The organism is Micromonospora olivasterospora (assembly GCF_007830265.1).
GTDB lineage: Bacteria > Actinomycetota > Actinomycetes > Mycobacteriales > Micromonosporaceae > Micromonospora > Micromonospora olivasterospora.
The window spans coordinates 1-57,671 of sequence record NZ_VLKE01000002.1; the positions used below are offsets into that span (position 1 = coordinate 1).

Consider the following 57,671-nt stretch of genomic DNA (forward strand, 5'->3'; position numbering starts at 1 on the left):
GGCCCGTCACAGTTGGTCAAACAGGCACGGCGAATCAAGAGTGCGACCGAGATGCCAGTCAAAGGGCAATGAAATGGCCTTTTCGCTGTTCACTGAGGCGCCTGACTGAGACGGGCTGGCGGATGTACTTCCACCAAGGCGCTTGGGCCGGCTGGCCTTGTGGAACCCGCCGGCAAAGCGGGCAAAAGCGGCGGTCGATGATGCGGGCCAGCTGCCCGAGGCGCCCGCCCGACTGCGAAAAATCAACGACAACGCTGGTCAGAGCAGGTGCCGCAGGACAGCGGTGCTGCTCGTGCCGAGAGCCGGTTGACCAGCGTTACCGTTGATTTCGGGCTGGAAGCTACGGCTAGGCCTACTGGTGCTTGCTGACGTAGGCGAAGAAGAACAGCATCAGGATCAGCCCGAACCAGAAGTTCCAGACCGAGTTCAGGCGGTAGTAGCCGCGTACCGGCTTCGCCCCGCTTGTGCGGACTGACGAACGGCATGACACCTCCGTGATCGAATCGCTACCGAACGGCATGCATGGATATCACGGAGCGCCGACAGTCCGGGGTGTTGCTATGGGTGAGCAGCGTCCAGGTGCTGACCGCACCCAGCAGGATCAGGGCCGGGAGTGGCGTCCCTGATAGTGGTGTAACGCGGTTGGCGTGATCGCCGGACAGCCTGTCCGGCATAGAGCGCGGCCATCGCGTGATCTTTCGAGTGAACCTTCGACAGCACTCTCGAAAGGGACTACCGCGATGACCGCACCTCACATCATCGACCCTGCCGGCCTGCTGGGCCAGGCACTGACCGACGCGTCACCGGATCTGATGCGGCACCTGCTGTCCACGGTGATCAACTCTCTGCTGTCGGCGGAGGCCGACGCGGTCTGCGGCGCCGAGTACGGCATCGCCTCGCCGGAACGGATCAACTCCCGCAACGGCTACCGGCACCGCGAGCTCGACACCCGCATCGGCACGATCGACGTGGCCATCCCGAAACTGCGGTCGGGCTCCTACTTCCCGAGTGGCTGCTCGAACGGCGTAAGCGGGCCGAGGCCGCGCTGGTCAGTGTGGTCGCGACCTGCTACCTGCTCGGCGTCTCCACCCGACGCATGGACAAACTCGTACAGTCGCTGGGCATCACCAGCCTGTCCAAGTCACAGGTCTCGCGGATGGCCGCCGACCTGGACGCCCAGGTCGCGGCGTTCCGCACCCGGCCGCTGAGCGAGTCGGGGCCGTTCACGTTCGTGGCCGCCGACGCGCTGACCATGAAGGTCCGCGAGCAGGGCCGGGTCGTCAACGCGGTCGTGCTGGTCGCGACCGGCGTCAACGCCGACGGCCACCGCGAGGTCCTCGGCGTCAAGGTCGCCACAAGCGAGACCAAGCAGGCATGGAACGCGTTCTTCGCCGACATGGTCGCCCGCCCTGACCGGCACCCTGCTGGTCACCAGCGACGCCCACGCCGGCCTGTCGACGCGATCGCCGCGAACCTGCCCGGCGCGTCCTGGCAGAGGTGCCGCACGCACTACGCCGCGAACCTGATGGCGGTGTGTCCGAAGTCCGCGTGGCCGGCGGTCAAGACCGTGCTGCACTCGGTCTACGACCAGGTCGACGCCGCTACGGTCCACGCCCAGTTCGACAAACTCCTCGACTCGGTCAGCAGGTCGCTGCCGGCCGTGGCCGCCCACCTCGACGACGCCCGCGCCGACCTGCTCGCCTTCACCGGCTTCCCGCAACAGATCTGGCGCCAGATCTGGTCGAACAACCCCAACGAACGACTCAACAAGGAGATCCGCCGCCGCACCGACGTCGTCGGGATCTTCCCCGACCGCGACGCCGTCATCCGCCTCGTCGGTGCCGTCCTTGCCGAACAACACGACGAATGGACCGAAGGCCGCCGCTACTTCGCCCTCGACATCCTCGCCAAGGCCCGCGAGACCGCCAGAACCACCACGACGAGTCCGGACCTGCCCCAACTGGAGACCGCAGCATGACCGACGTGACCGGCGACCACACCATCCCCACCCCGGCCGAACGCAAGAAGCTCAACGCCGCCCTGGCCGCCACCGGCACCGAGACCGGCTTCTGGGACGGCCACGGCCGTCCCGCAGCCTGGCCCGACGACATCGACCGCTGGCAACCCGAAACCAACGAACCCGCCCCTGAGCAGCCCGGAACACAACCCTTCTAACCAGTACAACTCGAAAGATCAGCCGTTACACCACTTCCAGGGGCTTGACCGGGCCGGGACAACCAGGAGCAGCTCGGCGGGCGAGCCGGTGCGGAAGCGCAGCGGGGCCCACATGCCCAGCGGCGCCCACCGGCAGCCCCGGATCCGGATCGGCCACAGCAGCGGCACGCGGGTGAAGGTCAACGCGTCGCCGAGGGAATGGACGAGGCAGCCGAGTCCCAGGGCAGACCCACCCACCACCAGCCAGCGACCGGGCCGGGCAGTGCTGCGGCCATCACCCCGACGAACAGCCCGGCCGCCGCCGATCCGTACGCCCCTCGGGTGCGCTTGCGCAGCGCCCCGCGCGTGGCCAGGGCCGTGGCCAGCCCGGCGACCACCGCCGCGGCGACGTCCCCGCCGACCCAACACAGCAGCGACACCAGCAGGCCGGTGACCACCGCGAACAGCAGGGTATGCGTGAGCGCCCGATGCCCGCCCCGGCCCGTGCAACAGCGGCAGGAGGCCCCGCGCAGCGCTGCGGCGCCCGCGGCCGTGCCTTGGGCGATCAGCCGGGTCACCGGACCCAGCGACCGGGCGATGACCGACCCGGGATGGTCGACGTCGGGCAGCAGCGCCCCGCCAGCGGTGACGGCCGCGCCGACCACCACGGTGCCCACCGCAGGCCGTGCCCCCAGCCCGGCCGCCAGCGCGCAGCCGCCCAGCCAGGCCACCGCCCCGGACAGCGCGTGAGAACGCCCCATCACCGCCGCGCCACCGCCCCTCCACCCTCGACACAAAACGTGAAGGAATCATCGCAGAGGGTGTCAACGCTTGGCGATGAGTCAGAAGGCGATGACCAGGCCGCCGCCGGCGAGCCCAGCGTGCAGGCCGAGCTGCCCGGTCAGCACGTCGCAGCCCGGCCTAGCCGTAGCTTCCAGCCCGAAAACAACGGTAACGCTGGTCAACCGGCTCTCGGCGCGAGCAGCACCGCTGTCCTGTGGCACCTGCTCTGACCAGCGTTGTCGTTGATTTTTCGCTGTTTACTACCGGGAGGCCTTGTAGCAGTTGGTGTGCTGGTGCCAGTCGACCGTCGGGAGGGTGCGAGTGGCGCCGGCAGGCACCAGGGCGCCGCACCATGTCTTGATCCCGTCCTGGCTGACGTGGACCTTGCCGGCCTTCCAGCGCACGACGAGCATCGGTGCGCGGCCGGGCGCGGTGGAGCGTTCCGCCTGCTGCATGGTCAGACCGTACGGTCAGCGTCCGACATCGTGCTACGCGGCGGCGGGACGCTCTCGCCGGGCAACCTGGGCCAGTGCGCGGACGACGTCGGCGGGCCGCACGGTGATCGGCTCGTCGCCGGCGGCGTCGAGCGTGGCGTAGTGCGCCTCCACGATCTCCCGCAGGATCGCCCCCGGCTTCACGCCCCGCGCCTCGGCGTCCTCCATCACCCGGCGGGCGATGTCGCTCGGGTACCGGGCGGACATGCTCACCTTCGTCGTCGGCGGGGTGTCGTCGACCACCGCGTCGGACCAGTCGCGGCTTTCCAGCGACTCCTGCGCCGCCCTGATGTCCTCTGCCCGGCTCATCGCCCGCCCCTCTCCATCAACTTGCGCAGTGGCTGCGCCTCGTCCTTGTCGAGCCACCGAGCCCCGACCACCACGTACTCGTCGTCGGTCTCCTCGATGAGCGCCACCGCCAGCAGCCGCCCGTCCGGCACCGCACCTACGACGTGCATCACCGCGCCGATGTGGCGCACGATCCGCGGCCGGGATGCGGTGAGCACGTGCAGAGCCGCCTGCCAGCCGACGCCGGCGCGGTCAAGCGCCTCGTAACTGGTGTACGAGAACCGGTACGGATCCACCGACATGGGAGAAGTATACAAACGCATACGCCGCGCGAGGCGGGTTCCTGCCAGGCAGTTCAGGGTGGTTGGGCAGCAACCACCGATCGATGAGCCGGCAGGCAGCTCTCGTGCCAGGCACGCACGTCGGGACGTCACCGCGACCGGACGTGGACGGCGACAACGGCATTCAGGAGCGCCAGGACCCCGGTTGCGTAGGTGCCGGTCACCGCTCGGGTAAGTGGGCGTGGTCGTGGTTGGCGGCCCGGTGGGTGGTGGTCGGAGCGGGCGAGACGGGCGCCGCCGCACCGGAGCCGGTCGCGGGCATGAACGCCGTGGCGGCGACCGCAGCCGCGTTGACGGGGCGTGCGTCGGCGGAGCACGGAGGTTCGGCCCGCCGGGGGGTGAGCTTGCTCCAGACCAGCTTGGTCAAGCCTTGGCGGAACGCCTGGTCGCCGTGAAGGTCGGCCAGGCGAGCTACGTCGCCGGCGTCGTCAAGCTGCCCGATGGCGCTGGTCATCGCGGAGGCGAACGTCGCGGTGAAGGCCGTTTCGTCACCAGCGCGCGCGGCGGCCTGAACGGCGTCGACGCGCAGTGCCTGTCGAGTGCAGGCGTCAAGCAGCGACCGATCCGCCGGCGTGGTGACCGCGATGATGGCAGCCGGTTCCAGCGGGCTGATCTGGCCTGAATTGGGTTCCGGTCGAGCTGCGCCGGGGTTGGCTGGGGCCGTGCCGGCTACCGGCGCCGGCGTCGCTCGGACCAGGTCGTGGACAGCCTGGCGGGCGGCGTTGAACATGCTCGCTCGCCAGTCAACGTCGTCGCATTTGAGGAAGATCGCTACGGAGAGGTTGGGCTCGTTCGGGTCGCCGAGCATGGCGGTGAGCGCCTTGTCGAAGGTGACGGCGAACGCGGCGACGTCCTCCTGGGCGCGGGCGGCAGCTTGCAGCGTGCCGGCGTTGGCGACGCGGTCGATGCGGGCCGTCAGCCAGGTGCGTTCGTCGTCGGTGAGGCTCTCGCGTATCTGGGCGGGCATCCAGTCGTCGTCGAGGCTGACCGGTACGGCTGGTTCGGCGGGGGTGTTGACCGGCACGGAGTCGAGGTCGGCGATCGCGTCGACGGCGGCGGAGACGGCGCGCATCCGGCGGCGGGTCTCGATGAGTTCGTCGTGGCGGGCGAAGGGCTGGCCGAGTTGGGTGTGGGCTCGCTCGATCTCCTCCCGCTGGTTGGCGATGTTGGCGACGATTTGGCCGCGTCGGGACTCCAGGGAGGCGAGGTGGTGCTCCAGGCGGCGGACGAGGCCGGTGGCATCACCGGTGGTGGCTTCGGTCAGCGACATCTTGGTGCTCATGCCGGAGTCGTTGTTGACCATGAGGGAGACCAGGGCACCGTCGCGGCCGTTCCAGATGGTGGCCGTGACATCGAAGCCTCCCAGCGCGGCCAGAGGGACCCGGTCGCGTTGCTCGGTGGGGCCGAGGCCGGCTGACGCGGCGGTGATGGCATGCTGGAGTGCACGGCCGGCGTCGGGCCGCTTGTCGAGCTGGTGGCCCGCGACGGTCATCCGGAACTTCTCGCCGCGGATGTCCTGGCGTTGGGCGATCGTCTGGTCCAGAGCCTCGATGCGGCGCTCGTCGACGGCGATCCACTGATGCAGCTCCCGGATCTGCTTCTCCAGGGCGGCGTGGGTGTTGTGGTGGGATCGGTTGGCTCGTTCCAGCCGGGCCAGTTCCATGCCCAGCTCTTCCTTCTCGATGAGCAGCGGGTTGCCGGTGGCGATCGCCTTGATCTGATGGGCTTGAAGGGTCTCGTCGGAGACGTCTTCGATCTCTCGTGCCACGGTGCCGCGCATCATCTGGTCGATGAAGCCGCCCTTGCGCGCGACGGTCTGCCAGGAGAAGGCGTCGAAGGAGCCGGTGACGACGTACCGGTAGATGCTGACCTCGGCGTTCTGATTGCCCTGGCGCATGATCCGGCCGTCTCGCTGGGTGATGTCGGCCGGCCGCCAGGGGCAGTCGAGGTGGTGCAGGGCAACGGCCCGGTTCTGGATGTTGGTGCCGGTGCCCATCCGGCCGGTCGAGCCGATGAGCACGGACACGTCGCCGTTGCGGCAGGCGGCGAACAGGTTGGCCTTCTCCTTGTCGCTGTTCGCCTCGTGGATGAATTTGACGGCCTCGCGGGGCATCCCCAGATCAACGAGCCGGTCGCGCAGAGCCTCGTACGCCGTCCACCGCTCCGGGTCCTTCGGCTTGGGGGTGCCCAGGTCGCAGAACACGATCTGCAGCGCGCCCGGCGTCTCGTGCTCGACCGGGTTCTCGGCGTCCGGGTCGACCAGGTAGCGGGTGTCGCGGTGCGCCTGCCAGATCTCGGCGATGTTGCGGGCCGCGACGTCGATCTTCCCCGGGGTGTTCTGGCTCAGGCCGAGCAGCCGCAGGTCCAGCGACGCGGCTCGCGCCTCCCCGGAGATCTTGAGGATGTTGTCGATCTCCCGTTCGCGCGGGTGGTTGCGGCACCACTCGACCCGGTCGTCGAGCGTGGCGATGAAGTCGACCAGCTCGGGCGCTGGGTCGATGGTGACGACGTGCGGGGCCCGGTACCCGTCGGAGTTGACGGTCAGCAGCGGGGTGGGCAGGTTCAGGTCCTCCGGGGTGCGGATGTCGCCGAAGGTGCGCAGCATCAGCGACAGCTCCGCCGCGTTGGTGTACTTCGCCAGCCGAGACTTGGTCTGGAAGCCGCTGCCGGTGGGCGAGATCTCCACCGACGTGACGACCTTGCCGAACACCGACGCCCACGTGTCGAAGTCCATGGTGCCGGTGGCTTCGAGCAGGTCCGGCCGCAGGTGCCGGGTGACGACGTACAGCTCGCGCACGCTGTTGGCGATCGGGGTGGCGGTCGCTCCGCACACCACCCGCTGGCCGTAGCGGCGGCGTAGGAAGTCGAGCTTGGCCCGGAAGTCGATCGCCCGGTCCGAGCCGTCGTTGCTGGCGTCGACGATGCTGGAGGTGATCGTGTCGTTCTTCAGGTCGTGCCACTCGTCGCGGAAGACGAAGTCGATGCCGGTCTGGTCGAACGTCACACCGGGGTCGGTCGGCTTGTCGAACTTCTCCTTGATCTTCTCCTCTTTGCGGACCAGGGAGCCTTGGAGTCGTTTGACGGCGGCGTTACGCCCGGTGTCCTCGCCGTTGTCGACGGCCTGCGCGTGTGCTCGCTCGATCTTGTCCCGGAGGTCCTTCAGCTCCCCGTCGAGGAAGCGGCGCTGCTCATCGTCGGAGAGCCGCAGCGTCTCGAAGAAGCTGGCGGCCATGATGACGGTGTCCCAGTTGCCGGTGGCGCAGCGGGCCACGAACCGATGCCGGCGGGCGGCGCTGGTGTCGTCCTGCCCGGCGGCCAGGACCCGGGCCTGCGGGTAGATCTGGAGGAACTCCCGGCAGAACTGCTCGAGTAGGTGCGTCGGTACGACGATCGCGGGCTTGTTGACCAGCCCGAGCCGCTTAAGCTCCATCGCGCCGATCGCCATCACGGCCGTCTTGCCCGCGCCCACGCAGTGGAAGAGGCCGACGCCGGGCTCGTTGACGATCCGGGTGACCGCCTCGATCTGGTGCGGGCGGGGCCTGAACTCCACCGAGATGCCGGGCAGGCTGCGCCGCGCCCCGACGTACGAGCGGGGCACGTGGGCGTTGAACATCCGGTTGTAGGTGGCCGCGATGCGGGCGGCCCGCTCCGGCTCCTCCCACACCCAGGACTCGAACCGTTCCTCCAGTTCGACGGCCTTGGCCTGCGCGGTGGCGGTCGCCTCCACGTCGAGTGCCCGCTTGCCCTTTTCGATCTCGTAGAACACCCGGATCGGGGTCTTGGTGAGCAGCCGTTGCGCCAGTTCGGGGGCCGACATGCCGGCGGTGCCCCAGGTCGACCGAGCGAGGACTCCGACCCGGCTCCCCTTGACCTGCCAGTCAGATCCACCGGGGTGCGTCACCCGCAACCGCGGATCGCGCAGGATCTCCTGGAGGAACGCCTGCACCTCCTGGTAGTCGATGTACGGGGCGCCGAAGGAGACCATGATCTCGCCGGGGCCGACATCGCGCGGCAGGACCCTTTGCAGAGCGCGGACGTTGACCTCGAATCGCGGGTCGTCCTCGACGGCGACGAGCGCCTGGTCGAGCTTGGCGCGGACGTTGTCGGACAGGTAGGCGGCGGCTTCGACCAAGCGGCCGGTGCCGGGGTCGTCGTAGACCAGCTCGCCGAGGGCTTCGCGGGCCTCGGACTCGTCGACGCCGAGGAGCCGGGCGATCTCCGGCAGGAGCACGGCGCCGTGGTCGTCCAGGCAGATGGCCAGCGCGTCCTCGGGGCTGTCGGCACCCAGCCGGGGTGCCCGGGGCAGGATGACGCGCTTGCTGAAGATGTCCGCCTTGGTGGCGGTGCGGGTGTCGTCGTTGAAGTTCTCCAGCGCGAACACCGTGGCGGCGTGCGGGTCGATTCCCCGGAATCCGGCGAGCTGGGGGTAGTTGCGGTAGAGCTTCGGCTGGCCGGTCTCCTCGTCGAGGATCGTTTCCAGCTCACCGGTGGCCTTGTTGCGCTGCCGACGGGTGTAGGTGTCGTACCGGTTGAGGTAGCCGTACTGCTCGACGTAGGCGTCGTAGACGGTGTTGAGCCGGATCCGCAGGAACGCTGCGGATCCGGCCGGCGGGCCGCCGGGGTGCTCATCGCCATCATCCAGCGATGAGGACTCCGCTTGCAGCAGCGCGGTCACGGTGTCGCGCAACAGCAGGAGGGCGCGCAGTTCGTCGGCTTGGGTGGCGGGCACCTTGTGCTCGACGACCTGACCGGCGACGACGGTGGTGAAGGTGCCGTCGTCGAGGGCTTCGATATGCCCTTCCTCGCGGCCGACTGCGGCCAGGACGGCGACCGGCGCGGCAGGACCGGCCTCGGCGCGCGGGGTCAGGGTCAAGCCGGCGAGCCGGGCCTCGTCGACCACGTCGCCCAGGACGCGGGTGAGGTCCGCGGCGGTGTCCCCGGTACCGGTGACGAGCAGGTCCTGCGCGTTGTAGGCGCCCCGGCCGACGGACAACTCACCGAGGATCCGGTCAGGGCGGGAGGCGAAGAACTCGTTGACGTGGACGGTCTCCCCGCCGGGCACGTCGATCTCGCGGGTCTGCTCCCAGGCCATCCCGGCCTGCTCCCGGCCGGGCTCCCGCCGGCGCAGGATCAGCAGGTCGGTGACGACCTTGGTGCCGGCGGCGTGCTCGTGCGCGCTGGTTGGCAGCCGCACGGCGGCCACCAGGTCCGCCAGCGCCGCCATCTCCCGCCGGGCGGCCGGGTTGGCCGCGTCCATGGTGTAGCGGGATGTCAGCGCCACGACCAGGCCGCCGGGGCGGGTCAGGTGCAAGCTCTTGATCAGGAAGTGGTTGTGGATCGAGTGCTTGCCCGGGTTATGCCTCCGGTCGGCCAGCGCGAAGTTCCCGAACGGCACGTTGCCGATCGTCAGGTCGAACGCGCCTGCTGGTGAACGGGTGTCCGCGAACGACTCCGTGCGGATGGTGGCGTGCGGGTAGAGCGCGGCGGCGATCCCGGCCGTGACTGGTTCCACCTCCACCCCGACCATGCGGGCAGAGTCCGGCGCCAGGCCGATGAAGGTGCCCGGCCCGCAGCCGGGTTCCAACACGCTTCCGCCCTCGAACCCAAGGCCGGTGACCGCGTCCCAGATGGCTCGAACGTACGCCGCGTCGGTGTAGTGCGCGTTCAGGGTGTTGCGTTCGGCCGCCGCGTAGCCCCGCTCGCCGAGCAACTGCCGGAGTTCCTCGCGGGCCGCGGCGAACCGCGCGTGGTCGCGGTGCTCGGTGCGGCCCTCGAAGACGCCGGGCACTGCACCCCAACCCGACCAGCGGGCCAGTACCGCCTGTTCCTCGGCGGTGGCCGGCCGGTCCTCGGCTTCAAGCGTCCGCAGGGTGCGCAGCGCCGCCAGGTTCGCGTTGAGTCGGGCCACCTCACCCCGAGGGGCCAGGTCCTCCTGCCCCCTCGGGGTGAACGACACCGGCCGGTCCGGATCGGGCGCCGTCGCCGGCGCTTGCACCTCGGAAGGCGTCGCTGGTTCGGCCGCCTCGACCGGCGCGGTCGGTTCGGTGGGCGGTGCGGTGTCTAGCTGCGGGTCGGCGGCTCGCTGTCGTCGTTCATCGCGGCTTCCTGTTCCGCGATCTCCTGCCAGCGCGGATCGGTCGGATCCTCCACCATCGGGATCCAGTCCTGCGGGGCCGACTCCGTTCCCGGCTGTGCCGTCGGGCTCGGCGTCGACGTCGAGCTGGTCTCGTTCGTCTGCGGGTCGATCAGGATCAGCTCCGGCAGCACCTGCTCCTCGGCCGCCATCCGCGCCTCGTTGAGCCGGCCCAGCTTGTCCAGATACCCCTCGCCGGTCGGGTCCGGGCCGGCCAGTTGCCTCGCCAGGTCCTCGATCTGCTGGGCCGCCTGCTCCCCCAAAGTCGAGAAGTAGCTGTTCAGGTCCGTCCCGTCGGCTATCAGCGCCGCGTACCGGTTCGGAAGGTACGTCTGCCAGTGCCCCTGGGCTTGCGCCCCGTACCGGTTCATCCTCTGCTGTCTCCGTCTCCTCTGGTGCTGCGGTCTCGTCGGTGTCGGCGCTGACCGGCGGGCCGGTCGTGGTCGCCGCGCCACCGAGGACCGCCGGCACCGGCGCTGGGACCGCCGTCTGCGGAGTCACGGTCGGGTTCGGGGTGGCCGGCGTCGGGTCGACCGGAACGCCGAGCCGGCCGGCGGCGTATGCGGCCAAGGGCTCGGCGACCTCGGCAGGCTGGCCGTGAAGCATCGCGCGGATCGACTGGGCGGCAACCTCCCGCCCCGCCGCCGTGGTGAACGTGCGGGCGGCCCAGTCGACCCGGGCGGTGACTACGACCTCTACCAGCGGCCAGGTGTCCTCGCCGTCGGCGGCGGCGGCCAGCACCGGCCCCGGCCGCTCCGGGTGCCGGGTGACCGCCGGGTCGAGCACGTGAAAGGCCCGCGCCGCGGACCTGCGCCCATCAGCGCTGCCGTCCTCGTCGACGACCACCGCGACGCCGGCTGCCGGATCCGCCTGCGCGGTGAGCGCCGCGACCTGCGGCCCGGTCAAGGCCGGTCCGCACGCGGCCACCACCAGTGGCGCCCCGTCGCCGCGCTCGGCCAGGGCGATGGCCTCCAAGGCGGTCCGGGCCACTACGGCCCGGCTGGTGCGTTCAGGCTGTTCGGCGAGGCCGAACATCACCTCCGCAGGCCGGAACACCGCCGTGGCGGGGCTGTGTAGCACCGGTGCCACGTCCGGTACGCCGGGTGGGGCGTAGCCGGCGAACCCGACCACCGGTCGGTCCGGATCCCGATGCTCGCGGATGCCGACCATCACCCGGTTGCGGAATCGGTCGACCAGTTGCCCGGTGCGCCCGGTCGCCGCCAGGCCGGACGCCCGGATCTCCACATCGGTGAAGCCCTGCCGACGCAGTTCGTTGACAAGCGCGGCTGGCCGGTCCGGCGCGTACCCCACCGCCCACCGCCCATCGACCGGGACACCCTGGGCCGCTAGCCATCGGGCCGGCGATGCCCCGTCGGGCCGATCGAGTTGGGCTCGGTAGAACGCCGCCGCCACGCGCTGGACAGCCAGGAGGCGTTGCCGCCGCGCATCTGGGGCCGTCGACAGACGAGGCGGACCAGCAACCTGCGCGGCCAGCGAGCCGGCCCGGCTCCGTAGCGCTGCCGTGCGATCGGCGGACGCCGCGACGCGTTCGGCGACCTCCCGCGCTGGCCGGGACACTGGCTGATCCGGCGCGGCCATCACAACCGCCCGTCGTCAGGCTCGGTGGGCAGCAAGCCCCGCGCCCGCAGCGACTCGAACAGGCGCTGGTGGTGCTCCAGCGTGGCCGTCAGGTCATCGATCTGCGCTTGCAGGCCGGCGGCGAGCCTGTCGGGCAGGTCCTCCGCGTCCGGCGCGGCCATCGGTACAGCGGCGTCGTCAGCCATCGCTCCCCCATGTGATCGCTTGATCACCACCGTAGTCAGGATGTCGAGCGGGATCGAGACGCAGCAGGCTGTGAGACGCGCTCCCGACTCGTCTCATGTTGGGGCGGGCCGCGTTACCACCAGCGCCGCCCGAGGCAGTGATGCCGCGGAATCACCGGCAGGGCAACGACCGCGTTCGGGAGCCGGCGACCGGTGCCCCGGCCGTCGTGGTCGCGCTGTCCAATATCGACGCCTCCGGCGGGGCCTCTCTCGGAGATCCGGGAGGGACCACAGGTGCCAGGTGGGTGAGTGGTCACCCAGGGGTGGGCTCTCCCCGCGCCGGCCGCCCAGAGGGCTACCAGACCGGCTCTGGGGCGGCCAGGCCAAGCCGCTTCGCGGTCGGCTTCGCCGAGCCTGGCCGCCCCAGAGCCGGCCCGGTCGATCGGAGATCGGCCGACACGAGGAGATCCCACCCCACCCCCGGCACCGCGCGCGGGCAAGCCCGCCGGGCCGGCCGCCGGCCCGGCACGTTACTCCGGTCATCCGGCGGCGACTTGGTGACCGGCCTCGGCGTTCGGTGCTGTGTGGAGGCGGAGGTGCTGGACCGGGGGCGATGCTCTCGACGAGAGCGCTTTCTTGACGCTTGTCCGGCGGAGCCAGAGTCTAGTCCTCGACATGGACACTCTACGTGTTCGCTGTGTAACGTCCAGTGTGGCCGGTGGTTGGCCGCAGGAACCGGGAGCCAGCCACATCAGACACGTCAAGCGGAAGCGGAGACGCCGTGGTTGAAAGCATCAGGTACGGAGCGCTGGACATCGCCGTAATCGACAGGTTCCTTCAGCGGTGGGATGACGATGGGTCCGGAGCCCACATGGATGGCTCCTTCTACAACCCGGATTTCGGGGGAGGCACGCTCTACGCGCAGGGCTGGCGCTATCTCGGGAGCGTTGGCAACACCTCCGCTGCCGGCATCACCGGCAAGAAGGCCACCATCCTGGTCCGCGGTGCGAACGCCGCCGATGAAATGATCAAGCCCCCGGTCCGGTTCGATCTTATCTGGAACGACCGTGGCTCCGGGGCGAAGAGGGACGGGTCGGTGTGGCGGCCGATCCCGCCCGCCGGCTACGTCGCACTCGGAGACGTGTTCGCCGACTTCAGCTGGAACGCGCCGAACCCCGCGTACTACGCCTGTATCCGGCGGGAGTTGGCGGGCCGCCGCTACGTGCGGGAGGGCGTGATCGGTAGCCTGATCTGGAACGACAGGGGGTCCGGGTCGAAGAGTGACGTCTCCATCTGGGAGATCCGTTCGCCCGGGTACCCCTCCGACAACGCCGAGCGTCTGCTCCTGGGCGCGGACCTGCTGCGGGCACACGGCAGCTACGACCGCCCGACCGACGCGGTGTACGTCCTGGACCTGCCCGCGGTGATCGCCAAGCAGAACCCGCCCGCCGCGCCGGTCCTCACCTCGCACGCGGCGCCGAATCCGCTGGAGACCGACAAGGTCACCGACCGGGCCGTCGTGGTGCCGTGCACGCTGATCAAGCACCCCGGCAAGGACGTGGCCTGGCAGGTGGCGAGGTCACCGTTCTACACGCTGGAACGACGCGTGAGCTTCTACTGCCACAAGCACTACGACAACTCGCAGGGCAGTGTCGAGGAGTCCGCCCCGCAGGTGGTGACCACGGGCGTGAGCAAGACGAAGAGCGACGAGTTCAGCCAGCGGACCAGCGTCAGCGTCACCGCATCGGCGGGCATCGCGGCCAAGGGATTCTCCGCTTCCGTCGAGACCAGCTTCTCCATCGAACTCGGCTACACCAGCCGCGTCGACGTCACGCAGTTCAGCGAGGTCCAAGAAACGTGGCCCATGACGGTGCCGCCCAAGAAATCAGCCGCGATGTGGTCACCCCGCCACGAGATCATCGCGATCGACAAGGACGGCAACACCGTCGGCGGCCTGGGCGGACTGGTCTTCGACGTGAACTCGCGCGTCAAGACCGAATACCCCGCCCCGGCCCAGCCCCAGTCCCTGTCCGAGGCCATTGAGGCCGGCGACCCGCAGCCGTTCGGACAAACCGAGTCGAACATCCCCGAAGGCTTCTAGCCCCTCAGACCGTAGACGGCCAGCCAGACGCCCCCTGGCACGAACCGTCGGCCACGCGTGAAGGTCACACGAATCCTCGGCGTCTGCTGTCGCCGGGGGCCAGGAGCACGGCCCGTGGCGGCAAGAGCGAGGAGGCGCGCCCGGCGGCCGCGTAGCCCCGAGCTGCCTGGCCTTACCCCGTTCAAGCAGGGGGGCGATGGTCGTGCAGCTGCGGCGACCACCCCCCCTGTGCCAGCACGCCGGCCCGGCCGGGCTCAGGTCAAAGGCAGTCACCTGGAGAGGGGGAGGGGTGGCCGCGGCACTGCCTGCCTGATCGTCGACATGTCCGCTTCTACGGCACCCACTCGGTCGACATCGACGGCGAACTCGCCCAGCTCGACGCCGACGCCCCTCCGGTGCGCACGTACGAACCCCAAAATGCGCGCGTGAACGTTCACGCCGCAAAAACGCCCGCGCGCGCGAGCCCGCCCGCCCCCACCCCGGTTCGACCGGCACACCGCAAAACGCGCGCGCGAGCCGCCCGGCCTCGTGCGCGTCGACGAGCTGGCCCGCGCGGCCGGCGGACCCGGGTTTCCGGAGTTTCGCGATTTTTGCGACCCCCCTACGCGCGTACGCGCGCGAGGAACCGAGGCCGACCCCTGAGGCCCGTCCGTAGCTTCCAGCGAAAAAACAACGCCGAGGAGAGTTCCCTGGTCGACCGGGGCGCGGCGCTTGCACTGGGACCTTGGAGCAGTCGCGTCAGATGCGAGATCTTCGCGTCTGACGCGACTGGCGACCCCCCCCCAAAGGAAGCCCTGTCCAGGAAACCTGCGTCGGCGTTGTTGGACACTCCAGCTTGTTGGACACATTTTCTGGACGGCGTTGACCGCCACGCCCAGCCGTGCCGACGTTCCCCGCGAACGGGCTGAGAGGGGTGTCGCCCAACTTCCGGCTCAGGGTCGCCTCGCCCGGGCCATACCGGCTACCGGCGATCGTAGAGCCCGACCACTCGTAGAAGCGCAGCTCGGCCGGATCCACACCGACCTGGCGGGCTACGAACTCTACTGCCTCGTCGGGCAGCTCGCCGCGGCCGCGCGGGAACCGCCCAGCCCGCGTGTAGAACTTCAACAACAGCGCGAACCCCGCCCGGGGCGACCACACCACCGCCCGCGCGATCTCGGCCGCCGAGGTGGACGACTGGCCCGAGGTCGCGAAGCCCGGATCCGGTGCGCCGGGCCGCTGAGGCGCATCCACTGAGGGGGCCAGGGTGAACCCGCCGCCCCGGCCAGCCGTTAACAGCAAAAGGAGGTAATGAAATGAGCACCTTGTTGGGCGAAGAGGAACTGTTGGCCGAGATGCGCTCGGCCCTGGCGGAGGTGGAGGCCGCGGCCGATCGGGTAGGCCGACGCGTAGCCCGGGGGAAGGCCGCCGTGGAGGACCAGAAGAAGCTGAGGTCGGTGACCCTGGCCGGGCACGGCGTGACCCGGATCACCTTCAACGAGGACGCCTACCGGGAACTCGCGCCGGCCGAGCTGGCCGAGCTGGCAGACCTGATCGCGACCACGGCGCGTACCGCCCGCGAGGAAGCCCAGCGCAAGACGATGGCCGGTGCCGCGGCAACCGGCTGATCGACTTCCTGCTCGGCGGCCTGAACCACCAGATCAACACCACCTGTTCCCCAGCGTGCCCCGTGTCGGGGTACTCGTTGGAGTGCAGAGGTGAGTACGGCTGATCTTGCAGAGGTCAGGTGTCGTGGTGGGCGCCTTGTTCCTCACGGTGGGTTGCGTCTTACAGGCGCAGGCGGGTGAGGCCGAGCATGTCGATCAGCCATCCGGGTCCGCCGGTGATGCCGCGGGCGCGTAGGAGGGTGTCGACCTGGTGGGTCGCCGGAGTGGTGCGGGCGAGGAAGTCCTCGCAGATCTGGAGCAGGAGTTGCAGCAGGTCGCCGCGGTTGGTGTCGCTGGTGGCTGCGGGGTCGTCCGGGGTGGCCGGGGTGGGCATCAGGCGACGTTCTCGATGGCGGTGAGGCGGTTCTTGAGTCGGTAGCTGGGGCCGTTGATGGGGACGACGTCGCAGTGGTGCAGGAGCCGGTCGAGGATGGCGGTGGCCAGGACCTCGTCGCCGAAGACTTGGCCCCATTCGCCGAAGCCTTTGTTCGAGGTCAGCAGGGTGGAGCCCTTCTCGTAGCGTTTCGAGATCACTTGGAAGACGAGGTTGGCCTCGGGTCGTTCGAGGGGTTGGTAGCCCACTTCGTCGATGACCAGGACGGTGGGGCGTAGGTAGGTTTGCAGCTTGCGGGCCAGGCGGCCGATCGCGTCGGCGGCGGTGAGGTGGCGGACCATGTCGTCGAGGGTGGTGAAGTAGACGGTGAATCCGGCTCGGCAGGCGGCGACCGCGAGGGACACGGCGATGTGGGTCTTGCCGACGCCGGGTGGGCCGAGGAGAGCGACGTTGGCCTTGGCCTGCACGAATGCGAGGGTCGCGAGGTCACGGACCTTGCGGGGGTCCAGGTCGGGTTGGAAGCTGAAGTCGTAGTCGTCGAGGGTCTTGTGGTGCGGCAGCTTCGACAGGCGTAGCCCGGCGCGGAAGCGGCGTTCGTCGCGGACGGCGAGTTCCTCTTCCAGGACGAGGTCGAGGAACTCCAGGTAGCCCATGGCTTCGGTGTCGGCCCGGCCGGTGAGTTCCCGCAGCGTCTTGGCCAGGTGAGGCAGGCCGAGTTTGGTGGCGCTGGCGTGGATGCGGTTGGTGACCAGCTCACTCACTTCGAGACGTCCTTCAGGTGTGGGCGGTTGGTGAACGGGCTGGCCGCAGCGATCTGCTCATAGACCGACAGCGGCCGGGCCTCGACGGCGATCTGGGCGGCGGCGGCCCGGTTGAGCAGGGCTTGCAGCGGCCCCTGGCCGCCGTCGTGACGGGCCGGTCGGCGTGCGGTCGACTGCCCGCTGTCGGGGTCGCCGATGGTGACGGCCCGGGTGTGTCCGTCGGGCAGACCGTCCCAGTGGCTCTCGTCGACCACGCGGGCGCCGCGGCCCACGGCCCGCTGGTGCGTGGCCAGCAGCGTGGTGCCGTCCAGACCGGGCACGATGGCGTGAATAGTGATCGTGGCGGCGGTCGCCCGAATCTCCACGAGTTGGCGGTGGCGGACCCGTCGGGCCGGCACGGAGTAGAGGTTGCCGGCGTAGGCGACCAGGCAGTCCTTGCCGACGTGCCGCAGATGCCGGTCGGCGACCACATACGGCCGGGCGGGGATCGGTCGCAGCGCGGCGTGGTCGCGGACCGCCCGCACGCCGATGATCTCGCCGTGGGTGCGATGCCTTACGGCCCGCCGCTGTGGCACCCAGGCCATGAACGTGGCGTCGAGTTCGGCCAGCGACGAGAACGCCCGCCCGGCCAGGACATGATCGCGGATGATGGTGACCTGCCGTTCGACCCGCCCTTTGCCGGTCGGCCGATAGGCGGCCAGCACATCGATGTCGAAGTCGTAGTGCCCGGCGAACGCGACCGCTTCCGGGTGCAGCGGCACCGCCTGGCCCGGGGCGACATGCCGGCGGACCACGGTCTTGGTCCGGTCGTAGACGATCGCCCCGGGAACCCCGCCAAAGTGCGCGAACGCCCGCCGGTGACACTCCCAGAACGCGGCCAGGTCCTGGCTGGTGGTGAAACAGCAGAACGGGTCCCGCGAGTACGACAGCACCATGTGAAACGAGTACACCTTCGGGATCCCGACATGGGCCAGGATGCCGCCTTCGTCGCCCCAGTCCACCTGCGCCTGGGCGCCCGGAACGACCTCGAACCGGCGGTGCAGCCCGGCCAGCTGATCCGGACTGATCCCCAACTCCGCAGCGATCCGCGGCCGGGCCTGCTGCAGATACAGCTTCACCCGCTGATAGTTGCCGGTGAACCCGTACTGCTCGACAAGGCGTTCATGGATCACCGTGCCCTTGAGCAGCAACTCCGCCCGCAGCCACGCATCGACCACGTGCGCGAACACGTCGATCAACTGCCCCCGAGCCGGCCGCGCCCGAACCGGCGGCACCACCTCGCCGCTACCAGCAGCCAGGTACTTCTTCACCGTCCGCCAGTTCAGGCCCGTCTCACGAGCGATCTCCGAGACACTCGCACCAGCCTCGTGCAACGCCCGGAACCGGCGCACATCCAGCCACCGCTGCTCATCCATCGCTCCCATCGCAAGCCGCCCCACGTCTGCCCGATCACGACCCGAGCAGCCTCACCCTCAGTCACCCGCTGACGACGGACAAACAGTGCGCACCTCTGCAAGATCAGCTGTACTTAGCTCTGCACTCCAGGCCGTACCCCGACACCCCGCGCCTCACTGCGCCACGCCCGGCCGACGTGATGGATATCCAAGTTCCCTGGCGTTCGTACGGGGCCGCGATCAGGGCTGGCGTTGTTTTCGGTCCGGAAACTACGGCGAGGCCCTTTCGGCAAACGCAGCCGGGGCGACCCTGGCCGATTGCCAGAAGCATGTACTGGATCTGGTCTCGGAGCTGTCCACGCGGACAGGCATGCCGGGGCGGTCAGCCGCCCGGACCGGCAGGCCGCGCGATCTGAGGTGCCGAGTCCTGCACGCCCGGTCCCGGCGGGAACTACTGAGTCCCGGGGGACTGGCTGGGCTGGTCGCCGCTGGGCTGCGACCACGATGTCGGGCCGGGCGGGGCCTGCGGCCGGGGCGGATCCATCGGTTGCGGCTCGGGGTCGGGTTCCGTGCCCACGGCCGCAAGCAGATAGAGCAGATCGGCCGGGTCCACATCGAGCGAACCGGCTGGGTCCACCTCGTAGGTGGCCCAGTCGCCGAGGTACCCGCCGTCGCTGGCCTGATCGTCGATGCCCGGCTGGTCGAAGTCGGTGGAGATCGCCGCACCGTGCCCGTCGGTCACGCCCATGCCGGGTACCGGCCACCCCGGTTCCGCCCACCCCGCCGGCCAGGACGACGCGGTGGGGGCGTCCGGGTCGAACGGCCCGGGCAGCCCTGGCAGACCCGTGCCCGCTGGCGGGGCAGGTGCCGGCCCGGGCATCGGCACCGTAGCCCCGTGGTTCAGCCAGGACAGGTCCTCACCCTGCGGGCGGTCCGGTCCGAGGGCAGGGCCCGGCAGTGGTGCTTGCCGGGGCTGAACCGGAGCGCTCACCCCGTACCGCGCCGCCACGCGACCGTGCCTTTCCTGGACCAGCTGCAGCAGACCACTGCCGCGCAATACCCCGATCCGGGCATGCACCGTCTGCTGCGGTGTGGATGTCGCCTCGGCGAGGTCTGGCTCGCTGGCGGTGATGATCCCGTTGTCGTCCATTCGGTCGATCAGGGCGTTCCACAACTGCCGCAGCGGTTCCCGCTGCCGTGTTGTGGTGGCGATGTGGCCGGCGTGCTGGTCGAACAGGACTCGGGCCTCGCCCGGGTCGCGCAGCCACCGGGTGCCCTCGGGAGGGGCCGGCAGTGGTGCTTGCCGGGGCGGACCCGGATCGCTCACCCCGTACCGCGCCGCCCCGTGACCGTGTGCTTCCTGGACCAGCTGCAGCAGACCACGGTCGCGCAATACCCCGATCCGGTCACGCACCGTCGGCTGCCGTGTGGATGTCGCCTCGGCGAGGTCTGACAGGCTGGCGGTGATGATCCCGTTGTCGTCCATCCGGTCGATCAAGGCGTTCCACAACTGCCGCAGCCGGTCCCGCTGCCGTGTTGTGGTGGCGATGTGGCCGGCGTGCTGGTCGAACAGCGCCCGGGCGTCGCCCGGGTCGCGCAGCCACCGGGTGCCCTCGGGAGGGGCCGGCAGTGGTGCTTGCCGGGGCGGACCCGGATCGCTCACCCCGTACCGCGCCGCCCCGTGACCGTGTGCTTCCTGGACCAGCTGCAGCAGACCACGGTCGCGCAATACCCCGATCCGGTCATGCACCGTCTGCCGCGGTGTGGATGTCGCCTCGGCGAGGTCTGACGGGCTGGCGGTGATGATCCCGTTGTCGTCCATCCGGTCGATCAAGGCGTTCCACAATTTCCGCAGCGGTTCCCGCTGCCGTGTTGTGGTGGCGATGTGGCCGGCGTGCTGGTCGAACAGCGCCCGGGCCTCGCCCGGGTCGCGCACCCGCTGGCCGCCCGCAGTGGGTTGGGGTTGGTCGGGGTGCGGCGAGGCGGGCGTGGTGGGTGGCTCGTCGGCCGGGTGATGGAGGGTGTCGCCGGCGTGGACAGTGCCGGCGTCGGTGCGGGTCACCGCTGGCCAGGACGCGAGGGATGGCTGCCAGTCCATGTCCGGCCCCTGGTAGGTGGCCCAGTCGCCGAGGTTCCCGCCGTCGCTGGCCCAGTCGCCGAGGTTCCCGCCGTCGCTGGCCTGATCGTCGATGCGCGGCTGGTCGAAGTCGGTGGAGATCGCCGCACCGTGCCCGTCGGTCACGCCCATGCCGGGTACCGGCCACCCCGGTTCCGCCCACCCCGCCGGCCAGGACGACGCGGTGGGGGCGTCCGGGTCGTCAAACGGCCCGGGCAGCCCTGGCAGACCCGTGCCCGCTGGCGAGGCAGGTGCCGGCCCGGGCATCGGCACCGTAGCCCCGTGGTCCAGCCAGGACAGGTCCTCACCCTGCGGGCGGTCCGGTCCGAGGGCAGGGCCCGGCAGTGGTGCTTGCCGGGGCTGACCCGGATTGCTCACCGCGTACCGCGCCGCCACGCCAGCGTGACCTCCCTGGACCCGCTGCAGCAGACCACGGTCGCGCAGCAATACCCCGATCCGGGCATGCACCGTCGACTGCTGTGCGGATGTCGCCTCGGCGAGGTCTGACACGCTGGCGGTGATGATCCCGTTGTCGTCCATCCGGTCGATCAGGGCGTGCCACAACTGCCGCAGCTGTACCCGCTGCGGTGTTGTGGTGGCGATGTGGCCGGCGTGCTGGTCGAACAGGACTCGGGCCTCGCCCGGGTCGCGCAGCCACCGGGTGCCCTCGGGAGGGGCCGGCATCGGTGCTTGCCGGGGCGGACCCGGATCGCTCACCCCGTACCGCGCCGCCCCGCGACCGCGACCTCCCTGGACCCGCTGCAGCAGACCACGGTCGCGCAATACCCCGATCCGGTCATGCACCGTCTGCCGCGGTGTGGATGTCGCCTCGGCGAGGTCTGACGGGCTGGCGGTGATGATCCCGTTGTCGTCCATCCGGTCGATCAAGGCGTTCCACAATTTCCGCAGCGGTTCCCGCTGCCGTGTTGTGGTGGCGATGTGGCCGGCGTGCTGGTCGAACAGCGCCCGGGCCTCGCCCGGGTCGCGCACCCGCTGGCCGCCCGCAGTGGGTTGGGGTTGGTCGGGGTGCGGCGAGGCGGGCGTGGTGGGTGGCTCGTCGGCCGGGTGATGGAGGGTGTCGCCGGCGTGGACAGTGCCGGCGTCGGTGCGGGTCACCGCTGGCCAGGACGCGAGGGATGGCTGCCAGTCCATGTCCGGCCCCTGGTAGGTGGCCCAGTCGCCGAGGTTCCCGCCGTCGCTGGCCTGATCGTCGATGCCCGGCTGGTCGAAGTCGGTGGAGATCGCAGCACCGTGGGCGGTCACATCAATGCCGGGTACCGGCCCCGCCGGTTCCGCCCACCCCGCCGGCCAGGACGACGCGGTGGGGGCGTCCGGGTCGAACGGCCCGGGCAGCCCAGGCATGCCCGTGCCTGCCGGCGGGGCAGGTGCCGGCCCGGGCATCGGCGACGTCCCCCCGTGGTCCAGGCGGTCCGGTCCGAGGGCAGGGCCCGGCAGCGGTGCTTGCCGGGGCTGACCCGGATCGCTCACCCCGTACCGCGCCGCCCCGCCACCGCGACCTCCCTGGACCAGCTGCAGCAGACCACGGTCGCGCAATACCCCGATCCGGCGATGCACCGTCGGCCGCGGTGTGGATGTCGCCTCGGCGAGGTCTGACAGGCTGGCGGTGATGATCCCGTTGTCGTCCATCCGGTCGATCAGGGCGTTCCACAACTGCCGCAGCGGTTCCCGCTGCGGTGTTGTGGTGGCGATGTGGCCGGCGTGCTGGTCGAACAGGACTCGGGCCTCGCCCGGGTCGCGCAGCCACTGGCTGCCTTCGGGAGGGGCTGGCAGTGGTGCTTGCCGGGGCGGACCCGGATCGCTCACCCCGTACCGCGCCGCCCCGCCAGCGTGACCTTCCTGGACCAGCTGCAGCAGACCACTGTCGCGCAGCAATGCCCCGATCCGGTGATGCACCGTCGGCCGCGGTGTGGATGTCGCCTTGGCGAGGTCTGGCTCGCTGGCGGTGATGATCCCGTTGTCGTCCATTCGGTCGATCAGGGCGTTCCACAACTGCCGCAGCGGTTCCCGCTGCGGTGTTGTGGTGGCGATGTGGCCGGCGTGCTGGTCGAACAGGACTCGGGCCTCGCCCGGGTCGCGCAGCCACTGGCTGCCCTCGGGAGGGGCTGGCAGTGGTGCTTGCCGGGGCGGACCCGGATCGCTCACCCCGTACCGCGCCGCCACGCGACCGCGACTTTCCTGGACCAGCTGCAGCAGACCACGGTCGCGCAATACCCCGATCCGGTGATGCACCGTCGGCCGCGGTGTGGATGTCGCCTCGACGAGGTCTGGCTCGCTGGCGGTGATGATCCCGTTGTCGTCCATCCGGTCGATCAGGGCGTTCCACAACTGCCGCAGCTGTTCCCGCCGCGGTGTTGTGGTGGCGATGTGGCCGGCGTGCTGGTCGAACAGCGCCCGGGCCTCGCCCGGGTCGCGCACCCGCCGGCTGCCCGCAGCGGGTTGGGGTTGGGGTTGGGGTTGGTCGGGGTGCGGCGAGGCGGGCGTGGTGGGTGGCTCGCCGGCTGGGTGATGGAGGGTGCCGGCGTCGGTGCGGGTCACCGCTGGCCAGGACGCGAGGGATGGCTGCCAGTCCATGTCCGGCCCCTGGTAGGTGGCCCAGTCGCCGAGGTTCCTGCCGTCGCTGGCCCAGTCGCCGAGGTTCCCGCCGTCGCTGGCCTGATCGTCGATGCGCGGCTGGTCGAAGTCGGTGGAGATCGCCGCACCGTGCCCGTCGGTCACGCCCATGCCGGGTACCGGCCACCCCGGTTCCGCCCACCCCGCCGGCCAGGACGACGCGGTGGGGGCGTCCGGGTCGTCAAACGGCCCGGGCAGCCCTGGCAGACCCGTGCCCGCTGGCGAGGCAGGTGCCGGCCCGGGCATCGGCACCGTAGCCCCGTGGTCCAGCCAGGACAGGTCCTCACCCTGCGGGCGGTCCGGTCCGAGGGCAGGGCCCGGCAGTGGTGCTTGCCGGGGCTGACCCGGATTGCTCACCGCGTACCGCGCCGCCACGCCAGCGTGACCTCCCTGGACCCGCTGCAGCAGACCACGGTCGCGCAGCAATACCCCGATCCGGGCATGCACCGTCGACTGCTGTGCGGATGTCGCCTCGGCGAGGTCTGACACGCTGGCGGTGATGATCCCGTTGTCGTCCATCCGGTCGATCAGGGCGTGCCACAACTGCCGCAGCTGTACCCGCTGCGGTGTTGTGGTGGCGATGTGGCCGGCGTGCTGGTCGAACAGGACTCGGGCCTCGCCCGGGTCGCGCAGCCACCGGGTGCCCTCGGGAGGGGCCGGCATCGGTGCTTGCCGGGGCGGACCCGGATCGCTCACCCCGTACCGCGCCGCCCCGCGACCGCGACCTCCCTGGACCCGCTGCAGCAGACCACGGTCGCGCAATACCCCGATCCGGTCATGCACCGTCTGCCGCGGTGTGGATGTCGCCTCGGCGAGGTCTGACGGGCTGGCGGTGATGATCCCGTTGTCGTCCATCCGGTCGATCAAGGCGTTCCACAATTTCCGCAGCGGTTCCCGCTGCCGTGTTGTGGTGGCGATGTGGCCGGCGTGCTGGTCGAACAGCGCCCGGGCCTCGCCCGGGTCGCGCACCCGCTGGCCGCCCGCAGTGGGTTGGGGTTGGTCGGGGTGCGGCGAGGCGGGCGTGGTGGGTGGCTCGTCGGCCGGGTGATGGAGGGTGTCGCCGGCGTGGACAGTGCCGGCGTCGGTGCGGGTCACCGCTGGCCAGGACGCGAGGGATGGCTGCCAGTCCATGTCCGGCCCCTGGTAGGTGGCCCAGTCGCCGAGGTTCCCGCCGTCGCTGGCCCAGTCGCCGAGGTTCCCGCCGTCGCTGGCCTGATCGTCGATGCGCGGCTGGTCGAAGTCGGTGGAGATCGCCGCACCGTGCCCGTCGGTCACGCCCATGCCGGGTACCGGCCACCCCGGTTCCGCCCACCCCGCCGGCCAGGACGACGCGGTGGGGGCGTCCGGGTCGTCAAACGGCCCGGGCAGCCCTGGCAGACCCGTGCCCGCCGGCGGGGCAGGTGCCGGCCCGGGCATCGGCACCGTAGCCCCGTGGTCCAGCCAGGACAGGTCCTCACCCTGCGGGCGGTCCGGTCCGAGGGCAGGGCCCGGCACCGATGCTTGCTGGGGCTGACCCGGAGCGCTCACCGCGTACCGCGCCGCCACGCCACCGTGACCTTCCCGGACCAGCCGCAGCAGACCACTGCGGAGCAATACCCCGATCCGGTGCTCCACCGTCTTCGGCGCCGTGGAGGGGGTTGTCGCCTTGGCGAGGATTTCCCGGCTGGCGGTGATGATCCCGGCCTCGTCCATAAGGTGGATCAGGGCGTCCCACAACTTTCGCAGACCATCCTGCTGCCGCTGAGTTGTGGTGGGCATGTTTCTGGCGTGCTGGGCGAACAGCGTCAGGGCGTCCGACTTGTCGAGCACCCACTGGCTGCCCGCGGGAGGGTCCGGCAACGGTGCTTGCTGGGGCTGACCCGGGTTGCTCACCCCGTACGGGAACTCGACCTGTCCGGTGTCCGCTGCGGCAGCCCCATGCCGGGCGACACGCCCTCCTCGGCGGCGGGGTCGGCCCACGCCTCGACGAGCCGTCCGGTCTCGGCGGCGAACCGGGGAGTCGGCCGGGTCGGGGGCGGTGGTGTCTGCCCGCATGGCGTGGGACGGGCCGCGTGGCTGACCCGGATCGCTCACCCTGTACTGCGCCGCCGCCCCGCGAGCGTGACCTTTCTGGACCAGCTGCAGCAGACCACTGTCGAGCAATACCTCGATCCGGCCACGCACCGTCGTCTGGTGTGCGTCTGTCGCCTTGGCGAGGTCTTCCTGGCTGGCGGTGATTTTCCCGTCGTTGTCCATACCGTCGATCAGGGCGTCCCACAACCGCCGCAGACCATCCCGCTGCCGTGTTGTGGTGCCGATGTGGTCGACGTGCCGGGCGAACAGCGTCCGGGCCTCATCCTGGTCGAGCACCCACTTGCTGCCCGCAGGAGGCTCCGGCAAAGGTGCTTGCTGGGGCTGGCCCGGATCGCTCACCCTGTACCGCGTTGCCCAGGGACCGTGACTTTCCTGGACCAGCTGCAGCAGACCACTGCGGAGCAATACCCCGATCCGGTCACGCACCGTCAACTTCACTGCCTTTGTCGCCTTGGCGAGGGCTGGCTGGCTGGCGGTGATGGTCCCGTTGTTGTCCATACAGTCGATCAGGGCGTTCCACAACTCCTGCAGATCACCCCGGTGCTGTGGTGTGGTGGCGATGTTTTTGGCGTGCTGGTCGAACAGCGTCCGGGCCTCCTCCTGGTTGAGCACCCACTGGCTGCCCGCGGGAGGGTCCGGCAATGGTGCTTGTTGGGGCTGACCCGGATCGCTCACCCCGTCCGGGGACTCGACCTGTCCGGTGTTCCGCGGCGGCCCCCACGCGCCGTCGAGGTGTGGTGTGTCCAGATTCATCCCGTCAAGATCCGGGTCCCGTACGTTCTGGAATTCCTGATCACCGGACGCCGGGCCGGTACCAGACGGGTCGTCCTTGCGCGGATCCATCGGTTGCGGCTCGGGGTCGGGTTCCGTGCCCACGGCCTCAACAAGCAGATAGAGCAGATCGGCCGGGTCCACCAGTGGATCGGAGTGGGGGGAGTCGGCCGGGTCGGGGGCGGTGGTGTCTGCCCGCATGGCGTGGGACGGGCCGCGTGGTGTGCTGGTGGAGGCGAGCAGGAACGCGCTGGTGTCGGTGCCGGTCGTGGTTGTCGGCCGCGGGTGGCGGGCGGCCTGGCCGAGGAGATCGGTGATGGTGGCGGGCCGCCCGTCTCCGTCGAACGCGGCCACCCGGGTGCTGGATGCGAACAGGTGTCGCAGCCACGGATCACGTATCGGGTCGTCCGGCTCGGGCCGGTCGGCGGCGCCGGGCAGCAGAGGGTCCCGCACCTGGATCCTCGGCGGCCCGGAATCCTGCGGCTGGCTGTGGAGGGCGAACACGTGCTGCGGTTCGTTCGGTGGCGCGGCCCTGACCACCACCATCGACCCCGGCGCCGCCCGCAACGCGGCCAGCACGTCCCCTCCCGCGACCCCGTCCGGGTGGGGGGCGACACGCTCGGGTACCGTGTCGAGGATCTCCATCAGTTGCGGCCAGCCCATGGTGGGCGCGAGCCGGCCGTCCGGCCCGATGATCCGGTCGTCGAACACCGCCCGGTTGCCCAGCCGCTTGTACACGGTGTGGAACACATCGAGCGTGGCCGCCACGCACCACCACAGGTCACCGCTGCCGGGACGTGCCTGCTCCGCAGCGGCCCAGTTAGCGACCCGCTGCCCGGACTCGAACATCCCGACGGCCTGCCCGGTTGCCGCAACGGCCTGCCCGGTTGCCGCGACAGCAGGCTCGCCGTGTCTGCCGGGGTCGCCACTGACCGGTTCATCCCGCGACGAAGCCGCGTCGCTGAGACCGTGCTTACCGGGCACCCCACCAAGCGACTCGTCCGGCGAAGACACGTCACTGATCGACATTGTGTCGCTGGTGTCGAGGTTGCTGAACACGTCGTCGCTGGAAACAGACATGCCACTGTCGCTGTCACTGTCGCTGGCGTTGTGGTGGATCGGCGTGTCATCGGCGCGGGAGGCAGCGCCAGCCGGCACCGTGCTACGGGCGCTGGCCGCCTCCGGCGTCCCAGCCGTGCCGGGCGTGCCGGGGGTGCCGGGGGTGGCGCTGCCGGCGGTCTGGGTGAGGACCTGGTGGTATCCGTTGACCCAGTCCCGTTGGAAGGATTCGGCGAGGGGGTCGTGGCGGGCCGGCTTTACGCCGTACTGGTGGGCCAGGCCGGTAAACTGCTCTACTGCCTGGCTGGTCGCTGCTGCGGTGTGCTGCTCGGGCGTTATCGGCACGGTCGGCGCGCCGGCGCGCCCGCTTTCTGGAACGTCGACGGTAGCCCAGTTGGCGGCCGGTGCGGTGGCGCCGGGGATGGCCGCGGCCGAGAAACGGGCGGGCAGGTCGGTGACCGCCTGCCGGACCACGTTCGCCACGGCGCTCACCTGCGCGGCGTCGGGACCGGCCACCACAGCGGGCAGCACGGGTGCGGAGGTACCGAGGATCGCATTGAGGCTTCGGTCCACCCGGTCCCGCACGGCGCTCTTGACCGCCTCGATCGCGGCGGCGGACGGCACCGCCGCCCCGGCACCTGCCGGCACGCCGGCACCTGTCGGCGTGCCAACGGCCCACGACGTGCCAGCGGCCGTCGGTAGGCCGGCGGCGAGGTGCTGGTCGATGTGGTGTTGGACGGCCAGGTGCGCGATCGCGCGCAACGCCTCCAGGTCGAACGCCGCCGGCAGCGCGGCGACAACCTGCTGCGCCCGCACCTCGGCCGGGAACTGCTCACCCGCGGATGCCAACGCCTCGGCCATCCGGGCCACCGCTCGCTCCCGGACACCCGTCAGATACCCCTCGGTGAGCGCGGTACCCGGCAGACCGACCGCGGACAGGAAAGCCGCAACAGTCGGCTCACCCTGCCGGGCGTCGACCCACCCGGCGAAAACCCGCTCGATGGGTACGGCGAGCGCGGCCATGCTCTTGCCCGCCTGAGCCACCCCGGCCAGCAGCCCACCGTAGCGGTCCACCAGATCCTGCTGGAACTGTTGCCACCGCTCGACCACCGGCCCACCGGCTGCCACGACCCACTGCGGCGCAGGCGCGGCCGGCACCGACAGGCTCGGCACCGACCACGACGGCACCGACAGGTCCAGGCGCGGCGTGGGCAGGTCCAGCTTCGACGTGGGCAGGTTCGAAGCCGGCAGCGGCGGCGGGGTGGACGGCGGGGCCTGCCCGCCGGTCACCGCAGCCTTCGGGTCGTCGACCCCAGCCTCGTACCCCGTGGACATGTCCCCACCCACCGGTGTCGTCCCCACCGGCAGGACCGGCCTACCATCCCACGTGAAGTCGGGGCGAGGCATCTGCACCCGGGGCTGCATCACGGCGCGACTCACGACGATCCCGAGGCCGCTCGCGGCCGCCCCGCCCGCCCCCGACAGCGCCCCGGACAGAAGATCCGCACCGAGATTGCCGGGGTCGTAGTACCCGTCGACCATCAGGCTGGCACCGATACCGAAGATTCCCTCCGTGCCGGTCTCCAACACCGGCCGCGTCAGCAGATCGGTCAACAGCATCTTGGTCGTGTCCGACAGGCCGAGCTTGCTGACCGCGCCGGCGACAGCGCCAGCGGCCTTGCCCAACGCCGGCCCGCCCACCGTGCTCAGGAACGCCACCGCCCCCGCGTACGCCGCCTGCTTACCGACCGCCGACCAGTTCACCCCCGACTGCAAACCATCGGTCATCATCGACACCTCGGCCAGCAGCGCAGAACCCGGCATGAACAACATCTGCATCGCCGTGCTACTCGCCGCCGACCGCACCAACGCCGAACGCAGGACCACCTGAATGATCGTCCGCGCCTCGGCGACGTGCGCCGCCGCCCCCACGGGATTCCAGAACCACATCGCGGCCGCGGCGGCGAACTCGGCCTGCATGAAGGAGAACATCGCCACCGTCGTACGCTTGCCGGTCTCCGCCTCCAGGAAGAACTTCTTCTCCGCCTCCACCACGGCGAGCATCAGATCGGCCGTCTCGGCCATCTTCCCCACGAACGGAACGGTCTGCGCCACGAACCGGTCGAAGGCCTCACCCTCCCCCGCCTGCCGGACCGCCCTGACCGTCTGCTCCAGCAACGGACCCAGCACCGCACGCACCCGACCCGCCAGCATCTCCAGCGTGCCGATGTCATCCCACAACAACGGCAACTCCGCCCGGGACACCCGCACCCCGGTGAACCCTTCCAAAACCCGCAACGAACTCTCACTGAGCTCAACAGTCGAAAAAGCAGCGGCGACCAACGCGCAACGCTCCTTCCCCGCCCCCGAACCAAGGACACCCAGTACGGATCAGCCAGCCCCGCAGGCCGCCCACCCCAGCCCCGACCACCTCGCCGGCGACAACCTCGGCACCCCGTCGCCCACCCGGACCCTGTTGCCGAATTCGTTCAGGCGGCGAGGGTGTAGTCGAGGCGGGCGAGGTGGCTTGTTCTGGTTCGGTCGAGGGGCTGGTCGTTCCACCAGGCATCGATCCTGGTCAGGTTCAGGGCTATTGCGGAGAATGCGTGTTGGAGACGGGTTTTCGGTAGGCCGCGGTAGCGGGCGTGGCGGATGCCGGTGATCGCGATGGCTTGGTGGATGGTGCTTTCCACGCCGGCGCGCAGGGCGTAGTCGTCCTGCCAGGTCTTGCGGGCTTGGTCGGCGCGGTTACGGGCCAGGGCTTCGTGCAGCTCTTGGGGGCGCAGGGTCAGGTGACGCCGGCCGCGTTTGGAGGCGGTGCACTGGGTTCGGGCTGGGCAGGGGTGGCAGGCGCCGGTGGGGAATGTGATCACGATTGCGTCGGTGCCGTGCTGGCTGACGGGGTTCCAGTTGCCGCTGGTGTTGCCTTGCGGGCAGGTGACCTGCCGGGTGGCCCAGTCGATGGTGAAGGCGTCCTTGGCGAACCCGGTACCGGCCCTGGCCTGCGCGGACGTGTCACGGGAGGCGGGGGTGACCATCGTGACGCCGTACGTGTCGGCCGCGGTGTTGATCGTCTCGGCGCAAGGGTAGCCGGCGTCGAGGTAATGCCGGGCCGGTAGCAGGCCCGAGGCGGCCAGGGCGGCGTGGATGGGGGTGGTCGCCTTCACATCGGGCACGGTCGAGCCGGTGGTCGCCACGTTGATGATCAGGTTCGGTGGAGCCGGGGTGCCGGCGCCGGGCGGGTCGTCATCGGCGTGGCAGGTCTCGGTGAGGTGGACCTTGTAGCCGTTCCAGAACAGGTCCTCGCCTTTGGCTGCCCACCGGGTGTCGAGGTCATAGGGGGAGGTGATCCGGTGTCTGGCCGGCGGCAGACCGTCGTCGTCGGCCTGCCGCATCTTGATCACCTGCCGTCCGCGGGTGTCGGCGCTGATCTGGTAGTTCTGGACCAGCATCCGGCGTAGCGTCTCGATCGCGGGTAGCTCGACCAGCCACGCCGGGGCCGATGGCGACCAGACCGCTTCCAGCAGCCGCACCGCGTCGGCGCCGTAAACCTGCGCCAGCCGGTCTCGTTTGGTCCGCGAGGTCGGCAGCCGCCAGGAGTCGACGCGGGCGCCGTATCGCTGGTTCCACTCGGGGATGTCGATCACCGTGGCCAGCCACCCCGCAGCGGCCACGGCCAGGACCTCCACCGCGGCGCGGACCGTCTCCCCGGCCAACTCGAGGCGGTTGAGGTCACGCACCGCTGAGATCACGTGGGTGGAATCGGTGCGGGCCTTGCCACCGGCGCCGATCAGGCCCTTGTCCTTCAACACCTGAAGGAGCAGGTCGAACGCGGCGCGTTCCAGACCGTGCTCGACGAGGCGGGCCCGGAACTTGCTCAACACGCTGTAGTCGAACCCGGTATCGGTCAGCTCCAGCCCCAGGCAGTACTTCCAGTCGATGGCCCGGACCACCATCTGCGCCGCCTGCCGGTCAGTCAACCCTTCGGCGTACTGCAACGCCGTCACTAGAGCCAGGACCCCCGGCGAGGTCGCCGGCGCACCCCGGACCCCGAAAGCAGCCGCGAACCGCTCATCAGCGAACACCTCACCCAACTGGTCACGCACACTCATCGCCAGACTGCCCTTGGGAAACGCCGCCCTGGCCACCAGCATCGTCTGCTCCGGAACTTGCGCCAACGGGCGCGACCGCATCGACATCGGCAAAACCATCCTGCGGCCGGGAGAGGGGAAAAGCCGACCAGCAACACGATCATTCAGGACAGACAAGCCAACACACCGGATCCACAACGGCATGTCACGAATTCAGCAACAGGGTCCACCCGGCGGCCAAAACCCCCACACCTCGCCCCACCCGGCCGACGCCCACCACCACCGGCAGTGTTGATCGCCGAGAGCCACGCACCCCTCACCGTAAAATGACGGTAGTCGACACCGGCGACACCAGCCATCCCCGCCCACACGTGCGCCACCTCACCTGGTGGTCGGTGCCACGCCGTACAACAGAGCCACGGGTAGGGCGGCCGCCAGGGATGGTGGTTCCGCAAGCTCAGGCGCCTCGCTCCTCACACGGCCGGGGCGGAACCAGGACGGCAACGGGCCCGGGCTGGTAACACCGCAGTGGTCCTGATGGTTGCCGAACGGGTTCGGACATCCGCGCGCGGCTCGTTGACGAGCACCAGGGCGCGTCGGTCTGGGCGTGCCCGTGCTCGGCCTGCTGGCGGCCTCCGGCCGGCATCGGCCGACACAGCACCGGGGACAGGCCGAACCCGCGAACCCATAAGACGTGCGAACCAGCCCCCGCCGCGTGCCCGTAATGCGCCTTTTGATGCTTACCGCGCGCCGCGTCAAACGAACGTTTTACACTCGACTGTCGTCTGCCAAGAGAACTGAGGCACTGCCAATGAATCTGAGGCACCAGGCCCCGGCGTTGCCCGCTCAAGCCTGTGACCTGCGGCGGCCCGACGAGCAGCACAGTGGTTTGCCTCAACTCCACCGGCAGGAGCCGACCCCGCGTTCTGCCAGTGGAGTTGAGGCAGCGCAGGCCAGGACGCATGTCGTGCCTCAACTCCGTTGGCAGACGACATCGACCCCGTGGGATACGACTGGCTTCCCGAAGCCCTCGCTGTCCCGTGACACGCAGGTCGGCCCGTTGACAGTCAATGCGGCCCGTTTGGCGACCATGCCAGCAGAGTTGGCCCAGTTCCTGAACATCAAACGTCGTGAGCAGCCGATCAGTCCCGCCGTCGCTGCCGGAATGACCGACACTGTCCCCGTCCAACACGACTGCGGGCCGACTTCGATGACAATCAGCCGCTTGATCATTTGCCATCGAAGAAAGCCCGCCCAGGTCAGGGACACAGCGCCGGGCCGATATGCCTGTCACGGGACACTCGCCGCGCTCACCGGCGTCGAGCCGTACGAGGTCGCCCAGGTGCTCTCCGCGCGGCGGCGCCTGCCCCTGGCGGCCACCAGCGGCGGCCTGCCGTTCGTCGCCGTGCTGGGGCGCACCCAGGCGGGCCGGCCCCTCGTGGTGGCCGTCCGCAAAGTGGGCAAGTTCGACCAGCAGATCATCGGGGCCCGCGAGATGAACGCGGCGGAGCTGAAGCGGTTCGAGGCATGGGAGATGACGCGATGAGCGAGGACGTGGTCCGGGCGGCCGAGGCGTTCGCCCGCGGCGAGGTCGACTACGACGACACCGCCCCGGTCGAGCTGCCGCCGGCGGCGGAGACCGAACCGATGGTGATGCGCGGAGTGCGCCTGCCCGTGGACCTGGACCAGCGGGTCCGCGACGCCGCCGACGCCGCCGGCGTGAAGGCGTCCACCCTCATCCGGGAGTGGATCGAACTCGGGCTGACCGAGTTGGAGAACGACCGGCCCGTGTCCCTGTCCGCGCTGCGCCGCGCGATCGCCCACGCCACCCAGGCCAGCCGCGCCGCCTGACCGCTCACAGCGGCTCACGGCGGCTCACAGCGCAGGTCACGGCCGGTTCTGTCAGCACACCCGCCGCCGCGACAGCCCCGGCCGGCCCGGCGGCGACCATCTGACCGCGAACCGCTCCACACCCTTCCGCCAGGGCTTCACCACGCCTTCACCACCGCGCACCCCGGAGCAGCACACCACGGCGCCGCCCGGACGGCTCACAGCGCAGGTCAACGGCCGTCTGACAGACCCGGCCGACCAGGTCGTGAAAGCCAGACTCCCTCCCGTGAGGAGGGAACTCCTTCTCTCTCCCTGAGCGACGTCGACGTCGACGCGCGCAGCGCGTTCCTGCCCGAGCAGGACACACCTCTTGCACTTGGCCAGTGACGCCCGCCGAGCTGCTCCACGACGACGTCAACCACGACCAGGCCCCCGCCGCCAGCCCCACCCAGGAGCAACCGTCACACCCAGGCATCACGACTCAGACGGACCCGCGACCCCATGAGTGCCACCGACCCCATGACTGTCCAACGGCCCTAGCGGGGGGTCAGGGCCACCCTGACCCCCGCCAGGTCGTTGAACGGTCCATGACGGAACAGGTGCGACAGGCAGACCCGGCCCGCTACTACGAGGCGTTGGGGCGGACCATGGCCGCCCTACGCGAAAGCCAGGCACTCAACGGCGCCCACTCTCTCGACTGGTGGCCGGGCCTGGGTGGGATCACCTGGGAAGTTGAGTGGCAGGCAGGCCCGTTCGCGTATGAAGCCGTCGACGCGCTCCTGCGCGCCGTCGACGACGAAGGCCCGGCCTGGCACGCGCTGCACGGCCTCGTCCGTGAAGGCGCCGACCCGGACCGGCACTACGCGCACCTGGTCGTGCTCGACGTGCCGGTGACGCTGCGCGCGTTGACCCCGGTCGGCGGCCGGGAAGTACTGCGCCGTATGGCCCAGCCGTCCAGGTAACCGGAGACGCCATCGGTCCGCCGGCCGGTGTGGTCGACGTCGACCAGGGACCACACCGGCCGCCGCCGCGGTCCGGGCCGTCCGGCGCGGCTCACCTCCCACGCTCCCACGGTCCGCCGCCCCGCTGCGCGCGGAGCAAGTTGGAGAAAAAGAGTCTCTTCCGGCCCGGCGCGGGCGCTTCGCCAAGGAGCTCAACGCCCGCGGGGTGCGGCTCAACCTCGGCGGCTCGGTGCACGATCCGACCGATCCGGTGGGCAAGCTGTTGTTCACGGCGCTGGCGATGGTGGCCGAGTTCGAGGCCGACTTGGCGCGGATGCGGACCCGGGAGGGGCATGAAGGTCGCCAAGGCCAAGGGCAGGCTGCGCGGCAAGCAGCCGAAGCTGAACCCTAGGCAGGAGGCTCACCTCGTGGCGCTGCACGCCGCCGGGGAGCACACCAGCGCTGAGCTGGCGGAGCTGTTCGGTGTGGCCCGCTCAACGGTGTATCGAGCTGTCGGGCGGGCGGCTGCTGCAGGACGGTGATGCAGGCGAGCAGTGCAGTGCCCTGACCGACAGAGGTCGATCGACCTTCGCCGGTCAGGGCGTCGTGCCGGGCGTAGGTGGCAACTTCGCCCGGCACGGGTACTCAGTGGGCGCGTAGCGCGGCAGCGGCAGCGACGAGGTGCTGCAGCGACGCCTCGACCTCGGGGTACCCGCGCGTCTTCAGGCCGCAGTCCGGGTTGACCCACAGCCGCCGGGCTGGGACCGCGGCGACGGCGCGCCGCAGCGCCTCGGCCATCTCATCGGGCGAGGGCACCCGAGGCGAGTGGATGTCCCACACACCCGGGCCGACGCCGCGGGAGTAACCGATCGCGGCAAGGTCGTCGAGGACCTCCATCTTCGAGCGAGACGCCTCGATGCTGGTCACGTCCGCGTCGAGGGCGTCGATGGCGGTGATGACCTCGCCGAACTCCGAGTAGCACAGGTGCGTGTGGATCTGGGTAGCGTCGGCGACCCCGCTGGTGGCCAGCCGGAACGACCCGACCGCCCAGTCCAGGTACGCCTTCTGGTGTTCGCGGCGCAGTGGGAGTGTCTCGCGCAGCGCGGGCTCGTCGACCTGGATGACCCGCAGCCCGGCGGCCTCCAGGTCGCGGCACTCGTCGCGCAGGGCCAGGGCGACCTGGTCGGCGGTGTCCGCGAGGGGTTGGTCGGTGCGCACGAACGACCAGGCCAGGATGGTGACCGGGCCGGTGAGCATGCCCTTGACGGGCCGGTTGGTGAGCGACTGCGCGTACGTCGACCACTCGACCGTCATCGGCGCCTTGCGGGCTACGTCGCCGTAGATGATCGGCGGGCGCACGCAGCGCGAGCCGTACGACTGGACCCAGCCGTTGTCGGTGGCGGCGAACCCGTCGAGTTGCTCGCCGAAGTACTGCACCATGTCGTTGCGTTCCGGCTCGCCGTGCACCAGCACGTCGAGGCCGAGGGCCTCCTGCAGCCGGACTACGTGCTCGACCTCGGCGCGCATCCGCTGCGCGTAACCGGCTTGGTCGAGGCTGCCGGCGCGCAGCTCGGCGCGGGCCTTGCGCAGTTCGGCGGTCTGCGGGAACGAGCCGATCGTGGTGGTCGGCAGGTCCGGCAGGTTCAGGCGGTCCTGCTGCTGGGCGGCGCGGCCGGCGTAGTCGCCACGCTGCCGGTCGGCCGGGCGCAGGGCGGTCAGGCGGGCGCGGACGTCGTCGTGCCGCCACGCCGCCGGGATCGGCGGCAGCGGCGCGGGTAGGTCGGCGGTACCGTCGCGCAGCGCGCGGCCGAGCAGCACCACCTCGTCGACCTTCTGCCGGGCGAACGCCAGCCGCGCTCGCAGCTCGGTGTCGAGGCGGGTCTCGGCGTCCAGGTCAACCGGGACGTGCAGCAGCGAGCACGACGACGACACGGCGACCTGGTCGGCCAGGCCGGCGACGGTGGCGCCGGTGACCGCGGCGGCGCGCAGGTCGGTGCGCCAGATGTTGTGCCCGTCCACCAGGCCGGCGACGATCGTCTTGCCGCGCAGCGGACCGGCTCCGCTGAGCCGCCTGAGGTTGCCCGGCCCGGCGACGAGGTCCAGGCCGATCGCCTCGACCGGTGTGCCGAGCAGCGCGGGCAAAGCGTCGCCGAGCTCGCCGAAGTAGCTGGCGACGAAGATCTGCGGCCGCTGCTCCAGCTCGCCGAGCCGGATGTAGGCGCGGCGCAGCGCGTCGATCTCATCCGGGGTGCGGTCGGCGACGTAGGCGGGCTCGTCGAGCTGCACCCACTCCACACCGGCCCGCGCCAGGTCCGCGAGCAACGAGGCGTACGTCTCGACCAGGTCGTCCAGCCGGGCGAACGGGTCGGCGCCCTTGGCCAGCAGCAGGAACGTGGCCGGGCCGACGAACACCGGCCGGGTGGTGATGCCAAGGGCGCGGGCCTCGCTGTACTCGCTCAGGGCCTTGGCCGGGTTCGGGGTGAACTGGGTGTCGGCGTCGATTTCCGGGACCAGGTAGTGGTAGTTGGTGGCGAACCACTTGGTCAGCTCCAGCGCCGGCTCGGCGTCAACCCCGCGGGCCATCGCGAAGTACGTGTCGAGCTCGGGCAACCCGAGCCGGCGAAACCGGGCCGGGACCGCGCCGACGGCGACGGCGGTGTCGAGGACGTGGTCGTAGTAGGAGAACGTGTTGGACGGGATGGCGTCGAGGCGGGCATCGCGCAGCGTCTGCCACACCTGGCCGCGCAGGCCGGCCGCTGTCGATTCCAGGGCGGCGGCGTCGATGCGCCCTGCCCAGTACGCCTCGACGGCCTTCTTCAGCTCGCGGTTGCCGCCGATGCGCGGATAGCCGAGCACGGTGCTGGTACCGAATGTCACGGGGTGTTTCCCTTCCCTCGAGGTGCCCGACGTGCACGGGAAGGCAGGGGAAAGGCCAGACGGCCTTCCGCCCGGCCCTCCCGAGAGGCCGTCGGGGGCGCACGCGGTCGTGTGCGCGGTGCGGGCAGGTCTTCGGACTCGTGGGCGTCGTGCTCGCGCCTACCGGCCGTCGCTTCCCAGGCTCGCGCCCAGTGCTTGATGACGGCTTTCGTTCCCACTCACCGCTGCGGGGCAGTCCCGGTCTCGCACCGGGTTCCCTCTTACGACGCACGGCCTGGCGGCCGCGCGAACCAGCACTGCAGGCAATCCTAGAACTCGTCATCTGTTGCCACGACCGGCCCCACCGGACGGCCGAACCATCTGCGATGGACGCCATATATGCCGACGGCAGGGGAGCCGCACACAACATCTCGTGTCGGCGTGTCCTTGGCCCGACGGGCTGCACGCATCCGGTGAGGGGCAGAGAGCGCGATGGAAAGGCGCATCGACCCCCAGAGAGTGCCAAACACCGGGCCCGCGGCGAGTTCGACCAGCAGTTCATCGGGGCCCGCGAGATGAACGCGGCGGAGCTGAAGCGGTTCGAGGCATGGGAGATGACGCGATGAGCGAGGACGTGGTCCGGGCGGCCGAGGCGTTCGCCCGCGGCGAGGTCGACTACGACGACACCGCCCCGGTCGAGCTGCCGCCGGCGGCGGAGACCGAACCGATGGTGATGCGCGGAGTGCGCCTGCCCGTGGACCTGGACCAGCGGGTCCGCGACGCCGCCGACGCCGCCGGCGTCAAGGCATCCACCCTCATCCGCGAGTGGATCGAACTCGGACTCACCGAGCTGGAGAACGACCGGCCCGTGTCCCTGTCCGCGCTGCGCCGCGCGATCGCCCACGCCACCCAGGCCAGCCGCGCCGCCTGACCGGCTCACCACCCACTCACAGCGGCTCACAGCGCAGAGTCACACCACCAAGCCAAACACCAACCACTGGCCGTTGCCAGCGAAGTTGAACTTCTTGCCATCGAATCTGGTTCGGATGGAGTTTCTGCCACTACAGATGGTCCGCTCCTGGTCATCGAGTCTGGAGTTGATGATGACGCTGGTGGCGGCGGAATCCGTTTGGCCTGGCGCTGAGCTGGTGTTCGTCGCGGCGGCTGGTGCGTAGGCCCACCCGATCGCGGCGCGACGGCTACCACCACGATCGGGGTCAGATTCGGTGGCACAAAGCCTCGAGCCCACCAGTCACATCTGAGCAGGCGAACCGACTCCCCTGCCATCGAAGATGAACCGCCCCTGGTCATCGGGACCAGCGCGGTTCAACTTCGCTGTCAACGGACAACCACAATCGGCAGCTACGCGACACGCCGTGAACCTAACAAAGCACTACTAGCTGGGTGAGAACCCATCGACGTAGATGGCAGTTGCGTCGTCGGACTGCTTGTTGCGTCGCCATCGGATCGCAGACGGATCTTGGCGTTCAGCCTGTCTCACTCGCGCGATAAGCGCTGTCGGTCCCTGGGCGCCAAGAAGATCTAGCGTGTTGGGCCAATCAAGCAGTCCAAGCGTCACTGCGCGAGCGGCACCGTCGCTGAGGACCGCAACCCTCGTCTGCGCATCGACGGGGATGAAGCCGGTCAAAGCCTGCTGCACCACCGCCGGATCGGCCTCGGCGATCCAGTAGCCGCCTGGGACGTTCCGGGCGGCTAGTTCGGCGTGCTTCATGGCGAGCAATGCCGCCGCTTTACCAGGCGAACCGATCGGATGGCGATCTGCTTCTGCCCGCTCCGCTGCGGCGGTACGGCTTACCCGATCATCGGTGATCACGGTCAACCGGCCACCTTGATCGACCGCCAGCGAGACGTCTCCGAGGACCAGGTAGTCGAGTCCTCCAGGCTGAAAACGCACCAGACCGACACCGGCTGACGGCGTGCCTGGGTGCCCTAGATCGCAGGTGCTGCGGTGCTCGTCGGCGACTCGGCTGATCGCGATGGCGAGCGCGTTCGACAGGGACGTGGACGGATCACGCACCAGCTCGATCGAGGTCTCCCCCAGCCGGCGGGCATACCAGCTCACGCCATGAAGGCAGCCTGTATCGGTGCGGGCGGTAGCGCCGTCAAGCACAGCGACCAGGTGCTCGTCGGCATAGAACCAGTCCTCATTAGCCCGGTCGCTGCTGCCCGGGTCGCTGGCGGCGAGTACCCGCATGCGGTCATGCACCTTCATGCCGGTAGACGGGCGTGAGCAGGTCGCTGGAGGTGATCTGTCGAGTAGCCGCATCGAAGCTACAGGTGATCAGCGCGGACCACCGCCGGCCGCGTACCTCGCGGTATATCTCGGACAGATGGCCCTCAAGGTAGTGCGCCGCTCCGGCAGTGCCAGGGCCATGAATGCCTGCGAGGTACAAGAACGTTCCCTTGCCGTCGGGGCGCGGGAGCCGGCCGATGTAGGCGTAGTCGACGGGCTCACCGCTATCGCTGGGGGATCGAAACTCCTGGCCCGCATTCTTGTCGACCAAGTACCACCCGCGCTCGTCAACCGAGAACCCCAGGTGCTCGTCGGACTCCAGCACCTGACCAACGAACGGCAGTAACCGCGGGCTAGTGAGGACGATCAGATTCGGTCGGTTCAGCTTGACCAAGCCAGGCGGCGGCACGATCTCATGATCCGCGCTGAGGCCGACAGACCTCGCCAACTCGGCAATGCGGTCGTAGGCGGCTAAAGCTTCAGCAGACAGCACCGCTAGCGGCTTCCCGTCTGGCCGTCCGGTCTCGTGCTTGCCGCCGATCGCCACGGTTAGCCGTCCGGTGCCGAGGAGGGCGCGCTCGGGTCGGACCCCGGCAGACAGGAGCTGGGAGACGCGCGAGCGGGACATGCCCAGGGCCTCGGCGATCTGGAGTTGAGTCAGCCCGCTGTGCAGAAGCCCCTCGAAGACCTCACGCCGTTCGCGCGAGAGGTCCGCGATGGCCAGTTGGTGGTCATCGATGAGGGCGTTGATCTGGCGCGCGCGCTCAAGCGGATCTTGCGCTGCGGCTGCTTCCTGTGACTCGGACACCACTTACTCCACTCCGGTGAGGGGGCTAACGAGAGCGTAGTTGGTCAGCCCACAGGCCATGCTTCGGATGGTTAAGGGGGCTATCAAGACTGGCTGATTCAGGGGGCTTGACCAACGGTAAGGGCTGTGGTGTCCTTAGTCCACCCCCCTAAACAAGCGTAAAAAGGGGGCTGAAAGGAGAGGGCGCCAGCGGGATTGCGGCCCGCCGACGCCCAACGGCATCCACCCCAAGGAGGCACAGATGCCAGCAACGAGGGTAAGCCCTGCCCCGGCCGATCCGGCGCAGGCTCCTTCTGGATCGATGACCGGCGAGGTGTCGGCGCTGGTGGCGCGGGCGCAGGCCGGTGACGCGGAGGCGTTCGGCCTGGTCTACGACCGGTACGTCGACCAGGTCTTCCGGTTCGTCTACCGGCGGGTTCTGGACCGGCAGGTGGCCGAGGACCTGACCTCGGAGACGTTCCTGCGGGCGCTGCGCAACCTGGCCAGCTTCCGCCGGCCGGGCGGCGACTTCGGCGCCTGGGTGACCATGATCGCCCGGAACCTGGTGATCAACTGGCAGCGGTCGCACCAGCGGCGTGAGCGGCCGGTCGCCGAGCTGCGGGACGCGGCCCCGGTCGACCAGGCGCCGAGCCCGGAGGCCGTCGCCGTGACCACGCTGACCCGTGAGGCCCTGCTCGCCGGGATCGAGCAGCTCAACCCGGCGCAGCAGCAGTGCATCACGCTGCGGTACCTGCGAGAGCTGTCGATCGAGGAGACCGCGCAGGCGCTGGGCAAGACCCCGGCGGCGATCAAGGCGCTCCAGCAGAAGGCGCTGCGGGTGCTGCGTGGGCTGCTGCCGGTGACGGCGGTGATGCCGGCATGAGCACCACGACGTTGGAGGTCAACGGTGTCGACCGGGCTGCTCTGGTGCGGGCCGCGGAGGGCACGCCGCGCGTCCCCGACCTGGGAACGCCGATGGGCATCCGGGTCATTACCGCGCCGGCTGACGCGATGGCGCCGGCCACCACCGAGGACGTCCCCACCGGCCAGACGCTGGAGCAGTTGCTGGCCCTGGCCCAGGGCAGCGAGGCCGGCCGTACCCGCCAGCTCGCTGAGAAGATCGGCGCCCTGGTCGCGGAGCTGACCGGCCGGCTGGAGGCCGAGCAGGCCGCCGAGGCCCGGCGCCGGGAGCTGGCCGAGAAGGAGGCCAAGCTCACCGCCGAGCTCGCCGCGCTGCGGCAGAAGATGGGCACCGGGCCGGAGGCCGCCGCGCACCGCGCCGCGATCCGTCAGTGGGCCCAGGCCAACGGCTACGCCGTGCGCGAGCGTGGCCGGATTCCGCGGAATGTTGTCCAGGCGTGGGCGGCGGCGACCGGGTCGGAGGTGACCCGGTGAAGGCGTTGAAGATGCTGCTGCCGGCCGCCGCCGTGCTGTCGCTGGCGGGTCACGTGTGGGCCGCGCAGGTGACCCGGTCGCAGCGGGTCCGGCTGATCGAGGCCCGCCGGAGCGCGACGACGGACCCGCTGACCGGGTGCGCGAACCGCGCCGGTCTGGACCGGGCGCTCGATGACCTGGACGGTGAGCCCTACGACCTGGTCTTGGTGGACCTGGACCGGTTCAAGCCGGTCAACGACACCTGGGGTCACGCGGCCGGCGACCGGTTGCTGGTGGAGATCGCCCGCCGGCTGCGGGCCTGCCTGGACGACGTCGACGACGCGGTGGTGGCCCGGATCGGTGGTGACGAGTTCGTGCTCGCTGCGCCGTCGTCGGTGCCGCTGGCGCACTACCTGGGCGCGGAGGTCATCACCGCTCTGGCCGCACCGATCGAGGTGGCCGACGGGGTCACGGTGACGGTGACGGCCAGCGTCGGCGCGATCCACGCGACCACCGGCGAGGACCGGGCCCGGGTGATGGCCGCAGCCGATGCCGCCGCCTACGAGGCGAAGCTGCGCGGTGGCGACGGCCTGGTCGAGCACAACCCCCTGTCCGGGCTGCCGGAGGTGGAGCAGCGTCCGCTGCTGCGGCTGCGGGAGATGGCCGCTCTGACGAACGTCCTGGGGGTGACGGCGTGACCGCCACCGACGCGCAGCGGGCCACGGTCTGTCGGCCGCCGCAGCCCGGCCCGTACCTGCGGGAGCTGTTCGAGGTGCCGCCGCCGCTGCGCCTGGACGACATCGGCGCTCTGTGCCCGCTGGACGACATGGTGTTGATCCGGGTGGCCGGCGGGTGGTCGTGCCCGTCCTGCGGCGCCGGCTGGAGCAGCGAGGGCCGCGACGGCCGCTGGTCGACCGTCACGCAGATCGTGCGGTTGGCCGATCAGGGTGATGACGACGGCCGCCTGTCTTCGGGTCGGCTGACCCGGGTCGCGGTCGTCGGTGTGGTCGCCGCCGGCCCGGCCGCCGCCACGGTGGCCGTCGCGCACCGCTACGCCGAGCATGCCGACGCGGTACCGCCGGAGCTGCTCTACTCCCCCGCCGTCGCGGTGGGCCTGGTCGGGCTGGTCCTCGCCGGCCGGCGGGTCGTCCGCTGGGTTGACGAGCGCCGGCACCCCCTCGCGGTGGACGTCGATGAGGCTGACCTCGACCCGTACGGCCGCGAGGTGCTCGCCCGGGTGCGGGCGGCCCGTCAGGCCCGCGGGGAGGTGTGCTGAATGGCCGGGCTGCTGGTGGTGAAGGTGCACCTGGACTGGACCGGCCCGGCGCACTACGAGCGCGGGGTGTCGCTGCCCTGCCGGGTGTGCGGCACGCCGACGTGCCAGCGCGACGGGCAGGGCCGCGCGTGCGAGAAGACCTGCGCCGAGGACGAGATCGCCCGGGAGCTGCTCGGCACCGGGCGGGCCCTGATCGCCGATGAGCGCGTGCCGACCCCGGCCGCGTTCGCCGGCGGCCGGCTGGCGACGGCGGGAGGCCCGCAGTGACCACCACGACCGAGACCACCAGCGCCGGCGTGCAGGGTGAGCCGGTACCGCCGAGCGACGGCGGCGCGGAGCGCGTCGAGGACCGGATCAAGCTGATCATCCTCGGCGGCATCATGATCGCGGCCCTGGCGGCGTCCTTCACGCACATGAAGGACTGGACCATGGAGCTGATGCCCGAGGGCACCAGCGACTGGTTCGGCTGGGTCAACGCGGTGATCTCCGAGCTGGTGCCGCTGGTGGCGACACTGTCGCTGCGCAAGCGGCTTCGTCAGGGCAAGCCGCTGTGGTCCTACGCCCTGGTGATGCTGCTGCTCGGTGCGGTGCTGTCCCTGGCGGCGCAGTTGTCCGCCGTCGGTGAGGACGCGGGCTGGTCGGCGAAGTTCCTCGCCTGTCTGCCGTCGCTGGCGTTCCTGTTCCTGTCCAAGTTGGTCATGGGTGACCTGGACTCCGGGCGCAAGCACGCGGAAATCGAGGCCGAGCGGCAGCGCCAGGCCGCCGCCGAGGCCGCGCGTCGGGCGGAAGAGGTCCGGGCGGCACGGGCGGAAACGGCCGCCGCGCGTCGCGCTCAGGCGGAAGCGGAAGAGACGGCGCGGGTGGAAACGGCGCGGTCCGAGGCGGAAACCGCCGCCCGGGTCGCGGCGGAAACCCGCGCGGTCGAGGCGGAAACGGCCGCGCAGGCGCAGGCGGAAAAGCAGGCGGAAATCGAGGCTGCCACCGAGGCGGAAATCGCCGCCCACGCCCAGGCAGCCGCCGAGGCTCGCAAGGCCGTCGAGGCCGCCGAGCAGCGGGCCGCCGCCGCGATCGAGGCGGCCCGGCTGGCCGAGGGCCGGCTCGCCGAGGCCCGCGACGCCGCGGACAGGGCCGCCGCCGCCCGGGTCCTCGCGGAGCAGACCGCCACCGAGCAGGCGCGGATCCTTACCGAGGCCGCTGAGCAGGCCGAACGCGACTACCAGGACGCCCTGGCCGAGGCTCGCCTCGACGCCCGCGCGGCCCACGACCGGGCCGCCGAGCTGGACGAGACGGCGCGGGCGCTGCGCGCGCAGCTCGACGAGGCCCAGCGCTTCGCCGAGCGGCAGGCCACCGCCCGGGCCCGCGCCGAGCAGGAGGCGCAGGCGATCATCGACGCCCGCGACGGGTTGGTCAACGAGCTGGAGCGCACCCGCCGCGCCCTCGCCCGCGCACAGGAGAAGGCGGAAACCAGCACGAGCCGCCAGCCGGAAATCGTGCGGCCCGCCGCCCGGAAATCCCTCGCCTCGGTTCCGGCAACCCTGCCGGACAACCTGCCCGAGGTGGACAAGGTCCGACCGGAAACCGTGGCCCTCATCCTGGCCGCCCGAGCGGAAAACCCGGACGCCACCCAGGCCGAGCTGGCGGAGATCACCAAGATTTCCGACCGCACGATCCGCCGGGTCCTCAACGCCGTACCGGCGGAAATCGTCGGCCAGGTCCTCGCCCTCACCAGCGGTCGCGTCGCGTGACCGGGGGCCGGCCCGGTCATGTCCGGCCGGGCCGACCCAAGATCAACAACCCCGCTCCCCCACAAGATCAACAAGGAGGTGTGATGTCGGGCTACCGCAGGACCCGCGCCGCCGAACGCGTCGTCGGTGTTTCCGCAGGCCAGAGCCGCGATGACCGGCGTCGGGTCCGGGACGCGGCCCGGTCGGTGGTCGGCGAGCTGCCGGCGGCGCCGAAGCGTTCGGAGTCCCGGCCGCAACGCAAGCGGGCCGCGTTCGGCATGCGGATCGCCGCCGCGAAAACCCCTGGTCAGAAGGTGTCCGCCGCCGCGTCGTTCCTGGCCAGCGCCCTGGCCGAGCTGCCCGCCGCGCGGGCCGACCAGGTCGCCGGACACACCGTCGAGCAGCTCAAGAACCTGGCCGAGCAACTGCTGAAGGAGGCATCGGCATGAGCACCACGACCGACGAGCAGGCCACCACGGCCCGCCGCCGCCCGTCGCCCGTACCCGTGACGGAGCGTGAAACCGCACTCCCCACTTCGCACTCTGCAGGGGTCGCCACCGAGACGGCCAACAGCGCAGCGCGCGCAGGTGCGCGCGCGAGGGTAGCCCCGGAAACCGCACTCACGCAAGGTCACGAGGCGGCGGATTCGCCGGGGGTCTGGAACGGCCTGAAGGAGCGTCTGGCGGCGTACTGGCGGCCCCCGTCGGTGGTCGCCGACCCGCCGGCGACGCTGCTGGAGCTGATCGCCTACGCCCGCACCGGCGAGTGGACCAGCGCGGGCATCGGCCCGGTACGCGCGCTGGGCATCGGCTACTCGTGGCTGGCCGTCGCGGTGACGACCGTCCTGTACTACGCGGCCTGGATCGTGCAGCGCCCCGGCCGCCTGGCCACCGTCACCGTCCTGTACGGGCTGCTCGCCCACACCCCGCCCGGCGCCTGGCTGCCCTGGCCCGGCTGGCTGTAGCACCTCCCGCTCGCATTCCACGGAATCCCCCTGCTCCACCTACCTGCCTCGAAGGGAGGCACCTCATGTCCACGCTCACCCTCCTCGCCGCCGCCGCGCCGAAGGACGACGCCGGCTCGTCGGCCGCCGCGTCGGCGACCGCCGTCGCCGTGGCCGTGTTCGCCCTGGTCCTCGGTCTCGTCCAGTGGAAGCGGAACAAGACCCCGAAGATCGTCGGCTGGCTGATGCTCATCGCCGGCGCCGGTATCGCCGGCGCCGCGGGCTGGGCCGGCGACTTCCTGCGCAAGGCCGGCGAGCTGGCCGGCACCGGCCTGTCCGCCGGCACCGCCAAGACGTTCGGCGTTGCGATCCCCGGCGCGATCGTCGCCGGCGTCGCCCTGTGGCTCGCCCACGACCTGTTGCCCAGCAAGAAGGCCAAGGCGTCGAAGCTCCTGCCCTGGCTCGCCCTGGCCTTCCCGACGCTGCTGGCCATCGTTGGCGGCGTGTGGGCGGGCATGGGCAGCGACGCCGTCAACGTGGTCGGTGAGGCCGCCGCCGACGTGGCCAGCGCTTTCGTGACGGCGTGGTGATCGACGTGTTCCTGCCACTGCTGCTCGTCATCGCCCTGATCTGGGTCGTCAAGAACGCCGCCGAGGACGTCATGCACGCTTCGAAGGGCCAGAACAGCCCCCGCCGCGAGTTCTGGGACAAGCGGTGGAGCGCCCGCGAGAAGCGCACCGGCAAGCCCCGCCCGAAGGCCACCGGCTTCTGGAGCAAGGGACCGCTGCGCTGCTACCTGTTCGACTCCTGGGCCGACGCGTGGGCCAACGCCAACACCAAGCGCGCCGACCGGGTCGACGACGAACGCGCCGCGTACGAGGCGGCCCGCGCCGAGCAGGTCGCCGCCCGCGACGCCGCACTGGCCGCCGCCGCCGAGCAGCGCACCCAGCAGTCCCGCCCCACCCCCGGCCCCGCCCCGGCGGCCGGTCAGGCCGACGCACAGCCGGCCCCGGCTGGCACGGCGACGGCCGTCACCGACCCGGCGTCGATCCCGACGCCGACCCCGGAGGAGTTGGCGGCGATGTTCGCCCGCCCCTCCATGCCCAACCCCGTCAGCCCGACCGGGCAGGCGGCCCCGTCCAGCAAGGAGGCAGCACCGATGAGCACCCCCACTCCCGAGGTCAGCGGCCACGCGTCCGCGAAGAACTACGCCGACGCCATGGCCAAGGCGGCCGTCGCGGCGGTCACCAGCCTGGAGCAGACCATCGCCCGGATGACCGCCGGGAAGGTCGGCGGCCCCGCCCTGGGCCACCTGGCCCAGGCGCAGGAGTCCGCCACCGCGATGGCCGCCCAGCTCCGGGCCGCGCACGCCGTGCTGGCCAAGCACGACGCCGTCGGCGAGGCGTACCAGGCCAACCGGGACGCCGGTGACAAGGACTGGATGACCAAGGAGTAACCCGCCGGCCGCCCGGCCGGGCTTCCCCTCCGGCCGGGCGGCCACCCCGCCCCCGCACCAACCACCTGCCCGTCGAGAGTCGAGGTGATCCACGATGGTCCACACCAAGCCCGGCCTGACCGCTGTCGAGGCCATGGCCGCGCCGCCGGCACCCGCGTCGACGGGACCCACCGCCGCGCAGATCCGCGCCGACCGCGAGGCCCGCCGCCGCGACCGGATGCGCTACCGGCTGCGCCACCAGACCGCCCCGCACAAGGTCCTCGTGGCCGTGTGGTCCGCCGCGTGGCTCGCCCGCGCCGCCGTGTGGCTCACCGGCGACGCCGAGGCCGTGTCCGCCGCGACCGCCGGCACCGCCGGCCTGGCCGCCGTCATCGTCGCCATGGTCCTGCGCCGAGGCCGCACCCGCCGGGTCCGCACCTGGCTGTACACGTGCCTGGCCGCCGCCGTGACCTGGCTGACCGTCGCCGCCGGCAACGGCGTCGACTGGACCATGACCGCCGCCCTGGCCGGCATCGGCTTCGGGCTGGCCACCCCGTGGTGGCGGCACCACCGCATCCCGAACGTCACCCCGGCCACCGCGCCGACGCCGGCGTTCGACCTGGACAGCGTGCCCGCCCTGTGGGCCGCGAACGTCGCCAGCAAGGGCGGCGCGCTGCCAGAGTCGTACCTCACCGACCCGCAGATCAGCGCCACCAAGGAGCGCTACAACGTGCAGCTGCGCGCCGGCCGCCAGTCGATCGCCACCGCGATGGCCGCGCTGACGCTGATCGCCTCCGGCCTGCACGTCGCCCAGGAGGACATCGTCCTGGAGCGCCACGACTCCGGCGACGCCTCCCGGGTCGCGCTGACCGTGGTCCGCAAGTCCCCGATCAAGGTGTCGCAGCCCTACCGCGGCCCGCAGCTCGACTACGACCCCGCCACGAACATCGGCACCGTCTTCCTCGGCCCCTACGCCGACGGCGAGGGCTCGGCCCCGTGGAAGCTGTTCAGCCACAACTCCATCTGGGGCGGCCTGGTCGTCGGCGGCATCGGCTCCGGCAAGTCTCGGCTGCTGGAGGCGCTGCTGTGCTCCATGCGCGCGTCCGGGCTGGTGACCACCTTCTACGGCGACCCGCAGGGCGGCACGTCGTCGGACGCGCTGGCGAGCAACGCCACCTGGGCCGCGCGCGGCAACGAGCAGATCATGGCCATGCTGCGCGGCCTGGACCGCCTCGTGTACTGGCGCGGCATCGAGAACTCCGCCCGAGGCCGCAACGGGTTCACCCCCCGCCCGCACCGCCCCGGCGTGGTCGCGGTGCTCGACGAGTGCCACATGATCCTCAGCGACGAGGTCCACGGCGAAGAGGCCACCGCCATCTGCGAGCGCATCGGCCGCGTCGGCCGCAAGCTCGGCATCGCCCTCATCCTCGCCAGCCAGGAAGGCGACCTGCCGACCTTCGGAGGCAGCAACGGCCTGCGCAACGCGGTGCGCCGCGGCAACACCGTGGTGCTGCGAACCACCAACACCCAGACCGCCGGCGTCCTCAAGCTCGACTTCGACCCGACCCTGCTGCCCGACCTGCCCGGCTACGGCTACACCGTCGCCGCGATCGGCACCACCGACCGCACCGCCCCGTTCCGGTCGTACTACCTCGCCGAACTCACCGACGACGAACTCGACGCGGTGCACGCCGGCGCCGAGGCCCGCGAGGGCACCTCCCACTGGTGGCTCGCCCACACCCCCGACGCGCCCCTGGACGACGACCTGGTCGCCCTGCGCGCTCTGGGCACCCCGTACGCCGAGCGCAACGTCGCCGTCGAGGCCGCCCGCGCCGAACTCACCGGCCAGCTCGACGACCTCATCTCCGGGCGCATCGACGCCGTCGAGTTCGCCACCCCCAAGACCACCCCGGCCGACGCCGGGCAGGCCGCCGGCTACGGCAAGGTCGTCGCCTTCCCCGGCGCCCTGAACCTGGAGGCCCCCGCGGAGAACCCAGCCACGCCGACCACCCCGGTCGCCGCCGCGCCGGACCCGTCCGGCCTGACCCCCGCCGCGCGCGACATCTACCAGGCCATCAAGGCCGGCACCACCAAGAAGGGCGACCTGATCACCGTCACCGGCCTGTCCGACAGCGGCGTCATCAAGGCCCTGTCCGAACTCATGGCCCGCGGCGACGTCGTCAAGGCCCGCCACGGCCACTACGCCCTCGCCAGCGACCAGCCCGCCGCCGACGCCGCCGACGTCGCCGTCGACGAGCTGCTGCGCCAGGCCGTCGCCCTGGTCGTCACCACCGGCATCCCCACGCCCGCGATGCTCACCCGCCGGCTGACCGTCACCACCGACCAGGCCCGCTGGCTGCTCGACCGCATGACCGAGACCGGTGTCCTCGGCCCCGCCGGCCCCGACGGCACCCCCACCGTGCTCGTCACCGCCGACCAGCTCGACCAGACCCTCGCCGACATCGACGCCTGACCCCGCCACCCCATCGACCGAAGGAGAACCTTCGTGGAACCGCAGTTCGACGCCGGCATCGACTCTCCCGCCGATGCCTCCCCCACCCCGACCACCCCGGCGACCCGCCGCCTGCCGGCGTGGGTCACCCGGCCGACACCTGGGTCGTCGCCGGCGTTCTGACCGTCCTGGCCATCCTGGCCGGAGGGGCGCTCTGGCTGCTGTGGAAGCTGATCACCGGCGTGATCGCCATGCTTGACGCCGGCGGCGAGATCGCCGGCGACGCCGGTCGGGCCGCCGCCGGCTGGCTGGCCACCGGCCCGATCACCCGCACCATCACCACGCCGGTGCACGCCTACCTCGACAGCCACGCCGCCGGCCTGCCGGCCACCGCCGAGCAGTTGCGGTGGGGCTGGCTCCTCACCGGCGCGGTGCTGCTCACCGCCGCCAGCCTCGGCGCCCGAGGCGCCCGCATCGGCTGGTGCCTGCACGGGGCGAGCACCGCGGCGATGGTCTGGGCCGCCAGCCCACCCGACAACCGGGAGCTCGCGGTGGCCGTCACCGCCGCCGTGTGGTCCCTGCTCGCCGTACCCGCCTTCGCCCGCACCCGCGCCGCCGCCCCCCGGCACACCACCGTCGTGATCACCCGCCCCGCCGGCGCGGATTCCGCGGAATCGCAGGTGGCCCGATGACCACGACGCGCGCCGGCGCCCGGCGCACCACCAGCACCCGCCGCCCGGCCCGCCGGCCCGCCCGACGGAAGAAGACCAACGTCATGAAGACCACCGGCAAGGTCACCGCGATCAGCTGGATGGGCGCCGCCGGCGGGGCCGGCTGGCTGGTCCGCCGCGCGGCCGAGCCGACCATCGACGCGCCGTTCGGCTACCGCGACGGGACCGGCCTGGCCCTGACCCTCACCAGCGCCGGACTCGGTATCGGAGCGTGGTGGCGACCCGGCGGCTGGGCCGGCGCCCTGCCCGGCGGCCTGGCCGACCTGTGCGCACTGTTCGTCGGCCAGGTCACCTGGACCATGCCCGCTCTCATGGCCGCCGGCGCGGTGCTGGCGTTCCGGCACCCCCGGGGCACCCGGGTACGCCGCAGCATCGGCGGTGGACTGCTCACCGCGGCCGGGGTGACCGGCCTGGTCGACCTGGCCGTCGCCGCCCGCGTCCCGCACGCCGGCCTCGGTGAGGCCGGCGGCCTGCTCGGCCGCCTCGCCGGCCGGGCACTGGCCGCCGGAATCACCGGCTGGGCGGCGGTGCCGCTGCTGCTGGCCGCCACCGCTGCCGGGCTGCTGCTGGCCACCGGCGCCACCCGGGACAGCCTGCGGGCTCGGCTGACCGGCCTGTCCCCCGCCGGCACCCGCCGGCCAGCCGCCGTCACGGCGGCGGCCCCGGCCCCGGTCTGGTCGGACGGCGTCGCCAAGGTCGACCCCGACGACGAGGTGGTCGTGGGCGAGGTGGTCGACCCGGCCCCCGCAGCGCCTGCCCCTGCGGTCCACGCCGTCCGGCCCGTCTCCCCGGCCGCGCCGACCGCGTCGACCACCCGCCCGGTCGAGGCGCCGGCGGCTGGGTCCCGCTACCACCTGCCGCCGCTGACCCTGCTCGCCGCCGGGGCCCGCCCCAAGGCCCAGGACGCGGCCACCGCCGCCCACGCGCAGGCGCTGCAGGGCGTGCTGACCGACTTCAAGCTCGACGCCCGCGTCAGCGACCACCGGCGCGGACCCGCCGTGACCCGCCACGAGATCACGATCGGGCCCGGGGTGAAGGTCGAGAAGATCCTCGGCCTGGCGAAGAACTTCGGCTACGCCGTGCGTACCGAGAACATCCGGATGCTGGCCACCATCCCGGGCAAGAGCGCCATCGGCGTGGAGGTGCCCAACGAGCACCGGGAGATCGTCACCCTCGGCGACGTCATCCGGGGCGCGGCCCGCGACCAGCACCGGCTGCTGGTCGGGCTGGGCAAGGACATCGACGGCGCGGCGGTGACCACGAACCTCGCGGCCATGCCGCACCTGCTCCTGGGTGGAGCCACCGGCGCCGGGAAGTCGGGCTGCCTCAACACCCTGCTCGTGTCGATCCTGACCCGTGCGACCCCGGACGAGGTGCGGCTGCTGCTCATCGACCCCAAGCGGGTCGAGCTGACCGCCTACGACGGCATCCCCCACCTGGTCACGCCGATCATCACCAACGCCCGCAAGGCCGCCGACGCCCTGGAGTGGGTCGTGCGGGAGATGGACATTCGCTACGACGACATGGCCGCCCACGGGTGCCGGCACGTCGACGAGTTCAACCGCAAGGTCCGCGCCGGGCAGATCACCGCCCCGGCCGGCAGCGAGCGAACCCTGGAGCCGTACCCGTACCTGGTGGTCGTGGTCGACGAGCTGGCCGACCTGATGATGGTCGCCCCCCGCGACGTCGAGGACTCGATCGTGCGGATCACCCAGCTCGCCCGCGCCGCCGGCATCCACCTCGTGCTGGCCACCCAGCGCCCCTCCGTGGACGTGGTGACCGGACTGATCAAGGCCAACGTTCCGTCCCGGCTCGCCTTCGCCACCAGCTCGCTGACCGACTCCCGGGTGATCCTCGACCAGCCCGGCGCCGAGAAGCTGCTCGGCCAGGGCGACGGGCTGTTCCTGCCCATGGGCGCCTCCGCCCCGGTCCGGATCCAGGGCGCGTGGGTGTCCGAGGCCGAGGTCACCGCCGTCGTGGAGCACTGGCGCCGCCAGGCAGGCCCCGCCTACGACCCGACGGTCACCGCCGCCCCGACCGCCGACCCCACGGCGACCGCCGGGGCCGTCGACGCCACCGGTCTGGACGACGCCGACGGGGACCTGCTCGTGCAGGCCGCCGAGCTGATCGTCACCAGCCAGTTCGGCTCGACCTCGATGATCCAGCGCAAGCTGCGCGTCGGGTTCGCCAAGGCCGGCCGGCTCATGGACGCCCTGCACCAGATGCGCGTCGTCGGCCCGGCCGAGGGCTCCAAGGCCCGCGAGGTGCTGCTGCGCCCCGACGAGCTGCCCGACCTGCTCGCCACCCTCACCGGTCAGCACGCCGACACCGACGGCGCGGCCACCAACGTGGTGCCGTTCCCGCGCACCAGCCGCTAACGCGGCGCGGGCGGCCCCCTGCCTTCCAAAGCCGGGGCCGCCCGCCAACTCCCCATCCGCAACAGACGACAGGAGTCCTACCCATGGTGCCCGATCCGGGTGACCCGACCTACCTCGGCGCGGCCTACGCCAGCGACCACGACCCGCGCGGCCAGCGCCGCCACTTCCAGATCCCCACCGCAGGCGCCCACGCCGTGCTCGTGGAGGTCTCCCCCGGCCTGGCCGACAGCACCTCCCGCTGCACCGGCTGCGGCACCACCGACCGCGACTTCTCGCATCTGGAGATCCTCGCCCGCGCCGGCGCGCACGCCTCCGCCTGTGGCCGGGGCACCGCCACCGCCGCCCTGGACATCGAGATCGCCACCGTCCGTGCCGAGCTGGCCCGCATCGACCCGAAGGCCGGCGGCTACCTGCAGATGGCCGGGGTGCTGCTCGGCGCCGGCCTGGCCGTGCTTGGCGGCGCCGGTGCTGGCGGCCACCTCTCGCCCGCCGCGCTGGCCGCCGGGGCGGTGACCGCCGTGGTGGTCCTCGCCGCCGTGGTCCTGCTGCTGCTGGCCTCGCGCCCCCGGCTGGGCGGCGACTTCGGGTTCGTCGCCTACGCCGACGCCGACGGTGCCCAGGACGTCCTGGCCCGGGTCGCCGGCGGCGACGCCGAGCACGTCGCGCAGATGACCCCGCTGAGCCGCGCCCGCGAGCTGTGGTGGCTGTCTCGCGCCACCCGCGCCAAGTACGCCGCGATCGCCCGCGCGGTGCCGCTGCTGCTCGCCGGGTACGCCGGCGCCGCCGTCACCGCCGCCGCGGCGATCTGGGGCCGGTGAGCGCGATGACGACCACCACCACGATCGTCGTGCAGGACCGCGTCGACGCCTACGACCTGTTCGCCGCCGCCCGCACCGTGCTCGGCCTGCCGTTGGACGGCCGCTGGCACCTGGCCGACTACGGCCGGATCCACATGCTGCAAACCCTGCCCGACCAGGGCATGCCGGCCCTCGCCTCCGTGCACTTCCCCGTCAACGGCCAGGCCCAACCCGGCGAGCCGGACGCCGGTGTCCCCGGCGGCTACGCCCTGCTCGCCTTCACCACCGACGGCGGCGGTGACCCGGGCATCCGGCGCTGGCACCGCGACCTCGCCAGCCGCACCGGCGCGTGGCTCACCAGCCGCCGCCTGCGCTGGACCGTCTCCCACGCCGACGGGCCCTTCACCACCGGCTACGCCCCGCACACCCCGGCGGTGCCCCGATGACCGCCCGCCGGTTCGCCACGTACGTCACCGGCACCACCGACGAGTACCGCCTCGACGTCGTCACCGACCCGGAGCCCGACAACCCGCAGGCCGTCATCTACTTCACCGCCGACGACGTCGAGGCGGCCGAGCGGCAGGCGCAGCGGCTGCTCGCCGCCGTCGACGGCCCCGAGGACCGCTACGGCGAGCTGTACGTCCACGACGGCGACGGCACGGCCGTGTACTGCGACACCGTCCACCTGCCCGCGTGATCACCCCGAGCACCTCGTACGGGCGGCCCGATTCGTCCGGCCGCCCGTCGTGGTGCCCGCAATGGGAAATCCTTGCCCGGAAAGGCTGTCCGGCTAGTACCGGTATGTACATATTTCGGGCGGACGTCTACTCAGGACGGTCAGTTCGTGGGCGTGTTAGGGCCCCCGTGACGGTCCGCTTCACCGTAAGATCCACGGGTTACGTTCAGACTTTGATCTTGAGGGAGCGCCCGCGCTCAACCCCTAACTGCAGACAGCAAGAGAGCCCCAAACCCCTGTTTCGTTTGGCCGCGAGGACGGGGTCTGAGGCTCCAACAAGCTCGGAGGACACCATAGCATCCACCTCCGGGCTGGGTGCATCTTTGTCTCTCGACACTTTTTCTGCGTGTCGCGCTGACCCCTTTGCGCGCCCAGTCCCGCCCTTCCACGTCGCCGCAATTACCGCAGGTGGTCTTTGCCTGGCGGTGCCGCGATGATCGCCACGCCCCGCTCGACCACCCTGTCGCCAGATCGGGTCACCGCGCTCGGGTATTGCCCGGATTGCTACACCACCGGCACCATCTCGCTGGTCGTGGCGGGCCAGTCCCGCTGCCACACCCACCTGGTCGACCAGCGACTACTGGTGGAGTTCACCGGTGCCGGGCAGGCGCGTCTCGCCGCGACCTCGGGTACCCGCCGCCGGCCGGTCTACCCGACCGGCCTGCAGACGCCCTGCGTGCCCTGCGCGGCGGCCGGCCGGGACAAGCAGGGGCTCCCCCGCGACGGCGAGGGCTCCGAGGCGCTGTGCTGGTCGTGCTGGCGCAGCCGCACCGATCGGCAGGCCGTACGGCAGCGCCAGCGCCTGGTGGCCGAGCTGCGCGAGCGCCTGGACGTCGACGAGCCCGCCGGGTGCGCGGCGTGCGGCGAACCGGAGCCGGTGCCGACGTGCTGGCTGTGCGGGTACTCCTGGCTCGCGCAGGCCCGCGCCGACCACGAGCACGCCGTGGCTCTGGAGGCCGCCGCCACCGCTGCGCGGTTCGCGCAGCTCGCCGAGGTGACCGAGGCCCGTGAGCGCGTCGACGCGCTGACCGCCTGGACCAACCGGCTGACCGAGACGGTGACCGCGTTCCAGATCGGCGAGAGTTGGGGCCGGCCGGTGTGGTTGCTGGCCGACGCGCTCGCGCGCGACGCCGCCGCGCGGGTCAGCCGCCGAGGCCGGCGCTCCGCCCTGGGCCGGGTGTGCGCGGTCTTGGCCGTCAACGCCGACCGTCGCTCCGGCCGCCGCGCGATGCCCGGCCGGGCTGAAACCGCCGAGCTGGCCGGCTGCGATTCCACCCGCCCGGTCACCGATGCATGGCGCCGTGCCGAGGCCCTGGGCTGGTGCACCCGCACCGAGCAGGGACGCCGACTCAGCTACGCCGAGCGGTGCGCCACCGGCCGGGCCCAGGCCCGCGCCACCTTCGACATCACCCCGCTGCACCGCGGACCGCTGCACCACAGCGACCCGGCCGCCCGGACCGCCTACCTGGCCGACGCCCTGGACATCCTGGCCGGCCTGCTGGAGCACGCACGCGGCCTGCTCGCCGCCGCCCAGGAGCGCGTCGACGCCCTCGAAGCCCGTGCCGGCGGCTGGATCGACTACCGCGAGCAGGTCCGTCGCCGGCGGATGCGCCAAGCCGTCGCCGGCGTCCGCGATCAGGCCCGCCACCAGGCCACCAATTTCCGCACCCCCCACACGGTGTCTTCAACTATGAGCGTTTACTCCTGCTTGTCTCGGGGTCTGCTGATCTCGCCGTCGATCGCGTCCGCTCCGTCGAGGGACCGGCAAAGCCGGAGGAAGGACGGCGCTTCGCGCTCATCAACAAGAAGCGGAGTCGATCGCGGCCCTGCCAGGTCACACGCTGTACAGCGTCCTAGGCCGGCCCAGAGCGAGCGTGGCGCGTCACCGGCGGTCCGCCCACGTCCTGAGTGGTCGGAGTGGGCGTACGACCTCGCACGGGCCGTTCAGGCCCGGTGGGTGTGGCTGCGGGGCGCTTCCCTGCCCCGGGTGGCCGCGACGCTGGGCGCGGCGCTTGGTCCGAACTGGACGGCGGAGGCCCTGGACGCCTGGGTCCGGCGGGCCCGGCCGCGTCCGCTGCTGGTCGAGCCGGACAGCCCGGTGGGGTACCTGCGGGCGGTGCTCGAGGACGCGCTGACCGGACCGGTGGCGCCGCCGCACCCGGCCCGCCGGCACGCCGAGCACCGCCGGGCCCTGGTCGCGACGCAGGCCGCCGCGCAGCGCGAGCACCAGGACGTGGTCCGCGCCGGGCAGGACGACCGCGACCAGGCCGCCGTCCAGCCCGGCCGCCGCAGCCCGGCCGCAGAGGCCGCGCTCGCCGCGATCCGCGCCCGCACCTCCGGGCACCTGCGCCGCACCGACCGGGCCGCGCTGCTCGACACCACGGCGGCCGAGTGCGAGTGGCCCGAGGTAGCGCAGCCCGGCGCCGGCCTGCCGCCCGCCCTCCGGCCGTAGCCGACTGCCACTCCCGCGTACCTCAAGTACCGCCCGGCCCATGAAATCGTCTCTACGGCGATCTCAGGGGCCACTTTTTACGATCATGGCGAATCAAGATCAGATAGTTCTGACTTACGAAAATATGATAAGTATTTTGAGTTATGTGAAAGTGGAAGTGTGTTAGGATGGGGTCATGACGGAGACGATCACTGATCCCGAGTCGGGTGTCGCTTCGCGGCTGAACTGGCGAGTTCTCAGCCACCGTGGCGAGCCACGTGGCGAGCGGCGGCCGGATTCTCAGCGGAAGTGGCGAACCCGGGCCGCTGCGGCTTGCCGCGCGCCAGCGACCCGGGAATCCGCCAGATCAGATGAGAATCAGGCGCGGCTGGGTGGCCGCCGCGCAAGTGGCGAAGGGCTGGTCAGCGCGATGACGGATCGCCAGATCGAACGAGAAGTGACATCGGGGCCGGTGCTGCGCTGCCGGTACACCGCGTGCCGGGCCGAGCTGGCCTACTCCGGCCGGGGCCGGCCGCCGGAGTACTGCCCGGACCGGCGCTGGCCGGGCGGGAAGACCTGCAAGCAGCTCGCCGCCGACGAGCGCGCCGCCGAGCTGGCCGCCGGCCTGGACGTGCCCCTCGCGGCGTACCGGGACGCGACGGCCCGGGTGCTGCCGGCCGTGCAGGCGCTGTCCGGCGAGCTGGCCGCCGTGGTGGAGGCGATGCGCGCCGTGGACGGCTCCGCCGTCGCCCGCATCGCCGAGGCAGAGGCCGCCGCGGTGGCAGCCGTCGAGCGGGCCCAGACCGCCGAGGCCGAGCGGGACAAGGCCGTCCGCGACGCCGGCACCGCCCGTGCCGAAACGGCGGCCGCGGCCGAGGCCCGGCGGACCGCGGAGCGGCGGGCCGCGACGCCGAGGCCGAGGCCGAGCGGCAGACCACCGAGGCGTGGCGGCGGGTCGTCGACGCCGAACGCGCCCAGGGCCGGGCCGAGGCCGCCGCCGGCGAGCGCGCCCAGGCCGTCATCGCCGAGACGCAGCGCCGGGAGGCTGCCGAGGCCCGGTCCGCCGACCTGACCGACCAGGTCGCCGGCCTGCGCCGCGAGCTGAAGGACGCCCAGGCCGAGACGCGCAAGACGGAGAAGGCGCTGCACGCCGCCATCCAGCGCGCCGACCAGGCCGAGGCCACCCTCGCCGCGACCACCGCCGAGCTGGAGACCGCCCGCACCGACGTGGTCGAACTTCGCGCCCAGCTCGACGTCACCCACTCCACCGCCGAGCGGCTCCACCAGGACCTGGCCGTCACCACCGCCCGCGCGGACACGGCCGAGGCCCGCGCCGCCGACCTGACCAACCAGGTGGCCACCCTGCGCCAGCAGTTGGCCGCCGCGCAGGCCGACCTCCGCGCGACCGAAGCCGACCGCGCCAAGGCCGAGCAGCGCGCCGCGCGCGTCGAAACCGCCCTCACGGCAGTCACCGCCGACCGAGACGCCGCCCGGACCGCCCTCACCGAGGCCGAGACGGCCCGCCGGCAGGCCGGCGACGACCTGCGCGCCGAGCGCGCCGCGCTGACCGACGCCCGCCGCCAGGTCGACCAGCTCCACGCCGAGCGGCGGCAGGCCGAGCAGGCCGCCCAGGAAGCCCGGACCGAGGTGGTCCGGCTGGAGACCGCCGCCGCGGCCGCCGCCGCGGCCGCCGCCGACCGCGCCGACCGCGCCGAGGCCCACGCCGAGCGCCTCCAGGGCCTGCTCGACCAGCTCCGCGCCGACCGGGGCCGGTGAGAGGCATCCCGGTAGTA

Annotated in this window: 45 protein-coding genes, 3 pseudogenes and 1 riboswitch; of the genes and pseudogenes, 29 read left to right on the forward strand and 19 right to left on the reverse strand. The window is 71.5% G+C overall.

All coding sequences use genetic code 11. From position 1 onward, the window contains the following. Window positions 1-352: 352 nt before the first annotated feature. A complete protein-coding gene (locus JD77_RS32640) occupies window positions 353-490 on the reverse strand; it encodes a hypothetical protein (RefSeq protein WP_170286664.1) in 138 nt (45 codons plus the stop codon). 322 nt (window positions 491-812) lie between these two features. On the opposite strand from JD77_RS32640, the pseudogene JD77_RS31175 reads away from it, so the two are divergent. Together JD77_RS31175 and JD77_RS31180 are read left to right on the forward strand one after the other, a co-directional pair. Beyond that, window positions 813-1,978 (forward strand): annotated as a pseudogene (locus tag JD77_RS31175) (IS256 family transposase). Next, on the forward strand, window positions 1,975-2,175 hold the full coding sequence (locus JD77_RS31180) for a hypothetical protein (RefSeq protein WP_145773317.1): 201 nt from the start codon (window positions 1,975-1,977) through the stop codon (window positions 2,173-2,175). Before JD77_RS31175 ends, JD77_RS31180 begins: the two are co-directional and overlap by 4 nt. An 18-nt stretch (window positions 2,176-2,193) precedes the next feature. On the opposite strand, the pseudogene JD77_RS31185 reads toward JD77_RS31180, so the two are convergent. The 9 genes and pseudogenes from JD77_RS31185 to JD77_RS31220 all read right to left on the reverse strand — a co-directional run bounded on the left by JD77_RS31185 (window position 2,194) and on the right by JD77_RS31220 (window position 11,977). Continuing rightward, window positions 2,194-2,915 (reverse strand): annotated as a pseudogene (locus tag JD77_RS31185) (metal-dependent hydrolase). A gap of 81 nt (window positions 2,916-2,996) precedes the next feature. Continuing rightward, on the reverse strand, window positions 2,997-3,119 hold the full coding sequence (locus tag JD77_RS34965) for a hypothetical protein (protein ID WP_281292200.1): 123 nt from the start codon (window positions 3,117-3,119) through the stop codon (window positions 2,997-2,999). Between the two features lie 78 nt (window positions 3,120-3,197). Next, window positions 3,198-3,392, reverse strand: coding sequence for a hypothetical protein (locus tag JD77_RS31190; protein ID WP_145777869.1), 195 nt, complete (start codon window positions 3,390-3,392; stop codon window positions 3,198-3,200). 33 nt (window positions 3,393-3,425) lie between these two features. After that, on the reverse strand, window positions 3,426-3,740 hold the full coding sequence (locus JD77_RS31195; RefSeq protein ID WP_145777870.1) for a hypothetical protein: 315 nt from the start codon (window positions 3,738-3,740) through the stop codon (window positions 3,426-3,428). Beyond that, window positions 3,737-4,021, reverse strand: a complete 285-nt coding sequence (locus JD77_RS31200; RefSeq protein WP_145777871.1) for a hypothetical protein — start codon at window positions 4,019-4,021, stop codon at window positions 3,737-3,739. The genes JD77_RS31195 and JD77_RS31200 overlap by 4 nt, the downstream gene beginning before the upstream one ends. Before the next feature lie 199 nt (window positions 4,022-4,220). After that, entirely contained in the window at window positions 4,221-10,016 is a 5,796-nt protein-coding gene (locus JD77_RS31205; protein ID WP_211372898.1) for a helicase-related protein, read from the reverse strand. Between the two features lie 104 nt (window positions 10,017-10,120). After that, window positions 10,121-10,648 (reverse strand): TnpV protein, encoded by a 528-nt coding sequence (locus JD77_RS31210; protein ID WP_281292201.1) that lies wholly within the window; start codon window positions 10,646-10,648, stop codon window positions 10,121-10,123. A gap of 622 nt (window positions 10,649-11,270) precedes the next feature. Continuing rightward, a pseudogene (locus JD77_RS35840) lies at window positions 11,271-11,792 on the reverse strand (hypothetical protein); the annotation flags it as partial. Continuing rightward, the gene (locus tag JD77_RS31220) at window positions 11,792-11,977 is read right to left on the reverse strand and encodes a hypothetical protein (RefSeq protein ID WP_145777872.1); all 186 of its coding nucleotides are present in this window, start codon (window positions 11,975-11,977) and stop codon (window positions 11,792-11,794) included. The pseudogene JD77_RS35840 and the gene JD77_RS31220, both read right to left, overlap by 1 nt. A gap of 760 nt (window positions 11,978-12,737) precedes the next feature. Between JD77_RS31220 and JD77_RS31225 the strand changes: the two genes are divergently transcribed. Further along, complete coding sequence (locus JD77_RS31225; RefSeq protein ID WP_170286666.1) at window positions 12,738-14,057, forward strand: Vps62-related protein; 1,320 nt, start codon at window positions 12,738-12,740, stop codon at window positions 14,055-14,057. 738 nt (window positions 14,058-14,795) lie between these two features. On the opposite strand, the gene JD77_RS31230 is transcribed toward JD77_RS31225, so the two are convergent. Further along, window positions 14,796-15,290 (reverse strand): DUF4158 domain-containing protein, encoded by a 495-nt coding sequence (locus JD77_RS31230; RefSeq protein WP_170286667.1) that lies wholly within the window; start codon window positions 15,288-15,290, stop codon window positions 14,796-14,798. A gap of 62 nt (window positions 15,291-15,352) precedes the next feature. On the opposite strand from JD77_RS31230, the gene JD77_RS31235 reads away from it, so the two are divergent. After that, a complete protein-coding gene (locus JD77_RS31235) occupies window positions 15,353-15,664 on the forward strand; it encodes a hypothetical protein (RefSeq protein WP_145777875.1) in 312 nt (103 codons plus the stop codon). 160 nt (window positions 15,665-15,824) lie between these two features. Here JD77_RS31235 and JD77_RS31240 read toward each other — a convergent pair whose 3' ends face one another. From JD77_RS31240 to JD77_RS31260, 5 genes are all read right to left on the reverse strand, one after another. After that, window positions 15,825-16,037, reverse strand: a complete 213-nt coding sequence (locus JD77_RS31240) for a hypothetical protein (protein ID WP_145777876.1) — start codon at window positions 16,035-16,037, stop codon at window positions 15,825-15,827. Continuing rightward, window positions 16,037-16,798: an IS21-like element helper ATPase IstB gene (gene istB, locus JD77_RS31245; RefSeq protein WP_013289162.1), complete on the reverse strand. Its 762-nt coding sequence runs from the start codon at window positions 16,796-16,798 to the stop codon at window positions 16,037-16,039. Before istB ends, JD77_RS31240 begins: the two co-directional genes overlap by 1 nt. Continuing rightward, window positions 16,795-18,213, reverse strand: a complete 1,419-nt coding sequence (gene istA / locus JD77_RS31250; RefSeq protein WP_145776558.1) for an IS21 family transposase — start codon at window positions 18,211-18,213, stop codon at window positions 16,795-16,797. The genes istB and istA overlap by 4 nt, the downstream gene beginning before the upstream one ends. A 430-nt stretch (window positions 18,214-18,643) precedes the next feature. Further along, window positions 18,644-29,140, reverse strand: a complete 10,497-nt coding sequence (locus JD77_RS31255; protein WP_145777877.1) for a hypothetical protein — start codon at window positions 29,138-29,140, stop codon at window positions 18,644-18,646. 191 nt (window positions 29,141-29,331) lie between these two features. After that, window positions 29,332-31,053, reverse strand: coding sequence for an IS1182 family transposase (locus JD77_RS31260; RefSeq protein WP_342799700.1), 1,722 nt, complete (start codon window positions 31,051-31,053; stop codon window positions 29,332-29,334). A gap of 982 nt (window positions 31,054-32,035) precedes the next feature. Between JD77_RS31260 and JD77_RS34560 the strand changes: the two genes are divergently transcribed. The 5 genes from JD77_RS34560 (at window position 32,036) to JD77_RS33130 (ending at window position 34,246) form a co-directional block, all read left to right on the forward strand. Then, a complete protein-coding gene (locus JD77_RS34560) occupies window positions 32,036-32,479 on the forward strand; it encodes a hypothetical protein (protein WP_246141382.1) in 444 nt (147 codons plus the stop codon). Next, window positions 32,476-32,784, forward strand: coding sequence for a hypothetical protein (locus tag JD77_RS31270; RefSeq protein ID WP_145777878.1), 309 nt, complete (start codon window positions 32,476-32,478; stop codon window positions 32,782-32,784). The genes JD77_RS34560 and JD77_RS31270 overlap by 4 nt, the downstream gene beginning before the upstream one ends. 566 nt (window positions 32,785-33,350) lie before the next feature. Next, on the forward strand, window positions 33,351-33,725 hold the full coding sequence (locus tag JD77_RS31275) for a hypothetical protein (protein WP_145777879.1): 375 nt from the start codon (window positions 33,351-33,353) through the stop codon (window positions 33,723-33,725). A 229-nt stretch (window positions 33,726-33,954) separates the two neighbouring features. Further along, the gene (locus JD77_RS33125; RefSeq protein ID WP_246141399.1) at window positions 33,955-34,116 is read left to right on the forward strand and encodes a recombinase family protein; all 162 of its coding nucleotides are present in this window, start codon (window positions 33,955-33,957) and stop codon (window positions 34,114-34,116) included. Continuing rightward, on the forward strand, window positions 34,058-34,246 hold the full coding sequence (locus tag JD77_RS33130) for a helix-turn-helix domain-containing protein (RefSeq protein ID WP_211372894.1): 189 nt from the start codon (window positions 34,058-34,060) through the stop codon (window positions 34,244-34,246). Before JD77_RS33125 ends, JD77_RS33130 begins: the two co-directional genes overlap by 59 nt. A gap of 103 nt (window positions 34,247-34,349) precedes the next feature. On the opposite strand, the gene metE is transcribed toward JD77_RS33130, so the two are convergent. Next, window positions 34,350-36,581, reverse strand: coding sequence for a 5-methyltetrahydropteroyltriglutamate--homocysteine S-methyltransferase (gene metE, locus JD77_RS31285; protein ID WP_145777880.1), 2,232 nt, complete (start codon window positions 36,579-36,581; stop codon window positions 34,350-34,352). A gap of 106 nt (window positions 36,582-36,687) precedes the next feature. After that, a riboswitch (cobalamin riboswitch) is annotated at window positions 36,688-36,891 on the reverse strand. A gap of 291 nt (window positions 36,892-37,182) precedes the next feature. Here metE and JD77_RS31295 point away from each other — a divergent pair. Continuing rightward, window positions 37,183-37,491, forward strand: coding sequence for a hypothetical protein (locus JD77_RS31295; RefSeq protein WP_145777878.1), 309 nt, complete (start codon window positions 37,183-37,185; stop codon window positions 37,489-37,491). Between the two features lie 465 nt (window positions 37,492-37,956). On the opposite strand, the gene JD77_RS31300 is transcribed toward JD77_RS31295, so the two are convergent. Further along, the gene (locus JD77_RS31300) at window positions 37,957-38,775 is read right to left on the reverse strand and encodes a hypothetical protein (RefSeq protein ID WP_145777882.1); all 819 of its coding nucleotides are present in this window, start codon (window positions 38,773-38,775) and stop codon (window positions 37,957-37,959) included. Between the two features lie 4 nt (window positions 38,776-38,779). Then, window positions 38,780-39,622: a sigma factor-like helix-turn-helix DNA-binding protein gene (locus tag JD77_RS31305; protein ID WP_145777883.1), complete on the reverse strand. Its 843-nt coding sequence runs from the start codon at window positions 39,620-39,622 to the stop codon at window positions 38,780-38,782. A 241-nt stretch (window positions 39,623-39,863) separates the two neighbouring features. On the opposite strand from JD77_RS31305, the gene JD77_RS31310 reads away from it, so the two are divergent. From JD77_RS31310 to JD77_RS34570, 19 genes are all read left to right on the forward strand, one after another. Further along, a complete protein-coding gene (locus JD77_RS31310) occupies window positions 39,864-40,484 on the forward strand; it encodes a sigma-70 family RNA polymerase sigma factor (protein WP_246141383.1) in 621 nt (206 codons plus the stop codon). Then, window positions 40,481-40,996, forward strand: coding sequence for an Lsr2 family DNA-binding protein (locus tag JD77_RS31315; RefSeq protein ID WP_145777884.1), 516 nt, complete (start codon window positions 40,481-40,483; stop codon window positions 40,994-40,996). The genes JD77_RS31310 and JD77_RS31315 overlap by 4 nt, the downstream gene beginning before the upstream one ends. 11 nt (window positions 40,997-41,007) lie before the next feature. Beyond that, window positions 41,008-41,673, forward strand: coding sequence for a GGDEF domain-containing protein (locus JD77_RS31320; RefSeq protein WP_145777946.1), 666 nt, complete (start codon window positions 41,008-41,010; stop codon window positions 41,671-41,673). Further along, window positions 41,670-42,251 carry a hypothetical protein gene (locus JD77_RS33135; protein ID WP_211372895.1) on the forward strand — a complete coding sequence of 194 codons (582 nt, stop codon included), beginning with the start codon at window positions 41,670-41,672 and terminating at the stop codon, window positions 42,249-42,251. Before JD77_RS31320 ends, JD77_RS33135 begins: the two co-directional genes overlap by 4 nt. Continuing rightward, on the forward strand, window positions 42,252-42,518 hold the full coding sequence (locus tag JD77_RS31330) for a hypothetical protein (RefSeq protein WP_145777885.1): 267 nt from the start codon (window positions 42,252-42,254) through the stop codon (window positions 42,516-42,518). It abuts the gene before it with no gap. Further along, window positions 42,515-43,996, forward strand: coding sequence for a hypothetical protein (locus JD77_RS31335; protein ID WP_246141385.1), 1,482 nt, complete (start codon window positions 42,515-42,517; stop codon window positions 43,994-43,996). The genes JD77_RS31330 and JD77_RS31335 overlap by 4 nt, the downstream gene beginning before the upstream one ends. Window positions 43,997-44,079: 83 nt before the next feature. Next, the gene (locus JD77_RS31340) at window positions 44,080-44,424 is read left to right on the forward strand and encodes a hypothetical protein (protein ID WP_145777886.1); all 345 of its coding nucleotides are present in this window, start codon (window positions 44,080-44,082) and stop codon (window positions 44,422-44,424) included. After that, window positions 44,421-44,939: a hypothetical protein gene (locus tag JD77_RS31345; protein ID WP_145777887.1), complete on the forward strand. Its 519-nt coding sequence runs from the start codon at window positions 44,421-44,423 to the stop codon at window positions 44,937-44,939. Before JD77_RS31340 ends, JD77_RS31345 begins: the two co-directional genes overlap by 4 nt. Window positions 44,940-45,004: 65 nt before the next feature. Next, window positions 45,005-45,508 carry a hypothetical protein gene (locus tag JD77_RS31350; protein ID WP_145777888.1) on the forward strand — a complete coding sequence of 168 codons (504 nt, stop codon included), beginning with the start codon at window positions 45,005-45,007 and terminating at the stop codon, window positions 45,506-45,508. Then, a complete protein-coding gene (locus tag JD77_RS31355; protein ID WP_145777889.1) occupies window positions 45,502-46,374 on the forward strand; it encodes a hypothetical protein in 873 nt (290 codons plus the stop codon). The genes JD77_RS31350 and JD77_RS31355 overlap by 7 nt, the downstream gene beginning before the upstream one ends. A 94-nt stretch (window positions 46,375-46,468) precedes the next feature. Continuing rightward, entirely contained in the window at window positions 46,469-48,826 is a 2,358-nt protein-coding gene (locus tag JD77_RS31360; RefSeq protein WP_145777890.1) for a hypothetical protein, read from the forward strand. A 119-nt stretch (window positions 48,827-48,945) separates the two neighbouring features. Continuing rightward, a complete protein-coding gene (locus tag JD77_RS31365; RefSeq protein ID WP_145777891.1) occupies window positions 48,946-49,497 on the forward strand; it encodes a hypothetical protein in 552 nt (183 codons plus the stop codon). Continuing rightward, window positions 49,494-51,914, forward strand: a complete 2,421-nt coding sequence (locus JD77_RS31370; protein WP_145777892.1) for a DNA translocase FtsK — start codon at window positions 49,494-49,496, stop codon at window positions 51,912-51,914. Before JD77_RS31365 ends, JD77_RS31370 begins: the two co-directional genes overlap by 4 nt. 83 nt (window positions 51,915-51,997) lie before the next feature. Beyond that, window positions 51,998-52,732, forward strand: a complete 735-nt coding sequence (locus tag JD77_RS33140; protein WP_145777893.1) for a Pycsar system effector family protein — start codon at window positions 51,998-52,000, stop codon at window positions 52,730-52,732. 5 nt (window positions 52,733-52,737) lie between these two features. Continuing rightward, complete coding sequence (locus JD77_RS31380; protein WP_145777894.1) at window positions 52,738-53,157, forward strand: hypothetical protein; 420 nt, start codon at window positions 52,738-52,740, stop codon at window positions 53,155-53,157. Continuing rightward, window positions 53,154-53,408, forward strand: coding sequence for a hypothetical protein (locus JD77_RS31385; RefSeq protein WP_145777895.1), 255 nt, complete (start codon window positions 53,154-53,156; stop codon window positions 53,406-53,408). The genes JD77_RS31380 and JD77_RS31385 overlap by 4 nt, the downstream gene beginning before the upstream one ends. Window positions 53,409-53,880: 472 nt before the next feature. Further along, window positions 53,881-55,899, forward strand: a complete 2,019-nt coding sequence (locus JD77_RS31390) for a hypothetical protein (RefSeq protein WP_246141386.1) — start codon at window positions 53,881-53,883, stop codon at window positions 55,897-55,899. A gap of 409 nt (window positions 55,900-56,308) precedes the next feature. Beyond that, complete coding sequence (locus JD77_RS34565) at window positions 56,309-56,950, forward strand: hypothetical protein (RefSeq protein WP_246141387.1); 642 nt, start codon at window positions 56,309-56,311, stop codon at window positions 56,948-56,950. A gap of 155 nt (window positions 56,951-57,105) precedes the next feature. After that, entirely contained in the window at window positions 57,106-57,654 is a 549-nt protein-coding gene (locus JD77_RS34570) for a hypothetical protein (RefSeq protein WP_246141388.1), read from the forward strand. The last annotated feature ends 17 nt before the right edge of the window (window positions 57,655-57,671 follow it).

Excerpts from the sequence above, each read along its gene's own strand:
- JD77_RS31180 (WP_145773317.1), top strand. The coding sequence starts at position 1,975 with ATGACCGACGTGACCGGCGACCACACCATCCCCACCCCGGCCGAACGC.
- JD77_RS31190 (WP_145777869.1), bottom strand. The coding sequence starts at position 3,392 with ATGCAGCAGGCGGAACGCTCCACCGCGCCCGGCCGCGCACCGATGCTC.
- JD77_RS31195 (WP_145777870.1), bottom strand. The coding sequence starts at position 3,740 with ATGAGCCGGGCAGAGGACATCAGGGCGGCGCAGGAGTCGCTGGAAAGC.
- JD77_RS31200 (WP_145777871.1), bottom strand. The coding sequence starts at position 4,021 with ATGTCGGTGGATCCGTACCGGTTCTCGTACACCAGTTACGAGGCGCTT.
- JD77_RS31220 (WP_145777872.1), bottom strand. The coding sequence starts at position 11,977 with ATGGCTGACGACGCCGCTGTACCGATGGCCGCGCCGGACGCGGAGGAC.
- JD77_RS31235 (WP_145777875.1), top strand. The coding sequence starts at position 15,353 with ATGAGCACCTTGTTGGGCGAAGAGGAACTGTTGGCCGAGATGCGCTCG.
- JD77_RS31240 (WP_145777876.1), bottom strand. The coding sequence starts at position 16,037 with ATGCCCACCCCGGCCACCCCGGACGACCCCGCAGCCACCAGCGACACC.
- istA (WP_145776558.1), bottom strand. The coding sequence starts at position 18,213 with ATGGATGAGCAGCGGTGGCTGGATGTGCGCCGGTTCCGGGCGTTGCAC.
- JD77_RS31260 (WP_342799700.1), bottom strand. The coding sequence starts at position 31,053 with ATGGTTTTGCCGATGTCGATGCGGTCGCGCCCGTTGGCGCAAGTTCCG.
- JD77_RS31270 (WP_145777878.1), top strand. The coding sequence starts at position 32,476 with ATGAGCGAGGACGTGGTCCGGGCGGCCGAGGCGTTCGCCCGCGGCGAG.
- JD77_RS31275 (WP_145777879.1), top strand. The coding sequence starts at position 33,351 with ATGACGGAACAGGTGCGACAGGCAGACCCGGCCCGCTACTACGAGGCG.
- JD77_RS33130 (WP_211372894.1), top strand. The coding sequence starts at position 34,058 with ATGAAGGTCGCCAAGGCCAAGGGCAGGCTGCGCGGCAAGCAGCCGAAG.
- JD77_RS31295 (WP_145777878.1), top strand. The coding sequence starts at position 37,183 with ATGAGCGAGGACGTGGTCCGGGCGGCCGAGGCGTTCGCCCGCGGCGAG.
- JD77_RS31300 (WP_145777882.1), bottom strand. The coding sequence starts at position 38,775 with ATGCGGGTACTCGCCGCCAGCGACCCGGGCAGCAGCGACCGGGCTAAT.
- JD77_RS31310 (WP_246141383.1), top strand. The coding sequence starts at position 39,864 with ATGCCAGCAACGAGGGTAAGCCCTGCCCCGGCCGATCCGGCGCAGGCT.
- JD77_RS31315 (WP_145777884.1), top strand. The coding sequence starts at position 40,481 with ATGAGCACCACGACGTTGGAGGTCAACGGTGTCGACCGGGCTGCTCTG.
- JD77_RS31320 (WP_145777946.1), top strand. The coding sequence starts at position 41,008 with ATGCTGCTGCCGGCCGCCGCCGTGCTGTCGCTGGCGGGTCACGTGTGG.
- JD77_RS31330 (WP_145777885.1), top strand. The coding sequence starts at position 42,252 with ATGGCCGGGCTGCTGGTGGTGAAGGTGCACCTGGACTGGACCGGCCCG.
- JD77_RS31340 (WP_145777886.1), top strand. The coding sequence starts at position 44,080 with ATGTCGGGCTACCGCAGGACCCGCGCCGCCGAACGCGTCGTCGGTGTT.
- JD77_RS31345 (WP_145777887.1), top strand. The coding sequence starts at position 44,421 with ATGAGCACCACGACCGACGAGCAGGCCACCACGGCCCGCCGCCGCCCG.
- JD77_RS31350 (WP_145777888.1), top strand. The coding sequence starts at position 45,005 with ATGTCCACGCTCACCCTCCTCGCCGCCGCCGCGCCGAAGGACGACGCC.
- JD77_RS31360 (WP_145777890.1), top strand. The coding sequence starts at position 46,469 with ATGGTCCACACCAAGCCCGGCCTGACCGCTGTCGAGGCCATGGCCGCG.
- JD77_RS31370 (WP_145777892.1), top strand. The coding sequence starts at position 49,494 with ATGACCACGACGCGCGCCGGCGCCCGGCGCACCACCAGCACCCGCCGC.
- JD77_RS33140 (WP_145777893.1), top strand. The coding sequence starts at position 51,998 with ATGGTGCCCGATCCGGGTGACCCGACCTACCTCGGCGCGGCCTACGCC.
- JD77_RS31380 (WP_145777894.1), top strand. The coding sequence starts at position 52,738 with ATGACGACCACCACCACGATCGTCGTGCAGGACCGCGTCGACGCCTAC.
- JD77_RS31385 (WP_145777895.1), top strand. The coding sequence starts at position 53,154 with ATGACCGCCCGCCGGTTCGCCACGTACGTCACCGGCACCACCGACGAG.
- JD77_RS31390 (WP_246141386.1), top strand. The coding sequence starts at position 53,881 with ATGATCGCCACGCCCCGCTCGACCACCCTGTCGCCAGATCGGGTCACC.
- JD77_RS34565 (WP_246141387.1), top strand. The coding sequence starts at position 56,309 with ATGACGGATCGCCAGATCGAACGAGAAGTGACATCGGGGCCGGTGCTG.